Origin of the sequence: Enhygromyxa salina, assembly GCF_002994615.1 — a bacterium.
Taxonomy (GTDB): Bacteria; Myxococcota_A; Polyangia; order Nannocystales; family Nannocystaceae; genus Plesiocystis; species Plesiocystis salina_A.
The window spans coordinates 1-55,849 of the sequence record NZ_PVNK01000081.1 but is presented as its reverse complement, the minus strand read 5'-3'; the positions used below and the strand labels follow the sequence as shown (position 1 = coordinate 55,849).

The window sequence follows — 55,849 nt, the reverse complement described above, 5'->3', positions numbered from 1 at the left end:
ATCGAGGCCCCGGGTCGGGGTGACCTTGGCCTTGCCGCCGTACTGCAGGCGCATCATGCCGAGGATCGTGGCCGCGAGGGCGAGGACGGCCAGCAGCGCGCGGATCAGCCGCTTGCCGGGGTCGACGGTCGCGAGCAGGCGCGCGAGCAGGGCCGGGTTGCCGAGGCGCTCGACGGCGCGGGCGCGCTGGCGGGCGGCCCACAAGTACGCCGCGATCGCGAGCAGCACCAGGAGCCCGAGCCACGCGTAGCCGAACTTGGCGAACACCAGCTCGGCGAGGTTGGCCCCGGTCTCGTCGTCTGCCCACAGGGCAACAAAGATCTGGGCGATCACGCTCACGGGAACCTCCGGAGCCGGGTGTTGCGAAGTCCGATGTCGAGCATCAGCAGGAGCAGCACGGGCCACAGCAGCCAGCCGAAGAGCTCGGCCCGGATCTGCTCACCCTCGATCTCGGACCGCTCGAGCTTGTTGAGGAGATCCTGAAAGCTGGTCTGGAGCTCGCCGACGTCCTCGGCGAGGTAGGCGTAGCCGCCGGTCGCGCTGGCCAGGCGCTCGAGCTGGCCGGAGTCGACGCTGGCCGCGCCCGTGCTGTGGCGACCCATGAGCACGGTGTAGATGATGACCCCGCGCTCGGCGGCCTTTTGCGCGACGGAGTCCGGATCGACGCCGTCGGCGTTGTGGACCCCGTCGGTCAGGAGCACGACGATCTTGCTCTTCGCGTCGGACTCTTCGAGGCGGTTGAGGGCGACGCCGAGCCCGGCCCCGATCGCGGTCTGGTTGCCGTCCATCACGCCGAGGCGGATCTGCCCGATGAGGTTGCGCAGGACCCCGTGGTCCATGGTCAGCGGGGCGATCGTCGACGCGCTGCTCCCGAACGCGACCAGCGCGACGCGGTCGTTGGGCCGCCGGGCGATGAAGTCGTCGATGACCAGCTTGGCCGCGGTCAGGCGATCGGGCCGGAGGTCGTCGTTCTTCATCGACTCGGACAGGTCGAGGGCGATCGCGATGTCGATGCCCTCGTGCTCGATGCGCTCGTTCAGGCGCGTCGACTGCGGCCGCGCGCAGGCGACGACGAGCACGAGCACAGCGCCGAGCCGGAGCCCGTCGGGCAGATCCGCGAGGTAGGTCGCGAAGCCGCCGGGGATCCGCTCGAAGCTGCGCTTGCGGGTGAAGTGCATCGTCGCCGGGGTCGGGGCGAAGACCGCGCGCGCGGCCATCGCCGCGAGGGGCACGAGCGCCAGCAGCAGCCACAGGGGTTGGGCGAAGATTACGTGGCGGACGCCCGCGCCGAGCCGCAGCGCGATCGCGCCGAGGCACAGCGCCGCCGCGGCGACACCGAAGCCAAGCGTGCGCAGATACCAGCTCACTCGCGAAGCTCACTTTCTTTCGGCTCGGGCTCGGGCTCGGGCGCCGAGGCAGGCTCGGCCGACGGGGCCGGCTCGGTCGGCGAGGTCTCGCTCGCCGGGGTTGTGGCGGGGCTCGGGGGCGCGGGCCGACTGGCGCGGGCGCGATCGGGATCGACCGGCTCGGCACCCGAGCTCGGCGTTGCGTTGGGACCGGCGGCCTCGTCGCTCGCCTCGTCGGCCTTGTCGCGCGGCGTGCTCTGCTCGACCATGTCGCGCACGAGCTCGAGGGCCTCGCGGGCCTCCTCGTCGGGCGGCGACAGCCGGGCGAACTTGACCAGGTCACAGTCCTGCAAGAAGGTCAGCACTTGCTTGGGGTCGAGGGGGTCGACGTCGACCTGCCCGCGCCCGAGCAGCTCCTGGATCTCCTCGGTCGTGCGATCGAGGGCCTCGAAGCCGAAGCGCCCGCCGAGGTAGCGCTTGCCGATCTCGGTCAGGCGCAAGTAGTAGTCCTGATAGTCCCCGGCGCCGATCAGCTCCTCGCGCTCGCTGGCGAGCTCGGCGAGCTCGGCGAGGGCGCGCTCGTGCGGGGGGACGGGCGGCGGCAGCACGATCGGCCGCTCGCGCCGACGCCACATCACCAGCAGCATCGCGATCAGACCGGCGAGGACCACGCCCGCGAGGACCGAGTAGATGATGATAGCCAGGCGCACGTTGGGGTACTCGAGCGAGATCATCGGATCCTCGCCGCGGACCTCGGGCTCGGCCTCGTTGACGAGCAGGCTCTCGACGACGAAGGGGTGCGGGGCGACGGTGTAGGTGTGGACCGCGTCGTCGCGGTCGACCCAGGTGACCGGGAAGCTCGGGACCTCGGCCTCGCCGACGGCGAAGTGCTGCAAGGTGATCGTGAAGCGCTGGCGCAGATCGTTGCCGGTCGACTCGACCTCGGCCTCCTCGATCGAGACCAGCTCGAGCGGGGCGAAGTCGAGGCCGTTGGGCAGGTTGATCGCGTGGTCGCGGGGGTAGGCGACGATGACCTCGAGCGTGAGCAGGTCGCCGATGTGCGAGGGGTCGGGCGTCAGCCGGGTCGTGACGGTGATCGGCGCGTCGGCGTTGGCGGGCGAGGGCTTGGCCGGCGGGGCCGCGACCGGTGGCGCCGCGCTCGGCGGGGCCGGGGCCGGGGCAGGCGCCGCGCCCTCGGTCTCGTTGGCCTCGGTCTCGCCCGCAGGCGCCCCGAGACCGGGCGGCGGCGCGAACGCGAGCAGCAGCGCGAGCGAGGCGGCCTTCATCGCATCCTCCTCGCCCGGCGCTCGAAGAAGCGGACCATGGGCTTCTCCCAGTTCTCCCCGCAGCGGATCGACATGGTCTCGAGCCGGAGGCGCTTCATGAGCTTGTCGAAGGCCTCGCGCTCGCTCGCGACCTGTTCGCGGTAGCGCTGGGCCCGACGCCCGCCGAGATCGACGACGCGGATCCCCGCGGCCCCGAGCAGCTCGAGATCTTCGACGGCGACGAGTCCGAGCTTGGGCAGCTCGAGCTCGATCGGGTCCTCGACCCGGACCGGGATCAGGTCGTGGCGTCGACGCACGAGCTTGAGCGCGCGCTCGAAGGCCGCACCTCGGCCGCTGAGCCCCGCCCCCGCCTGGCCTGCGCCGGTCTCGGCCAGGCCCGCGTCGATGAAGTCCGAGATCAGGATCACGACCGCGTGGCGACGCCCGAGCCGAGCCATGGTCTCGAGCCCGACCCTCAGATCGGTCCCGCGGCTCGCGGGGCGGTGGGTGAGGATGTTCTGGACGACCGCGAGCACGTGCTTGCGACCGCTGCGCGGCGGGACGTGGACCTCGACCCGGTCGGTGAAGCCGATCAGCCCGACGCGGTCGTTGTTGCGGATCGCCGAGAACGCGAAGGTCGCGGCGAGGCGCGCGACGAGGTTGCGCTTGTCGGCGTCGGTCGAGCCGAGGTCGAGGCTCGCCGACATGTCGACGAGGAGCATGACGGTCAGCTCGCGCTCCTCGGTGAACAGCTTGACGTGGGCCTCGCCCGTCCGCGCGGTCACGTTCCAGTCGATCGAGCGGACGTCGTCGCCGGGCTCGTAGGCGCGGACCTCGGAGAACGCGACGCCGCGGCCCTTGAACAGCGACTGGTACGAGCCCGAGAGGTGCTGGTCGACGAGTCGCGAGGTCTGGAACTCGATCCGCCGAACCTCGCGCAGCAGGGCCATCGTGGCCTCGCGGGCTTGCTCGGGGTCGGGGTCCGTGTCCGGGTAGGCGTCGTCACGCGGGGCCATTGGGCTCTCCCTGGGCGCGCTCAGGGCACGTGGACGTGCTCGAGGATCACGCGGACGATCTCCTCGACGGTCTTGCCCTCGGCCTCGGCCTCGTAGGACAGGATCACGCGATGGCGCAGGACGTCGGGGGCGACCGCCTTGACGTCTTCGGGGGAGACGTAGCCGCGGCGGCGCAAGAACGCGTGGGCCCGGGCGGCCTGAAACAGCGCGATCGAGGCCCGGGGCGAGGCGCCGAAGTCGATGAAGGGGGCCAGGCCCGGGAGCTGGGCGCCCGCCGGCTCGCGCGTGGCTCCGACGACCGACACGATGTACTCGCGGACCGGGCGCTCGACGATGATCTGCTCGAGCACCCGCTTGACCTTCGAGATCTCCTCTTGCGAGATGATGCGCTCGACCGTGGGCATCTGCGCGTCACCGGGCACGGCCACGCGATCGATGATCGACAGCTCCTCCTCGGCGGTCGGGTAGGTCACCCGGATCTTGAACATGAAGCGATCGAGCTGGGCCTCGGGCAGGTTGTAGGTGCCCTCCTGCTCGATCGGGTTTTGCGTGGCCAGGACCAAGAAGGGCTGGGGCAGGGGGTAGGTCGTGTCGCCGATCGTCACGCTGCGCTCGGCCATGGCCTCGAGCAGCGCGCTTTGGACCTTGGCCGGGGCGCGGTTGATCTCGTCGGCGAGCAGCAAGTTGGTGAAGATCGGGCCCTGCTTGTTGGTGAACTCGCCCTGCTGGTGGTTGTAGATGACGGTGCCGAGCACGTCCGAGGGCAGCAGATCCGGGGTGAACTGGACCCGCTTGAACTCGAGCTGCATGCACTGGGCGAGGGTGTTGACCGTGAGGGTCTTGGCCAGGCCCGGCGCGCCCTCGAGCAGGACGTGACCGCCGCAGATCAGGCCCATGAACACGCGCTCGACCATCTCGCGCTGGCCGACGACGACCTTTTGGACCTCGGAGAACAGACGATCGAGGAACTCGCTCTCGCGCTCGACCAGCTCGTTTTTCACGCGGATGTCGTAGGACGAAGTCATGATCAGTGGGGGCTTGGTTGGGGCTCGTTCGGCAGCAGCAGGAGGCCGCTGGGGGCGGGAGTATATGTCGGGCGGCGCCGAACCCAACTCGCGCGAGGATATTCCACGCGAGCGGTCACAGCGTCACGTGCGCCGAGCGCGGGGCGGACCTTTGACATCAGTCGCGTCGGAGACTAAAACGCGCGACCATGGCAATCCGGGACCGCGAGCGCTTCTTCGACCGTCGAACGATCAAGCGCCATCTCAGGCGTGGCAACGCTTCAGAGGCAGACTATCAGGACTACCTCGCCTCGCTCCCGGACCTCGCCGACAGCGTCAAGGCCCAAGACGAGGGCGGCGACGACGATGGCTTTGACAGTCGCTTGGGCCCCAAGAGCAAGGGCGAAGCCGGCGGCGACGCACCCGAGGGCGAGCAGCAGGACCTCGCGCCCGCGGGCTCTCCCCCGGACGCGCCCGAGTATCCGGCAACGCACGCAGCCGCGCCCGCGGAGGGCGGCGGCGAGTCGCCTGCCGCCGTGGCGCCCGTGTCTGCGCCCGCTCCCGCGGCAGCGCCCGCTCCCGCGGCAGCGCCCGCTCCCGCGGCGGCGCCCGCTCCCGCGGCAGCGGCAGCTCCCGCGGCAGCGCCCGCTCCCGCGGCAGCGCCTGCTCCCGCGGCGGCGTCCGAGCCTGCGCCCGCTGTGCCCGTGGCCGCCCCCGGTGGCGTCGCGGGTGAGGGCAGCGTGCCCGGCGGCGATACGCCCGCGTCCTGAGCAAAGCTCGGTGCTCGCGCGCCCCTCCACGCGAGTTTGGGGTAGTCTCCCCCGAGCGATGCCGTCTCCTCGACTCGCGGGCCACTGCCAGTATCACGTGCTCTTGGCGCTGCTGGTCCTCGCGCTCGGAGTCGGCTGCCGCGAGATCGAGGACCCCGCGCCGATCGACGAGCCGGTCCGGCGCGACCAGAGCCCGCTCGAGGTCGACACCGCGCCGACCCGGACGCAGGTGACCCTGCCCGACTTCGCCCGCGTCGCGCAGCGGGTTGGGCCTTCGGTCGTCAGCGTGATCTCGACGGTCGAGGTCGGCAGCGGGCGGATGCGCGGGATCGGCTCGGGCATGATCCTCTCGGTCCAGGGCGAGATCCTGACCAACGAGCACGTCGTCCGTGACGCCGCCGCGATCAAGGTCCTGCTCCCCGACGACACCCAGGTCGAGGCCACGGTCGTGGTCGCCGATCCCTTGTTCGATCTCGCGGTCCTCCAACTCGAGGGCGAGTTCTCCACGCTCGCGCCCGTTCGCTTTCGCGGCGTCGAGCGACCGCCGATGCCCGGCGAGTGGATCATGGCGATCGGCCAGCCCTTTGGCCTCGGCGACACCGTGACCGTGGGCGTGATCTCGGGCCTCGGCCGCGACCACGCCGACCTCGGCCGGCCGCCCGACCTCGACCCCGAGGGCATCTGGTCCTTCATCCAGACCGACGCCTCGATCAACATCGGCAATTCGGGCGGTCCGCTCGTCGACCTCGACGGCCGCGTGCTCGGCATCACCACCGCCGTGCGCCAAGACGGCCAGGGCCTGGCGTTTGCGATTCCGTCGGCGATGGCGCTCGAGTTCATCGACGAGGTCCGGACCTACCGCCGGATGCGTCACACCCGGCTCGGGATCCAGGCCCGCAACGACAACGAATTCGACGGCCTGCCCTCGGCCGTGCGGGTCACCCGGGTCGATCCCGACGGACCCGGCGACCGGGCCTCGCTCGCGGTCGACGACGTGATCTTGAAGATCGACGGCAAGGCGATCTCGCGGGTGTCCGAGGTCGCGTACCTGACCCAGCTCGCGGGCGTCGGCGCCGAGGTCACGCTGACGATCCGACGCGGCGCGACCCAGCGGACCGAGCAGGTCGTGATCATCCCCGAGATCGGATCCTGACGGCGCGCGATGGTCAACCGAGCGCTCGATCAGCTCCGTGAACACAGCGCGAGCCCTCGCTCCCGCCCCAAGCCCCGTCCTGCGAGCTCGATCGACGCGGGTGAATTCGTCGACAGCCCGGGAGGCGGTCGTTCACCAAGGGCGGCATGAGCTTCGCGGTGGTCTGCGTGAGCCTCATCGTCAAAGCGGTATCCAACCCCGGTCCGCCGGTTGCAAACGGCCCGCGACACTCCCGGCCATCGACCGCGAGCCCGTGCTACCATCGGTCGGTGCCCGCGCCCGAGCCGATGCGCATGTCCTACGCGGACTACCTCGCGGCCGAGGAGGCCAGCGAGACCAAGCACGAGTTTCTGCGCGGCCAAGTCTACGCGATGGCCGGCGGCACTCCAGAGCACGCAGGCTTGGCCGGGGCCGTCATCGCCGAATTGAGCGCTGCCCTCCGCGGGCGTCCGTGTCGCGTGTTCAGCGCCGACCTCCGGGTGCGCATCGAGGCTACGGATCTCAGCACCTACCCCGACGTCACGGTGATCTGCGAGACCCTGGAACGCTCGGAGCTCGATGCGAACGCGGCGACCAACCCAACGGTGATCGTGGAGGTGCTCTCGGACTCGACCGAGGCCTACGACCGCGGCGAGAAGTTCGCCCACTATCGCCGCCTGCCCAGCCTCCGCGAGTACGTGCTGGTCTCGCAGCGCGAGCCCAGGATCGAGTCGTATTTCAAGAACGCCGCTGGCGTGTGGGTGCTCAGCGAGGCCGGCGCCGGCGAGACGCTCGCGCTCGCCTCGCTCGATGGGGTCTCGCTCGCGACCGACCTCGTCTACCGCGACCCTCTGTCCTCGTAGTGTAGTAGTGCCGTTCGCGGCCTGCGAGGTCTACGACCCAGCAGTGGGAGGTATGGACGGCCGCCGCCGGTGTTGGGGTTGAGAACGAGCCCATCGCCCAGGGCACGCCGGTGGTGCTGAAGAACCTGGGCACCGGCAAGCTGCTGCAGGTGTCGGGGAACAGGCTTTGACCCCACTGGTGAGGCTCGAGGGCTCGAGCCTTGCACATTGGGGATACTTGCCTAACCTGAGGGCCATGAACCTTGGCTTGTCTCGCGCGTGTGTCCTGCCCCTGCTGCTGTTTGCATGTACGCCTGCCCCGGGCCTGGATGGGGGAACCGAGGACGAGAGCGCGGGAACGAGCGAAAGCGGGACTGCGGGGACCGACACTGACACCGACACCGGCACCGAGGAGACAGGCACCGACACCGGCGAGCCACCGCCCGAGCCGCTGATGCTCCCCGACGTGCCCCTCGAGCCAGGCGAGTGCAGCAGCACGCCGGGCGGACTCGTCGAGGCCTGTGCTGACGAGCCTTGCCCTGTGCTCTTCGACCACGTGATCGCGTGCCCGGAAGGCGAGCGAGCGTACTTGATGGAGCTCGCGATCAGCCAGGATCGCGCCCTGGTCGACCTCGAGGTGTCCAGCCCCAGCGAAGACGCAGGCTTCCCCCGCTCCCTGATCGTGGAGGCCGACGCGGTCCACGACGTCGAGCCCTTCCCTGGGGTCGCCTTCACCAGCCAGACCAACGACGGCGCGGTGCTCCGGTCCATGTCCTTCAACGCCGGCGAGACCCCAACCTACCTCGAGCGCGTCGACGGCGGCTGGCTACAACACGTGGTCGACATCGACGCCGAGGCCGAGCTCGACCTCGGCGTCGACTTCAACGTCGAGCTCCAACCCATGGCGCGGGCCGACGACAGCATGAGCTTCGCAGCCGGGCGCACGCCACCCAGCGACGACGACGACAGCTCGACGGTGTACTGGATCGATGGCCCCGGCCCCGACAATTGGCTCACGACCTTGCTGGTCAGCGAAAAGCCGGACTCCGGCCCGATCTACGTCGGCACCGACGCCCTCGATCGCGTCTACACCTTTGGCCGCGCCTCCGACTGGTGGCCCGAGACCGACCAGATCTTCGTTGGCTTCCTCGGCGACGCGCTCACCCCCCTCGGTCCGCATGCGCCCTATCCCGGGTACGAGGTCGTGGTCGCGCCGCCGCGGCCTGCGATCGCTGTCGAGCCTGCGATCGCCGTGCTGCGCGGATCTGAGATGGGGACCAGCCTCGAGCTCCTCACGATCCACGACAGCGACGACCTCGGGGCTTTCGATGTCGACGCACAGCTGCTCATCGAGGAGTGCCCGAACAAGGTCGACGTCCCGGATGATCAGTGTCCGCCGCCCTGCCACCAGGAGGTCGGGGGCATCGCAGCCAACGGCTACGCGCTCGCGCGCACCGGTGACGGGCGGCTCTGGGCCCTGTGGATCCACACCGAGCTGATCACCGACACCACCTACGAGCTCGCCTTCAGCGGCACGTGCAAGGGCACACGCACCGGCGCACCGTCCGGCGAGCTGCACGTGGCCGAGCTCGCCCAGGACGGCGCCTTCGTCCGCAGCATCTCGCTACCGCTGGGGGCGATCACCAACCCCAGCGCGATGGTCGTCGCGGCCTTCGATCAGCGCGTCGGCGTGCTCATCAACCAGCCCGACGAAGCGATGCTTCGTGTCCTCAGCCTCGACGTCGACGCGATCTAGCAGCCCGGGGTGCAATGCCTCGCGCCGCCTCGCTTGGCCTTTTCGCCGAGGGCTTTGTCGCCAAAACTTGCAGTACGCCCGGTACAGCGGCGTTTTGGCTTCGCGCCCTCGGCGCAAATTCCGGCGCGAGGCGACACGATGCATTGCACCCCGGACTGCTAGGAGCGGCTGCCTCCGCGTACGATCAGTACCGACCACTCCGAGCAGACTGCGTCGACTCCGCGGAGGTGCGAAGGATCGCGCTACAACACGCGGGCCGTGGTGGGCCGCAATACTCGGAGACAACGCAGGGTTACCACGTGTTCGACAACCTGTTCTGAGTTGTACTGAGAAGTGGCGGCGCTCCACGCGGCTGTGACGGAAGCGCTCGAACCGCGCGCGCACCACGCGTCGCCTTTGGCACGGGTCTCCTTGAGCAGGGCCCTCCTCTCGGAGCATGCGGCTTGGCGCGCCGCCGCCCCCCTCCCCATTCCGACGAGAGCAGCCAGTTGCCGTCGCTCGACTACCTGCTAGGTGGCCCAGGTGGACAACGCCCCACAGTACTCACGAGGTGTAGAAAACTTCGGGAAGTTTGTGAAAGTTCTGGTCCGCTACGGCTGGCTCGGACTGGCGGCGGTACTATTGATAGTGGGACTGTTCGAGTGGGCATCGTGGAAGACGATACTGGCACTTGGAATCGCAGGGGCAGTGGTCATCGCGCTCTTTCCGTTGATATACGGCGTTGTGCTCGCCGTGGACAGCCGGCGTCGCAGCATGAGCTCAGAGCCACGGAACACTTCTCCCCCCGACTGACCGGGATCTGCCGAGCAAAATCAAGGGTGGCCGACTTCTGCGCCTCCCAACTCACCAGGCCGAGCGTTCGTCAAAGCTCGATCTGTGCGTGCGCAATTCCTTCTTGCCCATAGCATTCATCGCGCCAGGCCGGCCACGCGCTCACCGTCGCAGAAAAAGCGCCACGACGAACATGGCGCCAGATGTAGGAACTCCGGAACGAGACATAACCCCGTGGGCGAGGGACTCGTGCCCAGCTTCACGTCGGCGGTCGATCGAGCGCTGCCCAACATCGAGGACCCAAACCAGCTCATCCAGAGCCCATCCGATCTTCCGATCCCTGCCGGTTTCGGCCCCATCGCCCGCCACTGGGGCCCGCGCAGAGTCTTTGCCGGCACCTACGATGACGCGTGGGCGACCAAGCACGCCCCCCTGTGGCCCGCCGATCTGGACGAGCGCTTCTTTCGTGCGGCCTCGCCTGGGCTGCAAGCTCCCGAGCACCTCGTCGGTGGAGAACCGGTCCGCCTCGTCGGGCTTCATCCAGACGGGGCCATCGAGTTCGCTGCTGCTCGGCTGCACCTGGCGCCTCGGTCGCTGAGCTCAGGGCCCGCTCAGGAATAACCTGGCTTCGTCCTCGAGAATCAGGAGCGCATAGTCTTCCCCTCCCCAGTAAAGGCCGTCCCAGGCATGTGGGCCCCAGACGACGCGCTCGACATTCCATGGCCCTCCGTTGAGGTCTGCATCTTTAGCCCGGCCCGGGTATACTTGAAAGGAAAAGCCGGGTGGATTCATCTCGAGCATCGGATTGATATTATCGTCGTTATCGTCGACCGCTACATGGTGATTGGTCAGAACATGCCTTGGCCCGACCAAGAAGCCCGTACCCGTGCCCACCGATGTGTTGCCGAACCCGAGAGGGATTTTTTTCTCAGTCTGGACGACCGTTCGCAGGGGATACGACTCGAGCTCCTCCGGGCTGGTGACCGGCTCGCGGCCATCTCCAAAGTCGACCGGGACGGCCGGAGGGCCATCGAGCTCAGCTTCGCGGACTCCAATGCGCGGATGGTGCTTGACCTCCCGGACCTCGAAGTTCGCCTGGATCTGTGTCAGGAGAACAAGCAGCTACGACGATGAGGAGAGGACTTAGCAGCGCCTTACGGTTCACCACCTGGCCACCAAGTGCTCATAGGTTGCGGAGGAGCCCTCCGCGTGGACGATGATGGCGCCGTCCACGGACACGCCATCGAAGTCAAACTCCATCACGATGGTCTTGTCCGTGCTCGCCGGGAGAGCTTCGGGCTGCAGGAAGTTCACTACGGGAGTCGTCATTGCCACGGTTTGATATATCAGCGGCTTGGCCACGTAGTCCGTCTCTGGATCGTCCGGGTTGAGCCCTACCTTGAGTCCGGTGAGATTGAGTGAAATGGTCCCATCCTCGGTCACCATGTTCACGTCCAAGGTTGTCGTGACCATGTCCAAGCACTCGTACGCGACCTGCCCGTGGTTATCTGCATCAGGATAGACGACCATCCAGTCCTCGAAATAGAACCGAGGCTCCGAAGGAAAACTGAAGGACAGGTCGAGCACAGAGCTGAGTCCGATCGACCCGGGCACCTCGACTTCAACGCCTGTCACCAAACTTGAGAAGTCCCAGTGGAGGGACGTGTGAAGTGACTCCGGCACGGTGGCCAGAATTTTCGCGCCGGTTTGACCGTTGGGCGCAACCACATTCTCATCGGCGAGTTCTGTTCTCGACGCGAGCTCGCACGTGGGCGATTGAACGTGGCCACCCGTAGTCATGCCGCCGGATCCAGACGACTCATCTGCGCTCGGATGATCACATCCGGCCACGAACAGCGGCAACAGCAGAACGACGGGTCGAAATACCGTGTTCACCGCGTGCGACGCTAGCGCGGCTCGAGAAAACTGTCAACGTGAAGCTTGCGAAACGCACGGAGCCTGTGGCAGCTCCGCAGCTCGAGGCTCTGGACCCGACCGTGGCACCACGCTGCTGAGCCTCGGCCAGAGCGTGCTCGCGCTCGAGCGCGCAGGCTCGCTCTGCTCAGGCTGCCGAAGCGACGGCGTCCGGCGACCAGTTCTGCGGCAGCAGCTCAGCCAGTCGCTTCTGCGGCCACCCATCGGCGATCCGCATCAAGACGTCACGCAGGTAGGCCCACGGCTCGACGCCGTTGAGCTCGCAGGTGCGGATCAGCGAATACATGATCGCCTTCCGCCTCCCGCTCGCGTCGTTCCCCGCAAACTGCCAATTGTTCCGTCCGACCGCGATCCCCCTGGGGGCCTTGCGCTCGACTTTGTACATCTTCTTGATCACCGCCAGCGGCACGGCGGCCCGCGCATCGCCGCCGTCTTTGGCCTCGACGAAGTAGCGCCGCGCGTGGGCCCAGCAGCCGACCTCGACCGCGCGCGAGCCCGGCCAATTGAAGACCCGGTCGTAGCCCTTGTACGCGTCGGCCTGGATCCAGCCTTCGCGCGCGCGCAAGAACTCGCGCGTCGCGTCCGCCTTCCAGTCGGGCGTGTACTCGAAGTAGGCGAGCTTGCCGTCGCCGAGGTAGCCCCACAGGTGACCGCGCTTGCTGCCTTCGGGGTCCTTGTTGTCGAGCACCTGCACGCCGGTGTCGTCGGTCTGCAGCACGTGTGACGCCAGCACGGTCTGACCGAGCAGTTCGTGCAAGGGCGCGAGCAAGCTGGCGCACGCGCGGAGCCAACCGACCATCGTCGAGATCGTCAAGTCGAGGCCGTCTCGTGCGAAGATCTTGACCAGGCGATTCAGCGGAAGATGATCGGCATACTTGCTCACGATCACGTGCGCGAGCAGCCCCGGCTCGGCGAGGCCGCGCACGATCACCTGCGGTGGACAAGGCGCCGTCACCACCGGCCCGTCGCCGCTCTTGGGCGCGTACTTGGCTCGCTTGGTGTGCACATGGATGAAGTGCCCTTGCCTCCAGTCGAGGGTGTGCGACTCGGCGTAGCCGATGAAACCCATGTCGTCGCAGCCCTCGAGCTGCGAGCGCTCGACGTCGATGACTCGCTCCTCGACCGGCAAGTGCTCGGGCGGTCGTTGCCGCCGCGAAGGCTTCTTCGCTTCGCCTTCGGCGGCCGCGGCCTCGTCGATGTCTTCGGCGTCGGCGTCCTCGAGGTCGCTGTCGATCTTGGCCTCGAATTTGTCGAGGTCCTCGAGCGGGTCGACCGTCTCGGACTCGTCGTCCGCTTCGACCTTGGGCTTGTCCGCTTCGCTGACGAGGCTCAGCAGTAGCGAGAGCTGGGACGTGTCGATCTGCTCCGACGTCCGGCCCTTGGCTGACTTGCGCAGCCGCATCAGCTCGAACTCGAGGTGCGCGGTTCGACGACCCAGCTTCTCCAGCAGCTTCAGAATGTCATTGACGAGCTCATCGTGGAGCTCGTCGCGGCTTCCCATACTGGTATGAGGCAGCCTCAGCAGCGAAGTGTCACAGGTTTTTTTCCGGCACCCACCGCGACCGCCGACGTGAGCCCGCGAGCTCGATGCCCTCGAGGATCAGCATCAGCTCGGCCGCTTCGACCTCGACCTTGACCTCGCCAAGGCCGGGACGCTTCGGCGCGCGGAACGTGCCTCGCTCGATCCGCTTGTAGTAGATGACCCAGCCCGTGCGATCTCAAAACAGGATCTTCGCCCGGTTCCCGCGTGCTGGCCGAGGGTCACGAAGGTCTTTTGTCCGGCCAGGCGCCAGCCTCCGCCAGCGACCGGCGTCAGCTTCGCCTGCACAGCAAGGACGACCCCCACCCTGTCCGCCTCGTCGGCGAGGAGCCCCGGGTGCCGGACGAGTCCGCGTGGCTCGCGGCCCTGAGCGAGCCCCCCTTCGAACTCGAGCTCGACAGCAAGCAGAGTGACCACGACGTCGCCGCTGCCCTGACCGTGTTCACCGTGCTCAACGACGCCCGGGTCGAGAAGGCCGAGCTCGCCGCCGACGGGACCTTGCAGCTCTACTTCGAGGGCGAGCGACGCCTCGACTTCCCTGGCCAGGTCGAGCAGCTGGTCTGGGCCTGGAAGGTCGAGTGGGGTCAGCTGGTGATGATCTGCAAGGGCGGCGAGTTCTTCAGCTCGCACAGCTGAGAGTTTTTGGGGGAGCGTTGACGGCGCGCGCGCGAGCACCGATGGTCTCGGGGATGTCGCTCTACCAAGACTCCGTCGTTCAGATGTCGATCATGCTCCGCGGCCTCGAGGGCTGCATCGACAAGGCCATCACCTTCGCCGAGGCCAAGGAGTGCTCGCCCGACGACTTCGTTGGCTTCCGTCTCGCGCCGGATATGCGCCCCTTCGCGTTCCAGGTCCAGGCCGCCTGCGACACCGCCAAGTTCGCGGGCTCGCGCCTCGCCGGCGTGGAGGCGCCCGCGTTCGAGGACACGGAAAAGACCATCCCCGAGCTGCAAGCGCGCATCCGCAAGACCCTGGCCTTCCTCGAGACCCTCGACGAGGGCCAGTTCGCGGGGGCGGCCGAGCGCGAGATCGCCCTGTCCTTCTTGCCGGGGAAGGCCACCACCGGCGCCCACTACCTCCGCGAGTTCGCCCAGCCCAATTTCTACTTTCACTTGACCACGGCCTACAACCTGCTGCGCAGCGCGGGGGTCAACGTCGGCAAGCGTGACTACCTCACACACATGACTCTCCACGACCTCGAGTCCTGACGATCGGGGCTGGGCTGGGAGGGACGGCGAGGACTCACCAATAAAGGACAGAGCCTGGGAGCGAGAAGCTGACGGGCTCTGTCCTGAGCTCCAAGGCTAGCGGGAGCTCGCCAGCTCGCGCAGGCGGGCCTTGACCAGCTGGTGGATCAGCTTGGCCGAGAGCGGCGCCTCGGGGGGCAAATCGGATCGTCCCCTTGCTGGTGCTGAAGCCCTCGAGTTGCGCGGCGAAGTCCTCGATCAGCGCGGGACTCAGGGGGGACAAGCCGCAGTGGGCCTTGAAGGCCGCGTAGGCCACGAGCGGGCGGCCGCCGACGCAAAACGCCGGCACCCCGTAGCTCATGCACTCCTCGGCCTGCGGGGCCGCCTTGGCGACGAGCTCGCGGATGCGCTCGAGCGCGGCCCGCTTGTCGGGGTCAGTGATCGCCTCGAGGTACGCGTCGGTGTTGGCGAACTTGCCCATGACACGAGGGTCCAAGCTCGACGCGCCGCAAGCAAGCCCCAGAGGATGCACCGAGTGCACCCTCGAGATCAGCTGTGCCGGTGTTCGACCGCCCACTGGACCTGTGTCATAAACTGAAGATTGCAACGTCCCGCTCAGACCTCAACCTTGGTCGGTCTCAGCCTCGTGCTCGGAGCGTGCCCTGGCGCGGCTCCAAACGCCGAAGGAGACGACGGCCAGACCGTCACCACCACCAACACCAGCACCGAGACCGGTCCCCCAGCCACGAGCTCCGATGGGGCCGAGACCGAGACCGCCGATGAGACCGAGACCGAGACCGAGACCGACACCGGCGGGCCCGGGGCGTGCGTCAGCGACGAGGACTGCGGCGAGCTCGATGATCCCTACGGCTGCGGCGTCGGCGAGTGCGGCGAAGACGGCGTTTGCGTGTACGCGCCGGTCCCCGACCACACCTCGTGCGCGATCGGGTGGAACAACGACTGCCTGATCGAGTGCATCGAGGGCGTGTGCAGCCCGCTGCCCGACACCGACCCTTGCGGCCACCTGAGCCACGGCTGCCGGGTCGGGTTCTGCGACAGCGGCTTTTGCCACTCCAACGAGTGCAACGAGTACGACGAGGTCGCCGACTTCGTGCTCCACATCCGTCAAAACCACTTCCTGATCCCCCAGGGGATCTTCGTCGGCGCCGAGCTCCAGCTCGACTCCTACCGCGACCCCAACTGCGAGGGCTGCGACCGCTTCGACGTCGTGCGTTCGCTCGACGAGGGCGGCGAGCTCGTGCTCGTCAACTTCTACGGCCTGTACTTCGCCGAGGCCTTCGGCCCCGACTACTTCGACGCCCCCTTCGCCGAGATCTTCGACCCCATCGTCGACGTCGAGCCTACCCAGCCCGGCCTGTGTGCCCCCGCCGAGCTGCAAAACTACCCGGACTGCTTCGTCACCCGGCAGGCCGTCGACTTCGAGCACCAAAACGGTGAGGTCCTCACGCTCCTCGACCGGACCCACGGCCAGCTTCGAGGCTACGACATCAACTCCTTGGACTCGCTCAGCTTCGAGGGCCCCTGCGGTGAGGCGGCCGAGGCCAACTACCGCAGCTACATCGCGCGGGTCGGCTGCGATGGCCCCTGCCCCCCGCCGACGCCCGCCGACGAGTGCGTGGAGCCGACCTTCATCTTCGAGACCCAGGACAGCGCATGGGTCGTCGCGCTCGATCCCGAACACGAGCAACACGAGGGCTGGCGGTCCAACTGCCACGTGCTCGACATCGTCGACTCTGAGCAAGGCTGGTGGGACCTCGACGTCCTGCTCGACTGCGAGGATCTGCTGGTCTTCGGGGACGAGGACCAGGCCCCCCAGCCCCCGCCCTGAGCGGTCCTCAGCGAGCCTGGGCGTGGCAGCTGCAGTTGTTGTTGTCGTCCGGCAGGTAGCGGGCCAGGAAGTCGTGGAGGCCACGGTCGAAGGCCCGCAGCTCCGCGCGGGTGTTGACGTGGTTGTGGATCCCGTTGGTCGGGATCGCCTCGTCGTTGAGCGCAAACCACGACTGGACGCCCTCGGCGAAGTACTCCTGCACGTTGGTCACCGCGTAGGTCTTGCCCTTCTTGCCCAGCTTGTCGGCCTTGGCCTTTGCCTTGGCGTAGAGCGCGGCGAGCTCCTCGTCGAAGGACTTGCCGTAGACCTCGCTCATGCCCCAGTGCATGCTGTGGGCGAACTCGTGCAAGAAGATGTCCTCGTTAGGGTAGGTGTCCCCCGTTTGGCACAGCACGTTCTCCTCGGCGCAGGTCTGGACCGGGATCAGCGGTGAGGCGCCGTAGCCCCGCACCTTGTCGATGTCGCGGCCGTCGTGGGGGTTGGGCATCTTGGCCTTGTACTCGGGGATGTCGGTGGTGACCTCGCTCCTCCTCGAGATCGTCGTCGTCATCGTCGTTGTCCTCGCCGGTGACCCGGGCGACCTCGACGAGCTCGCCGGTCTCCGGGTCGCGCTGCCAGACCTGGACCTCCCAGTCGGGGTCGGCGGCCAGCATCGCGCTCTGGGCCGTGTAGCCCGAGTAGAAGCCCGGGCCGTAGGCGACGCTGAACAGCCCCGAGCGCAGGGCGTCGTCGAGGGGTCCGCGGGCGTCGGCGGCCGGCGGCGCGAAGCTCAGGGACGCGAGCGAGACGACCCGGGCGGAAAGGTGCCATGATGCAGGTGCGGCCTTCGCGGCGGCAACGAGCGCCCGAGCACTTGCCGGTCGAGGAGCGAGTCATCGACGTCGAGCGCTCGCAGCTCGAGGGCTGCGACGACATGGGTTTCATCGGCTACGCCGAGTCGCACACCCTCGACTGGAGGCAAGGGCACTTCATCCATGTGCACACCAAGCGAGCCAAGTACGCGCCCAAGAGCGGCGACGGGCCGGTGGTGACGGCGCCTTGTCCACCGCAGGTGATCGTGCGCGGCCTCGCCGAGCCGGGGCTGCTCGCGCACGTGATCGTGAGCAAGTACGCCGATCATCTTCCGCTGAATCGCCTGGTCAAGATCTTCGCGCGAGACGGCCTCGACTTGACGGTCTCGACGATGGTCGGTTGGCTCCGCGCGTGCGCCAGCTTGCTCGCGCCCTTGCACGAGCTGCTCGGCCAGACCGTGCTGGCGTCACACGTGCTGCAGACCGACGACACCGGCGTGCAGGTGCTCGACAACAAGGACCCCGAAGGCAGCAAGCGCGGTCACCTGTGGGGCTACCTCGGCGACGGCAAGCTCGCCTACTTGGAGTACACGCCCGACTGGAAGGCGGACGCGACGCGCGAGTTCTTGCGCGGGCGCGAAGGCTGGATCCAGGCCGACGCGTACAAGGGCTACGACCGGGTCTTCAACTGGCCGGGCTCGCGCGCGGTCGAGGTCGGCTGCTGGGCCCACGCACGGCGCTACTTCGTCGAGGCCAAAGACGGCGGCGATGCGCGGGCCGCCGTGCCGCTGGCGATGATCAAGAAGATGTACAAGGTCGAGCGCAAGGCGAAGCTCCGCGGGCTGAAGCCCGAAGCTCGACGGCGGCTACGAATCAAGCACTCGCGGCCGTTGCTCCTCGCGCTCTTCAAGTGGATCACGGAGCACGCGGGGACCGAGCCGCCGTCTTCGCCGCTGGCCCGCGCATTCACCTACGCCCTCAATCAGCGACGCGCGCTCGAGCGCTTCCTCGAAGATGGTCGCCTGCCTCTGGACAACACTGGCGCCGAGCGGGCCCTCAGGGGGATCGCGGTCGGACGGAACAATTGGCAGTTTGCGGGGAACGACGCGAGCGGGAGGCGGAAGGCGATCATGTATTCACTGATCCGCACCTGCGAGCTCAACGGCGTCGAGCCGTGGGCCTACCTGCGTGACGTCTTGACACGGATCGCCGATGGGTGGCCGCAGAAGCGACTGGCTGAGCTGCTGCCGCAGAACTGGTCGCCGGACGCCGTCGCCTCGGCAGCCTGAGGAGAGCGAGCCTGCGCGCTCGAGCGCGAGCACGCTCTGGCCGAGGCTCAGCAGCGTGGTGCCGCGGTCGGGGTCCAGAGCCGCGAGCTGCGGAGCTGGGCGCTGCCCACAGGCTCCGTGCGTCTGCAAGATGCCTTCACCGACACCTTACGCCTCGGCAGCCTGAGCAGAGCGAGCCTGCGCGCTCGAGCGCGAGCACGCTCTGGCTGAGGCTCAGCAGCGTGGTGCCGAGTCGGGGTCCAGAGCCGCGAGCTGCGGAGCGGGGCGCTGCCACAGGCTCCGTGCGTCTGCAAGATGCCTTCACCGACACCTTACCCGACAATGACAAGTAGGGACTGCCATCGCAGCAGGCGTCTGCTTGCGGATCACGCTGACCGATCACCGATACAACCCAAGCTGTGGAAGCGCTCGGGGCCATCCCAGGCCGCGTGGGTCACCGCGGTTCGAGGTTTGTCGGGCGCGACGACCCCGGGCACACGGCCGCAACACTCGAACGCCTCGAAGTGTAGCGCTTGGCACGTCTCGACCTGGGGGCGATCAGATGCTGCCGAACCGGCTGTGATCTGTCCTGTCCGAGGCGATCTGTGAGAAATCACGCACTCTGTTCCCGTCGCACCGGTAGAGGGTGCGCCCAGATTGGATATATAGTGGGTCATGGCGACCCGGATTCCTGACCAACCCGGAAACCTCGAGGATGGTCTCGTCGTGTACATCTACATCCCTGAAGGGGAGGGCGCATGGACGCCAATTGATGGCGATGAGTTGGGTGCAGGGGAGGAAGAGTATGAGCAACGGCTGCGGGATGCCGAGGACGAGTTCAATGCTGCGCTTAATCCGATTCTTAGGGTAGTTGACGAAAAACTCGACCCCTACTTTGACAAGCGGTGGGATGATCCGGGGCGGCCGCCCCATAGTGAGGGAGAGTTCGGCATTGCCCTATGGGTGCTTGGTGCCGTGGCGTCTGGTCTTACGTGGGATTTTATAAAGGCGGCGGGGTTGGGGCTCTGGAGCGTTCTCAAGAAAGGTCGGGAGGCCGGAATCGCCATCGAGACCGATGCGCGGGGTCTCATGATCGTGGCAATCATGGCGGCCAAGAAGATAACTCCGGAGCTCGTCACTCATACCAGTGCATTGCGATGCATTGAGGACAATACAGAGGTTATCCCCCGAGAGCCGGGCGGTGTCTGTATTTTTTCCATTCCGGATATGAAGAACCGCAACACTCATATCATCGCACTCACGCTTCAAGGGGAAGTTGTGTTTCACAATATTGCTGATTTCATTAGTAATGATGCTGGTGGATTTTTATCATCAGGTGATGAATGGAAATGGTCTTCCGACGAGGATTGGACCTAGGGTGGCGATCCCGACGACCACAAGTAGGCTCGTCGACCAGGCCACGTAGATCGAACGGGCCGGGCCGGCGAGTGACTCGTCGATCCCGACCCGTCGTGGCGGTCGGTGCTCAGATCTCGCCGGTCGCGTAGTCGTGGAGCATGCGGAGCACCGCGGTGGCGACCTCCTGCTCCATCTCCGGCAGCTGGCGCATGTACGCGCTGACCTCGTCGATCTCGTCGAAGTTGTCGTCGAGCAGCCTGCCGACGGACAGGCCGAAGCCCTTGGCGACCTTGAGGAGTTGGCGATCGCGGCGAGGCACGGCCGCGCCCGCGTGCACGTTTACGCCACCAACTTCGGCGAGCGCGTCGTTGGGCTTGGCGACTTCTCGCACCGCGTGCGCGAGCTTGCGAGTCTACTGCCCAGGTGCGTCGCCGAGCAGCTGTCGGTCCGCGGTCGAGGCCCCATAGCACGACGCGAGGACCGGCTGCTCTTGCCCGAGTAGGTCGGTCGCGGCGTCACCGGCGAGCTCGTCGAGCGAGCGACCGTGACGTTCGAGCACGAGGCCGAGTCGCTCGTGGGTCCACCTCGCTACGTCGGTGAGCTCCTCGTGGGTGGGAGCGCCGAGCTCGTGGAAGCGCAGCGCACCTCGTTCGTCCCTCACGTACACGCCGTCGATCACGAGGCAATGGAAGTGCACGTTCAGGCGCAGCGAGGAGTCGCCGCGCTGAATGAAAGTGACGGCACCGAACAGCGGATCGTCGACCGAGCGCAGGCCGAGCTGCGCCTTCGCTCGGCGCCGAAGCGAGCGGCGCAACGAGACGATGAACGCGTCGAGCACGTCAGCACATAGCTTGCGGTCGTAGCCCATCGCATAGCGCAGCCGCCACGGCAGCGAGCAGACCCACTGCCGCACCGGGACCTCCGGGAACACCTCGTCGACGAGGTGGGCCGCGACGTCAGCCATGCGCCGGCCCGTGCATGACGGGCAGAATCCTCGCTTCTTGCACGAGAACGCCACGGCCAGCGACTCGCCACATTGCCGGCAAGCAAACTGGGCGAGGCCGTGCTCGAGCATGCCGCAGCGCAGGTAGGCCTCGAACTCCTCGACGATGAAGTCAGGCAAGCCGGCGGACTGCTCGGCGCGCTCGAGGAAGGTCGGCCAGTGCTCATCGATGAGCTGGTACAGCAGCGTCTCGTCGGGCCGGCGGCGCTGGTAGCTGTCTCGGCGCGGAGTCGTCGAGCACGGCGAGGGAGCAGCCACGACCAGCTACTCGGCCGTCGTGGGCTCGCTTTGCAGAGCTCATGCGTGAGCCAGCGAGGTGCCCGGGAGCTGGGCCACCGTCTCTTGCGGGAGGGCGGGCAGCAACGGGACCGGCCAAGTTCGGGGGCGACATCGCGCCGAAACGAGTCCTGTCCGCAGCGACCCGTCCCAGATACGCCTCGCAGGCCGACGACCACGTCGAGCGGGGCGTGGCGCATGCCGAGCAAGCGCAGCATTCTCGATCAGCTCAGTCGCAAGCGACTCCTTCGGTTGCGCCAGCACTTTGAACTCGACATCCCCGCCGCAGCCGACGCCGACCAGCTCATCGAAGCTCTGAACGCGACCGAGGCCGCAACTCTCGACGCGATCCTCGGTCGCCTCAACGCCAGAGAGCTAGCGAAGCTGTGCAAGCGACACGAGCTCCCGAGCGCGGGCAACAAGGCCGAAGACCGGGCCACGCTACTCGCTGCTCGATCGCCTGCCGCCCGTTCCACCTCTGACACCCAGACGCCCGCGCCGCCCCCCACAACGCCCGTACAGCCCCGCGCTGCGCCCCTCGCAACTGCAACTTCTCGTGTTGGCGCCCTTGCTTGTCGCGCCACTTTCGCTTCCTGATGCTCATCGTTGGATTGCCCCTACGATGGGGCAGATTTGGCTGAGCGAAGATAGCACGACCCACCACTGGACGAGTCTCGGCACCTGCCACTGCGACTGGAAGCAGGTATTTCATACCTGCCACCGTAGGCCGGATCGCAGCTACAGAAACGGCTGTGGGGTGGGGGCGTTCCTACCGCAGAGTTGAGTCTGTCGCTTCTACACGGAAGCTGCGGAGTCGTCCGGCACATCGAAGAGATGAATCAGCTTTGGCTTGACGGCCTTGCGAACTTCGTTCGCAATCATGCCGAATGGCGTCGGGTCGTCACCTTGGCTAATCCGACTCTTGGTGAACGCTTCCCTGTTGAGCGACCAGGATATCAGGTCGGCCACCTGTATGCCCGCGATGACTTCGGAGTCCAAATGAATGACGCTGCTTTCCCAGATATTGACGTGAGGTTGGAATATCGTCTCGATGTTCTCGGGCGCGATGCGTCCCGCATCCTGCATTACGATGAAAGTCTCCGCGGTACTCTGTGCGAGCAGATTTGAGAGTGCCTTGTAAAATGTTAGCTCGAGACCTTTTTTGACGTCTTTGAAGCGCTCGGCCAGGTCTCCTTGACTCTCGACTGCCGACTGCACCCCCGGGTGACTCATAATTTCAAGGTGCTGATCTTTGCCGATGTATCCGTACGCGACCTTGTCCACATGCGGAAGAAACTTGTCGGCCGCCTCCCGCATCAAATTCGCTCGCACCTCAGAGTCTACGCCCTTCCAGGTTGAATTGCTCTTGGGAATGTTTAGGTCGGCGGCATGTAGTTCCGGGTCCCGCGAGATTCCGAGACGTTCGGCGGCTTTCTTTTTCCAGTCCTCGTGAGCTGCGGTCAGCTCAATGTAGCTCTCGGGCGAACAGACGATGGCGACAAAGAGATGGAAGCCCTGAACGAGAAACTCTGCGCCTAACTTGTGATGCGGGGATCCTCCATCATCGATGCAAACGACAGAGTGTCGATCGACAGTAATTGCTTGAATGATATCGTCGTATGAGATGCTCATGACGCCTCGTTGGTGTCAGGACTGATGGTACGGATATAACTCAGCATGTCTTCGATCTTTATGGCGATCATCTTCTCTTGGCTGAGTTTTCGAAGGGCAGAATCCAGTTCACTGGGGCGAATGCCGCCCGGGATTTGCTGGTCCAGCCAGTCACGCAAATCTATGGTTCGGGTCCACGTTTCAGGCTGCTCCGCGACCCAGTGTAGAATGCGCTCCTCCACAAGTGGGTCTGCAACCAGATAGGCGCCCATCGTGGCGGCGCTGCTGATCAGGTCTTCCGTGAAGAGGATGGTTCCAGGAGATGAGATGCTGTTCAGTCCACTCGCAGCTTCAAGTCCAAGCCCGACTTGCTTCAGTTGGACCATGGTCTGCCTCACGATGGCAGGTGGACTGGTCATTGGGATGGCGTCAGGCGAAAGTTTGGCCTGGCTTCGAAGCCTCACCCCCTTGGCGGTCGCGCTGAGTTCAAGTCCCGCTTCTTTATGACTCCGTACGATCTGAGAGATTTCGATCGCGCACCTCACCTCATCATCGTTCGCCATTTCCAGGAAGCGGCCTAGTGAACGGAATAGGTGATCTGAAATCTTCCCAGAACCAAGGTACTTGCCAAGCAGTTTCGCTGCTGAGACTCGCGCTGAGCGGCTTTGGGCCCGCTGCATCGACCGAAATGTCCCCAAGATCTTCTCTGAGACATGTGGGTCTCTGAGCCGTTGTTGGTACCACTCGAACTCTTGGACTCTGTCCCGGTGTTCGGCGCAGTTGGCGATCTCTGCCAGGATGAGTTCATAGTCGGCGTTTTGTTGCCGACTGTTTTCTTCCGCTATTATCTCCTGGCCCCATTTGGCTGCAAGTTTGATGGCATTCACTACCGGTCCGCCGGAAACCCAGCTCAGGGCACTCTCGACGACGTCTCCAGGCTTGGTCATGGGCACTACGCTACCTTTTCGGCGAACCCAGGACAATCTTTTGTCGACCGTTTGGGGGTGGCCTATTGGTTGCTGCTGTGATGATTGTCACTGGCGAACAGGATCCTCAATATTTTGAGCCGAGTTCGTACTCCTTGTTCGACCGGGACTCCAGCAGGTCCACGATCTCAAGGTGCAGCAAAGATCGCCCTTGCTCCAATCTGGCGAAGAGTGTACTCGGCCGGATAGCGAGCCCACGAGCAAGCTTCGTCAGTGTGACGACAGTGGTCGTTCCTCTGTTTAGTTCGATGCGGCGTACGGTGTCGGGGGAGAGGTCGGATCGCTCCGCAAGTTGCTCCTGGGTAGAGGCGCCAGGGGATGTACTCCACGACCGAGCCGAGGATGTGACGGTGGACAGTGTCGATCCGCCGGTCTTCCGGTTTTCCGTAGGCGAGCTCATCAAACCAGGGCAACAACTCATCGTAGATCCGGAGGTAGGTGAGCAAGGGGTTGCCCTCGTCCTTGGGGTTCTTGCGTGAGAGCCGGTGTTGGACATAGGCGTCGGCCCACTCGAGCCAACGGTCGACGAGCTCGTGGCGCTCGAGGTCTGCATGGAGTAGGATCTCGGCGCGATCGACCTCGATGCCTGCCATGACGTCGTTGATGGCGCGCAGCTCGGCGAGCCGTTGTTCGAGGGCGCGAAACAAGTGCTTGGGCAGGAGCCGAGACGCGAACCGGGGCGGGCGGTACGTGGCCTCGGCGCGTGGTTCGATGACGGCGTCCTCGAGGGTGAGCGAGTCGAGCAGGAACTGGCTGTTGAGGCTCAGCTTCGTTCGCGCTCAAAGGGCATCGTGGAGCGCGCGGTTGCGATCCTGGGCGGCTCGGAGTTCACGCTCGATGTCTCGATCGGTCACCGGGAGTAGGATAGACGGCCTCGGACCTGAGCACTAGCTGGTCATGCTTCGTCCCCCGAGCTAAACTTCGATGCATCTCGGACCAGGAGCGACGCACTCAGTGCAAGGACCAGGCCCTCGCCTGCCGCACTCAGCCACCGCCCGGCCGCCGAGAACATGTTCCGCGAATGTGCTGTGAATCTGCTCCGGCAGCCTCCCCCGCCCGGAACGAAACGGAACCACGCGGCACAAAGAACCCCAGTAATTCCGGTGGGATGCGTGCCAAGCACGCGCCATCGTTGCGAAAATTCGCATCCCGCTGGCAGGGCTCCTAGCGTTTGGGAGCCCTCGCAACCACGCCTTCCCTGCCCCAGCGAGGGCTCCTAGCCCAACCGGGGCTCGCGGGTCGGTCAGGCGACGAGCTCGAGGTCGAGCTGGCCAGGCAGCGTCGGTCGAGGGCGCGGTGGAGCCCTCGGCCCGAGGCCGAACTCCGCGAGGGCGCGCTCGAGCTCGTCGGGGCTGTTGGCGATCTTCACGAGTCGTCGAGCGGCTCGACGTCGAGTTCTTCCCAGATGAGGTGATCGGATGAGCCGCTTGCTCGAGGGTCTTGGCCCGCTCGAGCTCGAACGGCTCGCTGGCGCGTTCGAGAGCGGTCGCATCGATCTCGAGGGGGATCTCTCAGCGGTGACACGAGTGGTTGCGCGCGAGCTCGCCGAACTCGTCGCCCGCGAGCTCCGCCCGCTCGGTGCTCAGGGGCTCGGGCCGCGCGGGGCAAGCGTGCTCTTGCGAACTCTCGCGGCCGAGCGGCGCGCGCAACGGGCGGTGGAAGAGCGGGTCGAGCTCGTGTGGACCGATCCGGAGCAGCACAGCGCGCGCGACACCGCGGTGGTGGTTCGTGGCCTCTGCGCTCGGGCGCAGCGAGATCTGCTGCTGGCGAACTACGCCGTCGACCAGCCGACGAGCGACGAGGCCCGGGCCCGCGGCCAGGGGCTGTGGGCTCCGTTGGCCCGGAACATGGATGCCCGACCCGAGCTGCGGGTGCGGATGTTCGTGAATGTTGGGCGGGACTGGAAGGACACGACGACGGAGAGTGCGGCGCTCGTTCGGGTCTTCGTCGAGCGCTTTGTGCGGGACCTTTGGCCGGGCGAGCGCTTGCCCGAGCTGTTTCATGACCCGCGAGCGTTGCTGACGCGGGACGAGACGTCGGAGCGGGCGTGCATGCACGCGAAGTGCATCGTCGTGGATGGTGCCGAGGTCTTGATCACCTCCGCGAACTTCACACAGGCCGCGCAGGCCCGGAACATCGAGGCCGGGTTGCTGCTGGGGGATGAGGCGACGGCTCGACGGGTGATCGCGCAGTTTGAAGGGCTGCTGGATGCGGGGCGGCTGGTGGCGTTGTCGGCGTAGCAAAGCGGCTGGAAGTCGAGCTCCAAGACCTCCTGGAGGGCCCCGATGAGTTGCGGGCGTTGGGAGCCTCGGAGCTACAAGACCCCGGCTCCGATGCCTTCGGGGACGTGCTCCAGCGAGTTCGCCAGCTGCTTGACGAAGAGCTTGAGCAGCTCGCCAAGCTTCTCCCCGCGGGTCGCATCGTCGACCCCGGCGGCGACCAGCGCGTCGAAGTGGTAGCGCGCGAGCTCGATGTTGGTGACCTCTTCGGTCTGAAAGCCCAGCAGCGGCCAGACATAGGCCTCGACCGCGTGCTCGGGGACGGTGGGATCGAGGCGCCAGCGGTTGCCGAGCATGAAGCGATCGTGGGCCTCGAGCGCGACCGCGAGCGGGTGCCCGACCATCGCGGAGACCGCCTCGCGGCTGCGCAGGAGTCGATCGACGATCTTGAAGGCCTCGAGCCGCGCGCGGCGATCCGGGGCAGGGTAGCGCTCGTCGTCGCGGCGAAACCCGAGCCACGACATGAACTCATGGTTGTGGCGCCACGCGAGTCGCTGGGCCTCGACCTCGGACACGAGCCTGGCGATGCGGCTCGAGTGGCGCCGCTTCATCGCGATGCCGGTCTCGGTCATCTGATCTCGGACCGGGCGCGAGAAGCTGCCGATCGCGACCTGGCTGCGGAGCTCGTCGACGGCCTCGAGCGCGAGCCCGACGGCGACGCCGACCCGCGCCGCGATCTGGATCGTGGTTGCGATGATCTGCTGGTAGAGCCCGGGCATGACCAGGCGCAGGCCGCCCTCGTCGAGACCTTCGACCTGATCGAGGGCCTCGAGCTTGGCCCTGGTCAGCGAGTGCCGGGCGTCGACGACCACGGCGTAGCGCTCGTCATCCGCGCTCGCGGTCAGATGCGCGAGGAAGACGTCTCGGGCCGAGGTCATGCCCGGGCAATTTACGCCGGGAGGGCGAGCGTTGTCACTGACTCTCTCGCGCTCAGCGTGACCCCGGGGCGCGACTTCGCGGGCTCGAGCGCCTGCGCGAAATCACGAAGGTCGAGGGCCGCGCGCGACTCGTTCGCTCGGGTATCCTCGCGCCCGAGCGCCATGCACACCCACCACGCGATCGACTACATCGAGCTTCAGGCCACCGACCTGGCCGAGGCCAAGCGCTTCTACGCCGCAGCCTTCGGTTGGACCTTCAACGACTACGGCCCGGGCTACGCCGGGATCCAGGGGCCCGGCGGCGGGACGGGGCGCGAGGTCGGTGGGCTCGCGCAGCGCGAGGAGGTCACGAGCGGCGGGCCGCTGGTCGTGCTGTTCTCGGACGATCTCGACGCCAGCGTCGCGGCGGTCGAGCGCGCGGGCGGGCGCATCGTCGAGCCGCCCTTCGACTTCCCGGGCGGGCGGCGCTTCCACTTTAGCGACCCCAGCGGCAACGTGCTCGGCGTCTGGGCTGCCCCTTCGTGAGGGCTGCCACCTCGTGAGCGCGGCCACGGGGGCGATCTCGGCGCGCGCAACGACTGCTCTCGCCGGCCGGTGGATCGCCCTCGTTCAAAGTGCTATCGAAGCGCGCATCCTCGCTCCCGAGTCCTGGAGACGATTAAAAATGACGCGCCGACTCGAGCTCCCCAAGCAGCCAGCCCTTCCCTTCAACGTCGAGATCCTGGCCAACCCAAGCCAGGCCGACCTGCGCCAGCTCGCCCTCGCGCACACGCCCCACTGCGTCGAGACTGTCTACGGCAGCATCAACAAGATCGCGCGCAACAAGGCTCGGATGGCGAAGTACACCTACGTCATCGACCGCGCGGGCAAGCCCGAGGCGTACTCGCACAACACGATCGGTCTCGAGCAGGCCCAGGAGCTGATCGACGCCCAGGCTGCGTACGTGCGCGAGAAGAACAAGCTGATCCTGATCGAAGGCTACGTCGGCGTGGGCCCGCACGCGGTCCCGGTCCAGTGGTGCTACACGGTCGAGGGCGCCAACATCGCGGCGATGCAGCAGATCCTCTCGTTCCCGCGCGAGCGCGTCGAGGGTTCAGACGCGGCCACGCGTGAGTTCGAGCCGGCCTTTCGCCTGGTCTACACGCCCGACTTCAACATCGAGGACATCGCCTGCGTGCCCGGCAACCAGGCGATCGTCGTCGACCTCGACAACTACGTCACCTACATCATGGGCGCCGACTACTTCGGCGAGAGCAAGAAGGGCGCGCTGCGGATGCTGGCCGAGTTCCAGTATCGCAACGGCGGCCTCGTCATGCACGCGGGGGCCAAGGAGATCGTCGACGGCGGCGGCCGCGTGACGATGGGCATCCTCGGGCTCTCGGGCACGGGCAAGACGACCACGACCTTCTCGAAGCAGGGCGACGCGACCAAGCCGGTCCAGGACGACATGATCACCCTGTGGCCCGGCGGCGAGATCTCGGTGACCGAGAACGGCTGCTTCGCCAAGACCTGGGGCCTGGCCGAGGCCACCGAGCCCGTCATCTACCGCGGCACGATCTCGCCCGAGGCCTGGATCGAGAACGTCTACCTCGACGCCGAGGGCAAGCCCGAGTTCTCCAAGCGCGCGCTCTCACCCGCCGACGTCCGCCGCCTCCGCGACACCCTGATCGGCACCGGGGCCCCGGCCGAGAACGTCGATCGCTACATCGCGGGCGAGGTCGAGCTCGACGAGCTCGTCGTCGAGGGCATCCCCAAGGACGGCTGGGACTTCGTGATGTGGACCGAGAACGGCCGCTCGATCATCCCGATGAGCTCGATCGAGGACGCCGCGGTGCTCGAAGAGCTCGAGCCCCTCCACTCGCTCGGGATCCTCAACCGCGACGAGGGCCCCGACGCCGCGACCCCCGGGCTCGTGCGCTTCGCCAGCCCCGAGCAGGCCGCGGGCTACCTGATGCTCGGCGAGACCAGCAAGACCTCGGCGGCCGGCAAGGAGCGCGGCAAGACCCGCTCGCCCTTCACCCAGCCCTTCTTCCCGCTCGCCCACAGCCTCCAGGCCGCGCGCTTCTCGGAGCTCGCCGCGACCTTCGAGAAGACCACGATGTGGCTGATGAACACGGGCTACGTCGGCGGTGACGCCGAGGGCGTCGAGCAGGGCGTCGCGCTCAAGGTCAAGATCCGCCACTCCTCGGCCATGCTCGAGGCGATGCTCGGTCACGGCGTCGTGTGGACCGTGGATCCCGACTTTGGCTACGAGGTCGTCGACGTCGACGCGCCCGCCAACGCGGCGCTGATCGAGCGCGTGCCCGCCGAGATCCTCCAGCCGCGCCGCTTCTTCGAGAAGGCCGGGCGCATGGACGAGTACAACGACTGGGTCGCGCGCATGAAGCGGGAGCGCAAGGCTTTCCTCGAGCAGTACGAGGTCGCCCCCGAGATCGTCGCCGCCGTCGTGAGCCCCGCCTAGGCGCCCCGCCTAGGCGGCCGCCTGCGGGGGTCAAAACCAGCCGGCGCGGGTCTCTTCGATGAAGGCCTTCTCTTCATCGACGACCTTGCCGTCGGCTTCGGCGATGCTCTCGAGGTCGGTGAGCACCTTCCGGAGCTGCTCGTCGTCGAGGGTGCCCTTGAGCCCGGTGGTGATCTTGCGGGCCTCGCCGAGCTTGTCGTCGGCGGCCTTGTAGCTGGCGACGGTGCTGCGGAGGAGCTCACCGATGTCGCCGAGCTCCGTGTCGGGGGCCCACTCGCGCAGCTTGGCGGCGAGCAGCCGCATCTCGTCGGCGGCCAGTTGGCCGTCGGTGCTGTGCCCGAAGGTCAGGTAGAGGAAGGCGAGAGACTCGAGAACCTGCTTGTCGGCAGACATCAGCGCACAGGGTAACTCGGGCGGCGCCGGATCCGTAGCCGCGACTTGCGGTGCGCCTCGCTAGGCAGGTCTTGTGCCGATTCGCGGGCTCGTCTTCGATCTCTTCGGCACCCTGGTCACCCGGGGGCCCGGCCCCAAGGCCTACCGTGAGCTCGTCGTGACGCTGCCGCCTTGGAAGTGGCGACACGCGCGACGCCTGGCGCTGACGGCAGAGTTCCCGTCGGTCACGGATCTCCACGCTCACTTTGAGCCGCGCCGCGGGGGCGGGCCCGCCTACTTCGAGCGCCTCGTCGCCGAGGGCATGGCCAAGATCCGACTCTACGACGACAGCTTCCCCGCGCTCGAGCGCGCCCGCGCGCAGGGCCTGCGGCTCGGCAGCCGCGGGGACCTAGGCGGGCTCGACGGCTTGTTCGAGCACCCGCTGCTGCGCTAGCGCTACCATGACCCCGTGCGCGAGCGGCGAAGCGTTCCCGACGAGGATCACCCCGGATCAACGTCGCGCTCGATGGGCGTCGGGCGGCTGCCGTGGTCCCGCGCGCTGCTGCTGCTCGCCGTCGCCGGGCCTCCGCTGTGGCTCGGCGGGGTCAAGCCCTGGGTCGTGCCCGCGTTCGTGCTCGTCGTCGCCGGCCTGCTCGTGCGGCGATGCCTGCGGAGTGACTCGCCGCTGCGCGTCCCGGCTCTGTGGTGGCTGGGCCTGCTCGCGGCCGGTCTGACCTTCATCCAGTGGATGCCGCTGCCCCCGGCGCTGCTGCGCGCGCTCGCGCCCGGGCTGTCGAGCACGGTCGCGGAGATCCTCGACGGCACCGGGCTCGGCCCGTGGAATCGGCTCTCGGTCCACCCGGGCCAGACCGGGCTCGAGTTCGCGCGCCTGCTCGCGCTGACCGGCCTGTTCGTCGCCGCCGCCCAGCTGAGCTGGCGGCTGGTCGCGGCCTACGTGAGCCTGGCCGGGACCCTCGTCGCGCTCGTCGGGCTGAGCCAGAAGCTGATCGGGGCCGAGGCGATCTACGGGGTCTACGTGCCGCGCCAGGAGCTGTTCGGGCTCGGACAGGCGCTGGGCTCGCCGCTCCTGACCAGCTTCGTCAACCCCAACCATCAGTCGGGCCTCCTGCTCGTCGGGGTGTTCGCCGCCGCGTCCGTGGGCGTCGATCTTCACGCCCGGTCCCGAGAGGCTCGGGGTCGCCAAGCCAGCGAGCGCCTGGCCGACCGCGCCTACCTGGCCGCGGGCGCCATCGCGATCCAGACCACGGCCCTGGTCCTGTCGATGTCTCGCGGGGCGCTCGCGAGCCTGGTCATCGTCGCTCCGCTCGCGCTCGCGCTCGGCCTGCGCCAGCCCAAGACCGCGGGCAACGAGCCCAGCCACGGCCGCCGCCGTCGTGTGGGCCTGGCGGTGATCGTGCTCGGCATGCTCGGGCTGGCCGCGAGCCAGGGCGCCTGGGACCAGCTCAGCACCCTCCGCGACCCGGCGAGCTTCGCCGATAAATTTCGTGTCGCGCGCGAGGGCCTGGCCCTGATCCCCTCGTCACCGGTGCTCGGGACCGGGCGCGGGACCTTCGTGGATCTCTTTCCCCTCGTCGACCGTAGGCCCGGGGCGATCCTGTTCACGCACCTCGAGTCGACGCCGATCGCGTTCCTGGTCGAGTGGGGTCCGGTGCCCGGTGGCGTCGTGGTTTTGGGCCTGTGCTGGTGGTGGTGGCGGAGCTTTCGGGCCAACGAGGGCCTCGCCCGTCGACTCGGGCTGTGTGGTCTCCTGGCCCTCGGGATCCACAGCTGCGTCGACTTCTCCCTCGATTTCCTCGGGGTCTCGGCCGCGGCCGTGGCGCTCGCGGGCGCGCTCGGGGTGTCGGCCAAGGGCCGCACGTGGTCGCACCGCCGGGTCTTGATCGCCACGCTCGTGGCGATGGTCGTGGGCTTGGCCGTGGCGCTCACGTCGATCCCCGGGAGTTGGTCGCAGCGGCGTCCCCGAGATCGCGCGGTCCTCGATGGTCAGCTCGCGGTCGAGCCCGCGCTGCGCCAGACCCCGCTCGACGCCTTCTTGCACCTGGCCGCGGCCCGCGAGGCCGCCGAGCGCGGTGACTGGGACGAGACCCTGGACCGAGCCGAGGTCGCGGCGCGGCTGCGGCCGGCCAACCTCGACGCGCACCTGCTCGCGGCCACGGCGGCCGCCGAGCTCGGCTCGCCCCTCGCCTCGATCGAGCACATCAAGCGCGGGCTCGAGACCATGCGCGAGCCGGTGTCCGAGGAGCTGGTCGACTGGCTGATCGCGGGCGTTCCCGCGCCCGAGCAGCTCGCGACCATCGCGCCCGACAGCAGCGAGGCCTGGACGCCGCTCGCCCGCGCGATCGCGCGACGGTCCCCGGCCCACGCCCGCGCCCTCGCAAGCGCCCGCGCGCGCACGCACCCCGAGGACCCCGAGCCCCTGCGCATCCAGGCCCAGCTCGCCCTCGACGCCGACAACCCCGGGCTCGCGCTGCACCACGCGCGCCTGCTCGTGCAGCTGCAGCCCAACGAGGAGGCCGCCCATCGACTTCGCGCCAACGCTCGCTTCAAGCACCAGACACGGGCCCAGACCGAGGCCGCCGTGGCCGAGCTCGAGCAAGCGCGGCTCAACAGCCGCATCAAGGATCCCGCGGTGATCGACGAGCTGCTGATCCTCGGGCTCTTGCGCCTCGCCGACGAGGCCTCGCTGAGCCGGGCCGAGGAGCTCATCGATGGTCTGCTCGCGCGCCGAGCCAAACCAGCGGAGCGCCGCCGTCGGCGAGCGCTCGCCGAGCGTGTTCGCAACGCGAGGGGCGAAAGCGATCCATGAGCGGCTGGCAATGTGAGCATAAGCGTCCCGTTTTGGGCCGCACCTGCGCGCATGGCTCCGCACACTAGTTCCGGCGATGTCGCTCGGGCTAGGGTCTGCCGCGGCGGGAGCTCCCGTCCACGTCAAGATGTCTACGAACGACGACGCACTGCTCGAACTCTATCGCTCCCAACCGGGCGCTCGCGCGCTGTTCGACTCGATCCTCGAGCGCGGTGTGGACGAGGGTCGAACGACGGTCGACGAGCTCACTGGTGATGGCGACGTGGGCCGGCGCGACGCGATCGCGCTGCTGCGGAGCCTCGACGAGGCCGGCTGCGGCGAGTTCAAGGTCGGTCGCAAGGGCCACCCCAGTCGGCTCGAGTGGACCGTCGCGCCGGCCGAGCTCGCCGCTCGAGTCGTCGAGCGAGACGCGGGCCAGGGCCTAGGCCCAGGTCAGCCCGCCGGTCTCGACGATGCGCCTGAGCTCGACGAAGCAGCGAGTGGGGCAGCGAGTGGGGCGCCGGAGATGGTCTCGACTCAGCCTGCGCTGGATCTCGGCGTGGGGCTGGTGTCCGAGGCCTCAGCCAACGAAGCCCCGCCCCGGCAGGACCGCGAGGTTCGGGCGCCCGGCTCGGGCGCCGAGTGGATGATCGAGCACAGTCACGTGCTGCGCAGGGACCTGCGCGTCAAGGTTTCGTTGCCGGCGGACTTGACCCCCCGCGAGGCCGAGATCCTCGCCGACTGGATCCGCGACCTCAGCTTCGAGCGCGACTGAGCGCGTCCGTCTGAGCGCGTGGGCGCAGCGCGGGCGTCCACGCCAGCGCGGCCAGGATCCACATGTGCCGCCAGTGGACCGTGTCGATGACCACAGACTCGATGCACACGGCCATCAGCGAGGCGGCGACGACCGCCATCGCGACCTGTCGGCGGGGCTCGCGTGAGCTGAGCGCGACCCACAGCGCGACGGCCAGCGACGAGAGCATCAACCCGGCCAGCGCCAGCCCGCCGACGTAGCCATTTTCGACGAAGCCGCGGATGTAGGTGTTGTGCGCGGCGCGGGTGAAGGTTCGCTCGGACTGGCCCGGCCCGATCCCGAAGGGTCGCTGGGCCGCGACCTCGATCGCCTCGGCCTGCGTCGCGAAGCGATCGACGTCGTAGGCTTGGGGGCCAAAGCGCTGCTCGAGCATGTCCTGGACCACGCCGATCTCGACCATGCGATCGAGCGCGACCGCGAGCAGGACCGCGGCGACCGGGACCGCGAGCAGCGTCATGAGCCGCGAGCGGCGCGACCCGTAGCCGACCATGCGCAGGCCGAAGAACACCAACATTGCGACGGACAGGCTGATCCAGGCGCCGCGCGAGTAGCTCAGCAAGATCCCGAGCCCGCACACGACCAGCGCCAGCGCCCACGGGAGGCGGCTGCCGCGTTCGAGCGACACCAGGCGCGAGGCCGACCACACCGCGGGCGCGACCAGGTAGGCCCCGAGCACGTTGGCGTCCTTGAACAGCGCGTTGAGCCGACCCTGGTAGGCGAGCTGCTCGGCGAAGGGCAGGAGGCCAAAGTAGGAGGCGATCGCGACCGCCGTCGTCATGACCGCGCCCCAGGTCCAGCCGAACATCACGAGCCGCGTGCCCCGCTCGCCTTGCTTGCCCGCGACCCCGAGCGTGAACACCCAGGCCACGACGAGATAGACCGTGATCGCGCCAAAGCGCAGCGCGACGTCGATCTCGCGGGCCGGGATCAGCGACACGACGTTGGCCAACAAAAACAGCGTGACGACCACGAGCGCGAACCCGCCGTAGCTCGGGATCGCCAGCCGTCGCAGCAGCAGCGCGACCGGCAACAACAAGATGATCAGCAGATCGAAGGGCGCCGGCTCGATGAACACGACCGCCCCGAGCGCCATGAGCACCACGACGGTGGCGTCGAACCCGTCCCGGATCAGCTTCCCCTCAGCCATGGCCCGCTACCCGATACCATGGCCAGGCCCAAGCCCCCTTGTAAGGGCCCCGCATGCCGTTGCAGAGCACATGAGGGCCCACCGAGCGAGGAACGAGCGACCGGCCACTGGCGGCCGTGCGTGGCAAAGTGCACGAGCGGCCAGGGGCGTCTAAACCAGCCGGCCACGCATGCCGTCGCAGGGCACATGAGAGCCCACCGAGCGAGGAACGAGCGACCGGCCGCTTGCGGCCGTGCGTGGCAAAGTGCACAAGCGGCCAGGGGGGTCTAAACCAGCCCCGTGCGTGGCAAAGTGCACAAGCGGCCAGGGGGTCTAAACCAGCCCCCTTTAGGGGGCCACGCATGCCGTTGCAGGGCACATGAGAGCCCACCGAGCGAGGAACGAGCGACCGGCCGCTTGCGGCCGTGCGTGGCAAAGTGCACAAGCGGCCAGGGGGGTCTAAAATAGCGGCACGGGGCCCGCGGCGGCGGGGAATTCGTCGTCGCCGATGAAGTCCTGGTTGCCGTAGCCGAGCCGACCCTCGCCGCCGTCGCCCCAGCACACGATCCGGCCGTCGGCTCGGGTCGCGCAGGTGTGGTTGCCGTCGGCGGCGATGTCGACCGCGAGCCCGCCGATCTCCACGGGGCCGCCGCTGCCAGCGGGCTCGTTGTCGCCGATGTTGGTCGCGTTGCCGTAGCCGAGCTGGCCGCGCGCGCCCCAGCCCCAGCAGCGGATCGTGCCGTCGTCGAGCAGCGCGCAGGTGTGGGCGGAGCCGGCGGCGAGCTTGGTCGGCGTGCCGCCGACCTCGACGAAGCCGACCGCGTCGGGTGTGTTGATCAGGCCGACCCAGGCCACGTTGCCGTAGCCGAGCCGGCCCTCGTTGCCCTTGCCCCAGCACTTGACCTCGCTGGTGTCGAGCAGCGCGCAGTTGTGGAACCACCCGCTGGCCAGCTGGGTGACCGTGCCCCCGATCGGGACCGGACCGGCGCTGGCCGGGGTCTCGTCGTCGCCGATGTCGTTGGCGTTGCCGTAGCCGAGCTGGCCGTTGTCGGCCTCGCCCCAGCAGCGGACCGTGCCGTCGTCGAGCAGCGCGCAGGTGTGTGAGAAGCCGAGCACGAGGTCGGTGACGTTGCCGCCGACCATGACCGGGCCGAAGGTCGCGACGTGCTCGGCCGGGGTCTCGTCGTCGCCGACGTCCTCGTTCAGGCCCCCGAGCGCGTAGCCGAGCCGGCCCTCGGCCTCGCGGCCCCAGCAGACCACGTTGCCGTTGTTGAGCAGGGCGCAGCTGTGGAAGGCCCCGCCGTCGGACGCGAGCAAGGTCGCGGGCGCCCCGAGGTCGACGAAGCCCGCGCTCGACGGGACCTCGTCGTCGCCGATCGTGACGACGTTGCCGTAGCCGAGCTGGCCGTCGGTCGGCCGGCCCCAGCAGCGGACCTCGCCGCCCGCGTAGCTGACGCAGGTGTGGGAGATGCCCCCGACGACCGAGGTGATCGGCCCGCCGACGTCGACGAAGCCCAAGCTGCCCGCGAGCTCGTCGTCGCCGAGGTTTTCCTCGGTCGCGTAGCCCGTGCGCCCGTCGTCGCCGTTGCCCCAGCAGACCAGCTTGCCGTGGTCGAACAGCGCGCAGGTGTGGTTGCCGCCGACCGCGACGTTGACGATCTCGGTCCGCGAGCAGTCGTTGTGGCAGGCGTCGTCGTCGTCTTGGTTCTGATCGTCGCAGTCCTCGTTGCCGGCCCACACGAAGCCGTCGCCGCAGGTCGCGGGCTCGCACAGCTCGGTGCAGTCGTCGGTGTTGTCGGCGTTGCCGTCGTCGCAGATCTCGTCCGGGCCCTGGTCGCCGTCGCCGCAGCCGTTGAGCACGCAGCCGTTGAGGCAGGCCATGCCCGGGCCGATGTTCTCGGCCCCGGGGTCGCAGGCCTCGTCGAGCGCGTGCTGGTAGCCGTCGCCGCACACGTTGGTCGAGCAGACCGGGGTGCAGTCGGCGTCGGCGCCGTTGAACGCGCCGTCGTCACACTCTTCGAGCCCGGCGCGCTCGTAGCCGTCGCCGCAGCTGGCCGCCACGCAGGTGTTGAGGCAGGCGTCGGTGTTGTCGCTGTTTTGGTCGTCGCAGTCCTCGCCGGGATCGACGATCCCGTTGCCGCAGTGGCCCGTGGTGCAGTCGCTGTTGCAGCCGTCGCCGTCGAAGGGGTTGCCGTCGTCGCAGGCCTCGCCGGGCCCGGTGAAGCCGTCGCCGCACACGTTGATCATGCAGCCGGGCACGCAGGCCTGGTTGGGCCCGATGTTGCCCTCGCCCGGGTCGCACTCCTCGACGCCCTCGTAGACGTAGCCGTCGCCGCAGAAGTTGAACAGGCACTCGTTGGTGCAGGCGTCGGCGTTGCTGGTGTTGCCGTCGTCGCAGTCTTCGCCCGGATCGACGAAGCCGTCGCTGCACTCGCCGCTCGTCTCGGTGTCGGTCTCGGTGTCGGTGGTCTCGGCCGTGTCTTCGTAGCTGAAGCTCGTGCCCTCGTTGTCGGTGTCGACGTAGAGGACCGTGTCGGAGCGACCGCAGCCGCCGAGGGCGATCGCGAGCGTGCACAGCCCGACGACGCCGCCTGGGGAGGGCAAGCGAGGCCCGAGAGCAGGTCCGGAGTTGGCGGTCGAGGCGCTCACACCCCCACGCCCTAAGACAGTCCGCATGGCCCGAATGTACACCCACGCCCGGCCCTTGTCCGCGAGCCAGCCCGCTTTTGGTCAACCAAAGCTGGATGCAAAACAGGCGTGAAGGATCCCCTGACGGCCGTCATTCACCTGCGCCGGGCCGTGACGAGGATCCGGTTCTCCCACCCGGTCACCCGGCCGAGCAGCCCAAAGCCCACGATGCCCGCGCGCAAGATCGGATCGTGCTTGTTCTTGGCCAGGAGCTCGCGCATCGGGGTCGAGCGCGGGGCGATGTCGAGGACCTCGTAGTCGCGGTCGCGCAGGATCGTCGCCCACGCCCGGCGGCCGAACTTGAAGATGTGGGTGCCCGGGTAGACCCCGACCTCGTAGGCCCCCTGGCTCTGGAGCCGGCCGCGCATGAACAACACGTGGTGGTACACGCTCTCCTGGGCCGGGGTCTCCGCGATCAGCACGCCGCCGGGGCGAAGGACCCGGGTAACCTGGGCCAGGAACTCGTCGGGTCGGTCCATGTGCTCGACGACGTTGAACGCGGCGACGACGTCGAGCGAGGCGTCGGCGAAGCTGTCGTCGAGGGTCGTGAGGCTGACGGCGTCGGGCATCCGACGGTTGGCCTCCTCGACGGCGGTCGCCGACAGGTCCGCCCCCCGCGCGTCGTAGCCGGCCCCGCGCGCCTGGTACACGAAGTCGCCGTGCATGCAGCCGACCTCGAGCAGGCGCGGGTGGCTGTCGGGCCCGGCGAAGCGCAGCAGCTGCTCGAGCCGGGCGGCGTTCTCGGTGTGGATCGTGGCCTCGACCTCGAGGTAAGCGGCCTCGTTGTCGGGCCTGAAGTCGTCGTCGAAGCGGGTCGGATCACACCACAGCACCGCGCAGTGCGGGCACCGACGGATCTCGAACTTCGGCCGACGCAGGTGGACCGGGGCTTCGCGGTAGCCACAAAAGACGCAGTCGGGCTGGGCGTGGGCGTGGGCCACGGCGGCATGGTACGTCAAAGGCTCTCGCGCCGCTCCATCAGCTCGACCAGAAAGGTCAAGTTCGCGTCGGGCGGCACCCCAGCCATCTTGGCGCCGCGGTAGCCGAGCTTGGGCGGGACCACGAAGCGGCGACGCTCGCCGACTCGGATGCCCGCGAGCCCGAGGTGCATGCCCTCGATGACCTCACCGCTGTGACCGAGGCGCAGCGAGAGCGGCTTGCGCTCGTGCGAGCTGTCGATCTGCGCGCCGTTGGGCAGGGTGACGATGTAGTGGATCCACAGCCACTCGCCCGGCGCCGCGGGCGGGCCCTCGCCCTCGGCGAACACGTCGATCTGCACGCACGCGCGGCCCTCGTCGTCGACGAGCTTGGGGCCGCACTCGGCGACGATCGCCGCGCGCTGCGGCGCGCCCTCGTAGGCGTCGCGGGGCGCGGGTTGCTTGGCGCAGGCGACCAGGGCGAGGGCGAGAACAGGCACAGGCCAGCGGCGCATGGCCCGAGCATCGCACGGTTGACGGCGCGGCTCGAAGCGGGGCACAAGCGCAGGCCATGAGCGCCGCCAAGCCCGTCGTGGTCTACCAGTACCCAAACTGCTCGACCTGCCGCAAGGCTCTGAAGTGGCTCGAGGCCGAGGGCATCGCCTACCGCAGCGTCGACATCGTCGCGCGCCCGCCGAGCAAGACCACCCTGGCCAAGGTCATGAAGCTCGCCGAGGTCGAGCTCCGCAAGCTGTTCAACACCTCGGGCCAGAGCTACCGCCAAGGCGGGTGGAAGGACAAGCTCGCGACCACGTCGAAGGCCGACGCGCTCGCGGCCCTCGCCGCCGACGGCAAGCTGATCAAGCGCCCGCTCGTCGTCGGTGAGGACGTCGCGCTGATCGGCTTTCGCGCCGACGCGTGGGCCGAGAAGCTGCTCGGCTGACGGCGTCTGGTGCGTCCAGCTTGCGTCGAAGATCGCAACCAACTAAAAGGCCCGACCCGTGGATCTCTCCGCTCTCAACCCTGCGCAGCGCGAGGCCGTGCTCCACATCGAGGGCCCGCTGCTGGTCCTCGCTGGCGCCGGCTCGGGCAAGACCCGGGTCATCACCCACCGGATCGCGCACCTGCTCGAGCGCGGGGTCGAGCCCGAGCAGATCGTCGCGCTCTCGTTCACCAACAAGGCCGCCGACGAGATGCGCGAGCGCCTGGCCAAGATGGTGGGCAAGAAGCGGGCCGAGGCCCTGGTCCTGGGCACCTTCCACAGCCTCGGCTCGAGGATGATGCGCGAGGATCCCAAGGGCTTCGGCGTGCCCAAGCGCTTCCAGATCCTCGACCAGGGCGACGTCTACGGGATCATCCGCTCGCTCCTGCGCGAGCACGGCTACCACGGCCCGGCGAGCAAACGACGCTTCGATCTCGGCGCCGTGGTCCAGCGCATCAGCCTGTGGAAGAACGACTTTTTGACCACCGCGCAGGTCAAGAACATCATCTCGTCCAACGACTACGACGACATCGCGGCCGAGCTCTACGACGCCTACGAGGACCGCCTGCGCAGCCTCGCGTGCGTCGACTTCGACGACCTCGTGTGCCGGATCGCCTCGCGCCTCCAAGAGGACCCCTCGTGCAAGAAGCGCTGGCAGCAGCGCTTTCGCTACCTCCTCGTCGACGAGTACCAGGACACCAACACGGCCCAGTTTCAGATGCTGCTCGAGCTGCTCGGGCCCGAGCGCAACCTGTGCGTGGTCGGCGACGACGACCAGGCGATCTACGGCTGGCGCGGGGCCAAGGTCGCCAACATCCTCGGCTTCGACGTCTACTTCCGCGACGCCAAGGTCATCAAGCTCGAGGCCAACTACCGCTCGAAGCCGCCGATCACGACCTGCGCCAACGCGTTGATCGTCCACAACAGCTCGCGCCACGACAAGGAGCTGGTGCCCAAGCGCAGCGGCGGCGAAAAGGTCGAGGTCGTCGTGACCCGCGACGGGCCGATGGAGGCCAAGTGGGTCGCCGACAAGATCTACGAGCTGATCCAGGGCCGCCGCGCGCCCGGGCGCGAGATCGCCGTGCTCTACCGCTCGAGCCGCCAGGCCCGCGCGATCGAGCAGAACCTGCAAGAGCACGGGGTCCCCTTCCGGGTCCTCGGCGGCCAGCCCTTCTACGACAAGAAGGTCGTCAAGGACGCGATCGCGTACCTCAAGCTGCTGGTCATCCCCTCCGACGAGATCGCGGTTCGGCGGGCCCTCGACACGCCCTCGAAGGGCATCGGGCGCAAGACCATCGAGCGCCTCGACGCCTGGGCCGAGGGCCACGGCAAGCGGCTGATCGACGCCGTCCACCACGTCGCCGAGATCGAGGGGATCGGCGGTCGGCCTCGCCACGCGCTCGAGCGCTTCTCTCAGCAGATCCGCCACGCCCAGGCCGACGCCCACCAGTCGACCGTCGCCGACGCCCTGCGCAAGCTCCTCGACGAGGTCCGGCTGCGCGACAGCGTGCTCAAGGACACCGGCTCGGGCAAGGTCACACAAAACCGGTGGAACTCGGTCGAGTTTTTGCTCGCCAGCGTCGGCAAGTTCGAGAGCCGAGCCTGGGACGCCAAGACCAAGCCCAAGTGGGGCGAGTACCTCGGCAACATCGACCTCAAGAAGAAGGATGAGGGCGACCAGACGCCCGACCTCGTCACGCTCTCGACCTTCCACTCGGCCAAGGGCCTGGAGTGGGGCAACGTGTTCATACTGGGGGTCGAGGAGGGGACGATGCCACACAAGCGTACCGACGCCCCGCGGCTCTCCGATGCCATCTCCGGTGACATCGAAGAGGAGCGGCGGCTGTTTTACGTTGGCATCACCCGCGCCCGTGACCGCCTGTGGCTGACTCGGGCGGCGACCCGCGTCGATCGCGGGCGCGAGCTCGAGATCCTGCCCAGCCGCTTCCTCGAGGAGCTCCCCGACGAGGACAGCGGCGTCATCGAGCACTGCGATCTGCGCGAGCGAGAGAAGCTCACGACCGAGACCATGGAGGAGCTCGCGGGCGCCTTCTTGAATCAGCTGGCCGGGGTCCAAAATCGGCCAGGCTAGCCCCACTAGCCACACTGGCCTGCGGTCCGGCCGCCGTTCGTGCTAGAACCCCGACTGATGACGAGCGCGCGTGAGCCCAGGACAGCGGAGGTGGGTCGATTGTTCATCATCCACCATGCGGAGCCGCCGACCCTCGAAGAGGCCAAGCTCGAGCTCGGCCGCTACGCCACCTTCGCGCAGCGAGTTGGCCGCGCCCCGCTGTTGATGGTCCCCGACAAGATCCTGCCGCCGATGGGCCCCGAGGTCCGCTCGTACTACCGCGAGGCGACGACGGATGACCCGGGAGTCGAGGCGATGGCCACCGTCGTCGGTGGCCTCGTCGGTCTCGGTGCCTCGATCATGTCGAGCATCATGACGCAGATCTTTCAGGGCCGGACCGACATCCCCATGCGCACAATCCGCGACCTCGAAGAGGCCGCGCAGTGGCTGTGCGAGGTCGCGGATGTGCAGGCCGAGCCCGAGCAGATCGTCTCGGCGGTCGCCGATCTTCGGGCGCTGCCGGAAGCTTGATTCCCCGCCCGCGGGGCGTGGTCGTGTACCATCGGCGCGAGCTTTCCGCTCGCCCGTTGGAGACGACCCGCATGGCCCTACGATACGCACCCCGTCCCCCCTGGCAGACTCGCCTCGCCAGTTTGAGCCTCTGCGGGCTCACGCTGCTCGCCAGCGGCTGCCCGGACCCCGAGGCTCGCTTCAACGAGTTCCTCGAAGCGAGCGAGGATCACCGCCTCGACGCGGGTGAAGGCGAAGGCGACGGCGACGGCGACGGTGACACGGGCGTCGAGGGCATCCCCGACATGAACGGCACCTACCTGTTCGCGGTCGAGACCAACCTCGGGCCCGACCTGCCGATGCAGTTCTCGACGACGATCAGCAACATGGTCATCGCCGAAGACGGCTCGGGCGCGACCGCCGACTTCTCGTTTCAGCCGCTGAGCCTCGACCAGGGCGAGACCCTGACCCCGCGCGAGTGCGTTGGCGAGCCGCTCAACTACGAGGGCGTCGAGTTCGACGCCGACGGCAACTACGAGATCGACATGGGCCTGGTCAAGGTCACGGGCGCCGCCAACCCGATCACGGGCAGCGACATCGAGGCCACGCTGGTCACGACCGGGCGCATCGTCCACTCCAACGCCCTGTGCGGTGATGTCGCGGGCATGGTCACGGTCCCGCTCGAGGCCCCGCTCGAGCCCGGCTCGTTCTTTGGCGCCCTGCGCATCGACGACGACGGCTGCGATCCCGCGACGCTGCCGACGACCTTCCCCTACCGCTGCGAAATGGTCCCACCCGCGGACTCGCCCGACCTCCCGGACGTCACGGGCAACTTCTTGTTCGCGGTCGAGACCAACCTCGGCCCGGATCTGCCCATGCAGTTTGCGACGACCGTGACCTTCACGGCCTCGGCCGACGGCCTCGGCGGCGTCGCCGACTTCTCGTTCCAGCCGCTGAGCCTCGATCAGGGCGAGATCCTGACCCCGCGCGAGTTCGTCGGCGATCCCCTGGTCTTCGACGACATCCCGATCGCCGCCGACGGGTCCTTCGAGGTCGACATGGGCCTGGTCAAGGTCACGGGCGCCGCCAACCCGATCACGGGCAGCGACATCGAGGCCACGCTGCTGATCTCCGGCGAGGTCCTCGACATGGACACGATGTGCGGCGACGTGGCCGGCATGGTCACGGTCCCGCTCGAGGCTCCGCTCGAGCCGGGCTCGTTCTTCGCCGCGAGCCGGCTCGCCGACGACGGCTCCGACCCCAGCACCTTGCCGACCGACTTCCCCTACAAGTGCAGCCAGATCTGAGCTGAAGCCCGGTGCCCCTCTCTCCTCGACCCAAGCGATCCTCACCATGAGCACCCCACGCTTCTCCGCCTCGCCTCGCCTCGCCTCGACCCGCCGCTGTGGCAGGGCTCTCGCCGCTCCCCTCGCCGCGCTGCTGGGCGTCGGGCTGTGGACCTCCACCGCCGACGCCTCGGGCATCGGGACCGCGCGCTTTGGCGGCGAGCACGGCCACCCGACCGGCCCAAACGCGACCAGCATCTATTACAACCCCGGCGCGATCGCCCTGTCCGAGGGCACGCACATCTTCGTCGATGGCCTGATCGCCCTGCGCAAGGTTCGCTACGAGCGGCCCGACAGCGCCGTCAACTACAACCCGGGCCAGGACCCGGACATGGAGCAGCCGCTCAGCCTCGAGTACGCCAACGGGGCCAACAACGGCACCGCCGACCTGTTCAACGTCGCGGGCGCGCCCTTCTTCGGCGTGACCTCGGACTTCGGGACCAAGTTCATCTATGGCGGCGCGGCCGTCTACGTGCCCTTTGGCGGCGGCGCGACCTGGAACAAGAACGACGCGTTCAACGACAGCGCCGACTTCCCGGGCGCCTACGACGGCGTCCAGCGCTGGTACGCGATCGACGGCAACCTGCGCTCGTTCTACATAACTGGCGCGCTCGCGTTCAAGATCGAGGCCGCCGCCAACTTGACGATCGGCTTCAGCGGCAGCGCGATCTACAGCTCGATCGACACGGTCCGGGCCCGCAACGCCGACGGCACCGACAACCTGGTCTCGGGCCAGCCCGGCGACTTCGCGCTCAAGGAGGGCCGCAGCTGGCTCAAAGCCAGCGGCTGGCAGGGGGGCTTCGCGGCCGGGTTCACGGTCCAGCCGGTCAAGGACGTCTTTTGGATCGGCGCCTCCTACACCAGCCAGCCCAACGTCTCGGGCGGCATGGCGCTCGAGGGCACGCTGACCAACATCTTCACGACCGGCAACGTCACCCCGACCCCCGTCGAGGTCACCCAGAGCTACCCCGACATCATCCGCCTCGGCTTTCGCGTGCGCCCGATCCCCAAGCTCGAGCTGCGGGTGTTCGCCGACTACACCCGCTGGTCGGTGTTCGACAAGCAGTGCGTGATGATCCTCGAGGCCGAGAGCAGCGACCAGCGCAGCTGCGAGTACGAGAACGCCGACACGGCGCTCGAAGACCCGAGCAACTTCGGCGGTGGCGGGGCCGAGGACGGCGACGTCGTCGCGGTGACCCAGCACCTCCCGCGCTTTTGGCAGGACGCGGGCGGCGTGCGGGTTGGCGTCGGGTACTGGTTCATCGACGAGCTCGAGACCTACATCGGCCTTGGCTACGACAGCTCGGCGATCCCGGTCGAGACCGTGGATCCGGTCCTGTTCGACATGGACAAGATCAGCGTCACGCTCGGCGCGCTGTGGCAGGCCCACAAGCACCTCGCGATGGGCGCGACGGTCGGGCAGATCATCTACCTGCCCCTCGATACCAAGGGCCAGAACGTGTTCAACGAGTTCCAGGCGCCGACCCGCCAGGCCAGCGCCGACGGCGTCTACAAGCAGTGGCTGACGGTCGGGAACCTCTACCTCGACGTCAGCTTCTAGCAGCCCGGGGTGCTAGCCTTAGCCCTTCACCCGCGCAGCCCCTCGACCCAGGCCTTGAAGTCGGGGTGTCGCTCGACGCCGCGCTTCATCATGGCCTCGGAGGTCTCCGTCCACGGGCCGAGCTCGGCGTCCGCGCGGGCTCGGAGGCCGGCGAGGTCGAGCGCGTACTCGTCATCCTCGTCGATCTCGTCCTCATCGATCGGGTTCCACTCGCCCTCGAAGGGGTACCACTGCATGCCAGCGCAGGTCTGCCGGACAAAGTCGAGGAGCGAGTCGGCGAGCACCGCGGCGCTGCCCTCCGAGCCCAGCAAGACCACCGGCGGTTCGCCGTCGAGCTCGGGGTAGTGCCACAGCCCGAACTGGCCGCCGGTGCCGTCCTGGGCGAAGGCCACCACGCGGTGCCCGGTCGCGCGCCAGTTTGCGCCGTCGAACCACGCGTCCATCGTCTCGGCCGCGACGGCCTCCGAGGGGGCCTCGAGGATCTCGAGGTCGATCGGTGAGACGAGTCGTCCCTCGCTTTGAAGGGTGGAGAGGAAGGCGAAGAGATCAGAGGTCATCAGCGGAATCCTAAGTTAAATGGGAAGCGCTGCGGCTGTACACGCCCCTTCGCGGCCTCAGTCCTCCTCGGAGGTGCAGGTCAGGGGCCGGGACCCGCCCACAACCACAACTCGAGCGCATCCCTTGCGGGCGGGCAGGCTGCGAGCGTCGCCGCCCCGAGCGCCAGCATCTTCACGCCCCTTGACTCCGCCTCAGTTGTTGCGCGCTCACCCATCATCGCATCTTGCTAAGAACGGCCTTGATGATCCCAACCATCAAGATCTCGCTGGTGGTGCTTGGCGTCCTGTGTTCGGTCGCGACCGTGTTGCCGTTGTTGCCGCTGCGCGACTGGTGGATCCGGGCTTTCGATTTTCCCCGCCTGCAACTCGCCATCATGCTCGGGCTCATCCTCGCGCTCCTCGGCGGCTGCGCCCTGTACTCGGGGGTGCGTCGGACCTGGGTCGCCGCCGGGGTCGCGCTGATTCTGGTCGCGAGCCTCGGCTATCAGGTCAAGCAGATCGTCCAGTACACGGCGCTCGTCTCGCCGCAGGCCGAGCGAGCGACGCGCGAGGGGGCCGAGCAGATCACCTTGATTGTGGCCAACGTCCTGATCGACAATCGCGACGCGTCGCGGCTGTTGACGAAGCTTCGCGCCGAGCAACCCGACCTCCTGCTGGCCGTCGAGACCGACACCTGGTGGCGAGAGCAGCTCGCGGTCCTCGACGCGGACTACCCCTACAGGGTGCTTCGTCCCCTCGACAACACCTACGGCATCGCCTTGTACTCGCGCCTCGAGCTCATCGATCCCCAGGTGCGCTACCTGATCGAAGACGATGTCCCCTCGATCGAGACCCGCGTCGCGCTGCCGAGCGGGGCGCAGATCCAGCTCTATTGTCTACACCCGCGACCGCCCACGCCGTTTGAGAACCTGGCCTCGACCGAGCGAGACGCGGAGCTGTTGGTGGTCGGCGCGGCGGCCAAGCGCTCGCCGCTGGCGGTGATCGTCGCCGGAGACATGAACGACGTCGCGTGGTCGAGTACGACCCGCCGCTTTCAACGAATCAGCGGGCTGCTCGATCCGCGCATCGGTCGGGGCATCTACGCGACCTATCACGCCAAATTTCCGCTCATGCGTTGGCCTCTCGACCACGTGTTCTTCTCTGAAGAGCTCCGCCTCGTCGAGATGCGGCGGCTCGGACGGTTTGGCTCTGATCACTTTCCGATCCTCATCACCCTCAGCCACGAGCCAGGCGAGCGCGAGGGCCACGAGGAGGTCCCCTCGGCGGACCTCGAAGATCGCGTGGAGGCCCGAGAGGTCATCGAGGACGCCCGCGACAAGCACGATCCTGACAGCCCAAAGTGATGTCCCATGCCCGAAACACGACAATCTGCGCGAGATGTGCGAGCTGGCGCCCCAGCACGACCTCGATGGCACCTTCGAGATCCAGGTCGCCGAGCAAGTCGTCGAGATGATGCCGGGTGATCGGACCACGCTCAGGCCTGCTACGGGGGAATTTGCGTGGGAGGTCATCATCGATCAGGCGACCTGGTGGTGGTTCAGCGGCGCGCACTACCCCTCGTGTCGTCTCGCGCCGAGACGGCGCGAGGGGTTGCACCACGGGCTGCTAGGGCCGTCCTCGACCCGCCGGGCTGCGCCCGCGTCCGCGCGCCTCGTGCCCGGTCACTGGGCTTCGCCCGCGACCGGGTAGATCGGCTTGATGTCGACGGGGATACCGTCGAGTTGGCCGAGGGCCTGCTCCATCGCGGGCGACATCACGGCGTACTTGGCCAGGAACGCGTCGACGGCCGCCTTGTCGCCCGCGTGCTGCAGCATCACGACGTCGTGGACGAGGGTCTTGATCGAGGCCTCGAGCTTCTTGGTGTCGACGCTGAACAGCCCCGTGCTCTCGTCGAAGGTCGCGGCTCCCTCCTCCAAGAAGCGGTTGATCTGAAACGCCGCGCCCTTGCCGTGGGCCTCGGCCACGCCAAAGCGAACGCTGCGAAACAGGCCCGCAAAGTAGGTCACGAGCAGCTCGTCGCGGAAGTCCTTGGGGAACTGCTTCTCGTCGATCATGAACAAGATGTTCCACGCGCCCATGACGTCGGCCTTGCCCTCCTCGAGCGGTGAGTAGCTCGAGCCGAGCGCGACGCGGACCTCGACCTCGCGGCCATCGAGCTCGACCATCGCGGGCCCGAGGCTGTGGCTGAGCTCGTGAAACAGGACCTCGTTGAAGAACGCCTCTTGCGAGAGCGAGGGCAGCTGCTTGGGGTCGAGGATGCGCTCGGCGATCGGCCGCATGATCACGTCGAATTTGGCGTTGATCGCGTTGCGGAGCAGGACCTTCTTGGCGCCCTTCTCCGCGCGCACGCGCTCGTCGTTGGGCAGGTTGAAGGCGATCGTCTGGACCGACTTGCGCGCGTCGCCCGACGTGAACACCAGATCGACCACGCGGATCGGGCTCTCGGCCCCGCGCTCGGTCTTGACCTCCTTGGCGACCGGGAGGTGCTGCTCCATCTTCGGCAGCCAGTCCTTGTAGACGCCGAGCTTGTTCGAGGCCTCGGGGTCCGACACGGTCACGAAGGCCTCGTAGCTGGCCTTGAGCCCGAGCAGCTCGTCCTCGTAGGTCTCGTAGGGCCCGATCGTGATCTCCACGCGCGAGTCGAGATCCATCCAGTCCTTGTCGGATTGGTAGTAGTCGTCGCTGCGAAACGCGGCCGCGCGCGAGCGCAGGAAGGTTGCGAGGGACTCGTTTTGGGTCAGGGCGGCCGCGGCCTCGAGCTTTTGGGCCGCGGGCTCGAGCCACTCGGAGAAGGCCTCGCGGTAGGGGACCGCGACGAGCTTGGTCGGGTCCTGCGGATCGCGCTGCACGAGCGTGAACAGGCTCTCGAGGCCCTCGCGCATGGCCGGGTTTTGATCGGCGAAGGCCCGGAACTCGTCGGCGCTCACACCCGGCGGGTAAAAGCCCGCGCCCGGCGGGTGGGGGATGTTGATCGCAAAGGGCGCGAAGTGATCCTGGCGGTCCCAGGGGCCGCGCATGATCTGGAAGTAGTCGAGGCGCAGCTGCTCGATCTCGCCCCCGGCCTCCGCGGCCTCGGCCAGCCGCTGGGCGTGGGTCGGGTACTCGGCCCAGACCTGACGATTGAAGACCGGGTCGAGCAGCCGCGCGGCCGCGATCAACTCGTCGAGGGCCGCGCGCTCGCTCGCTGGCAAGGCGGCGACGTCGGCCTCGAGCACGACCGGCTGAAACTGCGCGACCTTGGCCTTCAGCGCGGCGGCGTCGAGCTCGGGGTTTTGGAGGGCGTAGCCGCTGGTCTCGGGCTTGGGCGCGGCCTCCTTCTCGGCCGGCGTCGCCGTCTGGGGGTGGTCGGCGGGCTTGTCACACCCCGATCCGAGGCCGAGGGTGAGCGCGAAGGCGAGGAGGATGGGGCGCTGGTTGGGGTCGTGCATCGCGGGGTCCGCAGGCTCGCACACGGGCTTGGGCGGGTAAACTGGGCGCGATGGGTCCGAAATCATCCCGGGGTCTGTGCGCCGTGTTCGTGGTGATTTCGCTGACGGCTTGCAACCAGCCCAAAGTCGATGCGCCCGCGAGCGCGCCAGCCGACGCGCTCGTGATCCACAACAGCGAGGTGAGCACCTTGGACGCGCGCGCCGCCAAGGAGCCCGAGAAGGACGAGCTCGTCGCGCGGACCGAGCTGCCGCCGCGCACGGGGGCGAGCGCGGAGTGAGCGAGCTCGGTCCGCGGCTCGGGGCGATCGCCGAGCGGGTGCTGCCGGGCTTGGCCGTCGCAGATCTGTGCTGTGACCACGCGCGCCTCGCTGTGGCCGTGGTCGCGTGCGGGCGAGCGCCGCGGGCGATCGCGGGCGACATCAATTCCGGGCCGCTCGCGGCCGCCCGGCGCTTCGTCGATGCGAGTGGCCTGGCTGCGCGGATCGAGCTGCGCGAGGGTGACGGCCTCGCGGTCTTGAACCCGGGCGAGGTCGGGACCGTGGTCATCGCGGGCATCGGCGCGCCGCTGGCCGAGCGCCTGCTGAGGGCGGGGGCGGGCGCGCTGGTCGGCGTGCGGCGATTGATCGTCCAGGCCAACCATGGCTTCCCCAAGCTCGGGAGCTTGCGCGCCTGCCTTCGTGAGCTTGGCTGGGGGATCGTCGACGAGTGTCTGGCCCGGGACCAGGGCCGGCTCTACGTGATCGTGGTCGCCGAGCCTGGCGAGGGGCCGCCGCTCGACGAGCGCGACCGTGAGCTGGGACCGATCCTGCGGTCGAGCGCCGACCCGCTGCTTGGCGCGTGGATCGAGCATGAGCGCGAGCGCGTGACTCGGGCCGTCGAAGGGATGCTGCGCGGCCGCGCCGACGCGGAGCAGCTCGCTCGCCATCGCCGCTTCTTGGCCCTGCTCGATCGCGGTCCGGCCCATCGCTGAGCCATCGGCGGTGGCCCGCTCGCAGGCCGCCGTCCCGCTGGCTGGCCACTCGAACGTGGCCCCTTTGCGAGATCACGAGGGAATTGTACGGCACGGCCTTTGCGTTGGTCCTGGTCCTCGATGCCGACCTCGCTCCACCAGGGAGTCGTCTGTGTGTTTCAGGACGACCCCCGCCTGGCCTTCGACCTCGCGCGTCGCGTGTTTGGCATCGAGCTGCCCCGGTTCACCCACGTCACCAACCGCAAGGCCGAGCTCGATCGCTTCGCGCCGTGCTTTGGCGACACGGGCGAGCTGCGACCGGACCTGGCCCTGTCCGCCACCGTGAAGCGACATCACGCTCGGGGCCACGTACACAAGGGCGTAGCGATGATCCTCGAGGTCCAGAAGAAGGTCGACTCGCTCAAGCGCTGGCGCCTGTGGGTCTACTGGGCGCTGTTGGCCGAGCGCCTCCAACTCACCACCATGGTCATGGTTGTGCCCTTGTCGGATGCTGTCTCTCGCTGGGCCCGCAGCCTCGGGCGGCTGGAGGTCCCTGCCCGTGAAGGTTTGCTGGTTCTCGACCGACAGAACATGCCGCGGGTGACCCGCCTTGACGAAGCTCGGCGCCGACCGTCCAAGGCGGTGTTGTCGGCGCTGATCCATGCCGGCGACCTGGAGGTCTTTCGCGTCGCGATGCGGGTGACCCTGGAGCTCGCGGACGACCGACGCTGGCGCTATGCTTCGAGTCTCCTGAGCGTCTTGCCCGAGCACCACCGCGACATCCTACTGGGAGCACTGACGATGGAAGAACGATACGAACTGACTCAAATCGAACTCGACAGCGTCGCGTACCACGACGGCCTCCGCGTGGGCCAACTCAAAGGCAAGCTCGAGGGGAAGCTCGAGGGGAAGCTCGAGGGGAAGCTCGAGGGCAAGCTCGAGGGGAAGCTCGAGGGGAAGCGCGAGGGGCAGCTCGAGGGCCTGATCGAGCTCGTGCTCACCATTCTCGAGCTCCGCAACATCCCCCTTGATGCCCCGGCCGAGGCCCGGATCCGCACCTGCAAAGACCCCGAGCAGCTCGAGCGCTGGGCCGCGCAGGCCAAGCGCGCCGAAGACCTGGCCGCGGTCTTCGCCGGGCCGTGACCGTGACGGCCCCGCGGTGATCGGGGCGCCTCGCCGATCGCCTTGCTACTATCCGCGCGATGACGGACGAGCTCGATCCCCGGCAGGGACCCCGCCGTCGCGTCGCTCACGTGATCACGCGCTCCGACGCGGTCGGCGGGGCCCAGGTCGTCGTCGAGCTCCTCGCTCGGGGCATGCTCGAGGCCGGCCACACCGTCCGGGTCTTCGTCGGTGGCGAGGGGCCCTTCCTCGATCGCCTCGACCGCGCGGGCGTCCCCTACGAGCCCCTCCAGCACCTGGTCCGCGCGATCGATCCGACCCGGGACCTCCGCGCCCTGTTCGAGCTTCGCCAGGCGCTCGGCCGCTTCGATCCCGACGTCGTCAGCGCTCACTCGACCAAGGCCGGTTGGTTCGGCCGCCTCGCCGGCCGCAGCTTGGGCGTGGCCACGGTCTACACCGTCCACGGCTGGGTGTTCGGCTGGCAGCCTGGTCCGCGCATGATGATCGCCCGCGCGCTCGAGACCCTCACCGCGCCTCTGGCCGACGCGATCATCGCGGTCTCCGCGGCGGATCTTCAGCGCGGGGTTGATCTACGCGTGGCCCCGGCCCGCAAATTCCACCTGGTTCACAACGCGATCCCGGATCTCCCGGAGGCCCTGCGCGCCGACCCCAGCCGCAGCCCCGCGCGCATCATCGCCGTGTCTCGGCTCCAGGCGCCCAAGGATCCGCTGACCCTCATCGAGGGCCTCGGGCGGCTCGAGACCCGAGCCCCAAAGCTCAGCTGGGAGCTCGAGCTGATCGGTGACGGCCCCCTCGACTCCCGCGTGCGCGAGGCCGTCGCGCGTCACCGCCTCGGGGATCGGGTGAGCCTGCTCGGCTCGCGCGACGACGTGCCCGAGCGCCTCGCCAAGGGGCAGATCTTCGTGCTGAGCTCGACCCACGAGGGCTTCCCGATCTCCACGCTCGAGGCCATGCGCGCCGGGCTGCCGGTCGTCGCCAGCCACGTCGGGGGGGTCGCCGAGGCCGTGGTGTCGGGGGAGACCGGCGCGCTGATCCCCGCCAGCAATCCCGACGCCCTCGCCGACGCCCTCGAGCCCTTGATCGTCGACGCCGAGCTCCGCGGTCGGCAGGGCGCGGCCGGCCGCGCGGCCTACGAGCGCGCGTTCACCTTCGAGACCCAGCTCCGGCGCAGCTGGGCCGTGTACGAGCGCGCGATCCGGGCCCGCGAGTCTGCTGCCTCACCCCGACCACGCGCCTCGTGACCAACGCCGCGCTCGCGGCCGATGCCTACCGCTTCGCCAAGGCCAAGGCCGAAGGCCGGGCCCTGTTGCCGGCCTGAGACCCGCTCACAGCGGCGTGATCGTGAGCGTGGCGGTGCCCTCGGCCTGCCCGTCGTCGCTGTCGACAGCGAGCAGCGGCTGCGTGAGCGTCTCGAGCGGCAGGCTGCAGCTCAGCTCGTCGGTCGGCGAGCAGACGTAGTCGATCAGCGAGAGGACCGGGGTGAAGTCGGCGTCGATGACCGCAAACTCGTAGTCGCCCTCGGCATCGGCCGTGAGCATGTAGAGGCTGGCGCTGTCGCTCCCCTTCCCTCGCCGCCGATCATCGAGGTGCTGCCGCCGTCGGCGGCGGTGTCGTTCGGGCCCGTGTCGGTCGCGCAGCCGAGCAGGGTCAGGCCAGCGCTCAGGGCCATGCTGCCGAGCCGCGTTGGGCGTGGCGCGGTCGTGGTTCCGAGCGCCGCGCCGCAAAAGGGGCAGCTCGACTCGTCGTCGCGGACGTGACACTCGCAGCCATGGCACAGGAGCATGGCGCGACGATGCCGCAGCTACTGGAACTTGAGCGAGAAGGTCCGCTCGGTGCAGGTCTTCATCTTCTTCGAGCCGACCTCGCTCGCCTTGAAACGCCACGACGCGATCGTGGTCCGGAGGATCTTGTCGACCTGAGGATCGCCGGGAAACTTGGACTTGGTCTTCACGTTCACGACCTTGCCGTTGGCGTCGATGCAAAACGAGACCGTGGCCTTGCCGTCGCGCTTGTCGAACCTCGCCGCCTTGGTCTGTTGGAGCAGCTTGCGGTCGGGGTCGGGCGAGTAGACCGCGCGAGCCATGACCGCGGCCAGGGGCTTTTTGGTGATCGTGTCCTTGGCCGCGGGCTTGACCGAGATCGCCAGCGGGTTGCGCTCGCCGATCCCCCCGCCGGGGATGCCCCCGATCACGCCGCCAAACTGACCGCCGGGCACACCCTTGGGGACGCCACCGACCGCGCCGCCGGCCTTTGGATCGGGGATCTTCGTCGGCTTGTCGGGTTGGACCTCCTCGAGGGGCTCGGGATCCTCGGGCACCTCGTCGTCGGGCTCGGGCTCTTCGGGCTCCTCGCTGGCGCCGGCCGGCGGTGGCGGTGGCGGCGGCGGCGGGGTCGGCTGGTCGGCGGTCATCGACAGCAGGATGTACTCGGTCGAGGGCGGATCGACCCGCGCGATCGACATCTTGCCGGCCACCCACCCGGCCGCGAGCATCATCGTGGTGCCGCTGATCGACAGCGCGGCCGCGAGGGTCAAGAGCGCGGCTCGCTTGGGGTTGGGGCGGTTGTGGTCGAGGTAGTGTTCGAAGTTCATCTCGGGCCTCCACACGAGCGGTTGCAGAGCTCCCGAGTTGGTTTCAAAAAAGATCGCGCAGGCGAGCGATCGCAGGCGAGGGTTCATCAGCGGGCTCGCTGATGGCGCGGATCCGTGGTCGGTCTCGGCTGCTCGCCGCCAAGCCGAAACGAGCTCGGGTTAGCCTGCTAGCAGCCCGGGGTGCAATGCCTCGCGGCGCCTCGCTTGGCCTTTTCGCCGATGGTTTTGTCGCCAAAACTTGTAGTACGCCCGGTACAGCGGCGTTTTGGCTTCGCGCGCTCGGCGAAAAATCCGGCGCGAGGCGACACGATGCATTGCACCCCGGGCTGCTAGTCTGCAGTGCACAACGGGATGCCCCTTCCCAAACCCGAGATTGACCCCGTCGTGCTGCGGCACCAGCGGGAGCGCCTGCTCGCCGAGATGTTCGGGATCGAGTCCGAGGTCCCGCTGCTCGCCCACTACGAGCTGCTCCACGAGCTCGGGCGGGGGGCGATGGGCGTCGTCTATGCCGCCCACGACCGCAAGCTCGACCGCAAGGTCGCGATCAAGAAGCTCGCGGTCGAGGGCGACCCCGAGCTGCGCCGACGCCTGGTCATCGAGGCCCAGGCCATGGCCAAGCTCGCCCACCCGAACGTCGTGCCGGTCTACGAGATCGGCGAGGTCGAGGACACGACCTTCATCGTCATGGCCCACGTCGAGGGGGTCGGGCTCGGCGCTTGGCTGGCGGGGGGGCCCGACCAGGCGTCGCGTAGCCGAGACGAGATCCTCGCGGTGTTCATGGCGGCGGGCGAGGGGCTCGCTGCGGCTCACGCCAAGGGCATCGTTCACCGGGACTTCAAGCCCGACAACGTGATGGTCGGGGACGACGGGCGCGTGCGGGTGATGGACTTTGGTGTCGCGCGCTCGGTCCAGCGCGACGACGAGGGCCGGACCTCGTCGGGGGGCGCGGCGCTGGCGTCCACGCGCATGACACAGACCGGCGCGCTCGTGGGTACGCCCGCGTACATGGCCCCCGAGCAGCTGCGCGGCGGCCTGGCCGACGCGGCCAGCGATCAATTCTCGTTTTGTGTTGCGCTCTACGAGGCGCTCTACGGCGCGCGGCCCTACACCGCCGACACGCTCCCGCGGCTGCGCGAAGTGGTCGAGCGCGGCCAGCTGCAGCCGCCGCCGAGCGAGGCCGAGATCTCGCCGTGGCTGCGGGCGATCCTCGTCCGCGGGCTGGCGTCGGCGGCCGAAGATCGCTTCGAGTCGATGCGGGCGTTGCTCGACGCGCTCGCGGCCGGTGAGGACACCCGCGCGCCGCCCGAGTACGTGTTCGTCGCCCACCCCAGGACCGACAAGCTGGTCGTCCTGCGTCTGTGCGAGGACCTGCTCGCCCACGGCGTCCGGACCTGGCTCGATGTCTGGGAGCCCGACGCGCCGCGGCGCGCCCCCGCGGCGCTGGCCGAGGCCCCGGGCGTGCTGGTGTGCCGTGGCCCGGGCGGGGGCCCAACCGAGGCCGGGCTCGACGAGGTGCTTTGCGCGCGGATCGAGCGGGACTCGAGCTCCGTCTGGGAAGTCGAGCTCCCGGACGCGCGCCCGGACCCCGGGCCCGGGCGCGCGCTCGCGCGGGTCAGGATCGCAGCCGAGGACGACTGGGACGGCGCGGTCGCTCGACTCGCGGCGCAGATCGGGGCGACGCAGGATCGCAGCGCGTGGCTGGCCGACGAGGCCCGGCTCGCGGGCGTCGAGGTCGACGCGCTCAGCCCCTACCGCGGGCTCGAGGCCTTCCGCCAGCGCGACGCTCGCTGGATGTTCGGGCGCGAGCGAGAGACCGCCGAGCTGATCGAGCGCCTGAGGCCCGGCGCCCGTCGCTTTCTCAGCGTGGTCGGTGGCTCGGGGTCGGGCAAGTCGTCGCTGGTCATGGCCGGTCTGTGCCCCGCGCTGCGCGGCGGGGTCTTGGGGGAGGGGCAGGGCTGGGAGATCGCTGTGCTGCGCCCCGGCGCGCGGCCCTGCGAGGCCCTCGCGCGGGCGCTGGTCGAGCTTCAGGGGAGGCGAGGCGGGCCCGCGTCTTCGGTCACTGAGCTGGGCGCGAAGCTGAGCGAAGACGCGACCACGCTCGGCTCCGTCATCGCCAGCTGGGTTGCGACCGGCCCCGAGCTGGAGCCCCGCGCTCGCGTGCTGCTCGTGGTCGATCAGCTCGAGGAGCTGTTCACCGAGGCGGGCCTGGGGCCTGGGCGCGCGTCACCGGAGGCCGCCGCCTTCCTCGACAACCTGATCAAGGCCACGCGCAGCGACACCGGACTGTGGGTCGTGTCGACCCTGCGAGCCGACTTCGTCCACCGCTGCCTCGAGGTCAAAGCCCTCGCCCGAGTCCTCCACGCCGGGACCTACCTGGTGCTCCCGCCGATGGCCAGGGATCAGGTCCGCGCGGCGATCGAGCAGCCGGCCCGGCGCGTCGGCTACGAGGTCGACCCGACCCTCGTCGCCGAGCTCGTCAACGCCGCCGCCGAGCAGCCCGGGCGGCTGCCGCTGCTCCAACACGTCCTGCGCGAGCTGTGGCTGCGCCGGGACACCGAGGCCCGCAAGCTGCGCTACGAGGTCTACGAGGACACGGGCGGCCTCGAGGGGGCGATCGCCCTCGCTGCCGACGCCGCCTTGGACCAGCTGCGGCGCGAACTGGAC

The 55,849-nt window shown here is 68.3% G+C and carries 55 protein-coding genes and 1 pseudogene (1 of these 56 cut by a window edge); 30 read left to right on the top strand and 26 right to left on the bottom strand.

Features of this window, described 5'->3' with window-relative positions; all coding sequences use genetic code 11:
- The 5 genes in view from ENSA5_RS07850 to ENSA5_RS07830 are tightly spaced (at most 20 nt apart) and all read right to left on the bottom strand, a layout consistent with a single transcriptional unit that may run on beyond the window.
- Window positions 1-339, bottom strand: the beginning of a protein-coding gene (locus ENSA5_RS07850; RefSeq protein ID WP_106391012.1) for a vWA domain-containing protein. The gene continues 873 nt to the left of window position 1, outside the view; only the first 339 of its 1,212 coding nucleotides appear in the window; it begins with the start codon at window positions 337-339; the stop codon falls past the left edge of the window.
- Window positions 336-1,367, bottom strand: a complete 1,032-nt coding sequence (locus ENSA5_RS07845; protein ID WP_106391011.1) for a VWA domain-containing protein — start codon at window positions 1,365-1,367, stop codon at window positions 336-338. Before ENSA5_RS07845 ends, ENSA5_RS07850 begins: the two co-directional genes overlap by 4 nt.
- Window positions 1,364-2,632, bottom strand: coding sequence for a hypothetical protein (locus ENSA5_RS07840; RefSeq protein WP_106391010.1), 1,269 nt, complete (start codon window positions 2,630-2,632; stop codon window positions 1,364-1,366). The genes ENSA5_RS07845 and ENSA5_RS07840 overlap by 4 nt, the downstream gene beginning before the upstream one ends.
- Window positions 2,629-3,627: a DUF58 domain-containing protein gene (locus ENSA5_RS07835; protein WP_258182783.1), complete on the bottom strand. Its 999-nt coding sequence runs from the start codon at window positions 3,625-3,627 to the stop codon at window positions 2,629-2,631. Before ENSA5_RS07835 ends, ENSA5_RS07840 begins: the two co-directional genes overlap by 4 nt.
- A 20-nt stretch (window positions 3,628-3,647) precedes the next feature.
- The gene (locus ENSA5_RS07830) at window positions 3,648-4,652 is read right to left on the bottom strand and encodes an AAA family ATPase (protein ID WP_106391009.1); all 1,005 of its coding nucleotides are present in this window, start codon (window positions 4,650-4,652) and stop codon (window positions 3,648-3,650) included.
- Between the two features lie 807 nt (window positions 4,653-5,459).
- Between ENSA5_RS07830 and ENSA5_RS07820 the strand changes: the two genes are divergently transcribed.
- From ENSA5_RS07820 to ENSA5_RS07800, 6 genes are all read left to right on the top strand, one after another.
- Window positions 5,460-6,554, top strand: coding sequence for a S1C family serine protease (locus ENSA5_RS07820; RefSeq protein WP_106391008.1), 1,095 nt, complete (start codon window positions 5,460-5,462; stop codon window positions 6,552-6,554).
- Between the two features lie 269 nt (window positions 6,555-6,823).
- Window positions 6,824-7,396 carry a Uma2 family endonuclease gene (locus ENSA5_RS07815; protein WP_258182782.1) on the top strand — a complete coding sequence of 191 codons (573 nt, stop codon included), beginning with the start codon at window positions 6,824-6,826 and terminating at the stop codon, window positions 7,394-7,396.
- 235 nt (window positions 7,397-7,631) lie between these two features.
- Window positions 7,632-9,131, top strand: coding sequence for a hypothetical protein (locus tag ENSA5_RS07810; RefSeq protein WP_106391007.1), 1,500 nt, complete (start codon window positions 7,632-7,634; stop codon window positions 9,129-9,131).
- A gap of 522 nt (window positions 9,132-9,653) precedes the next feature.
- On the top strand, window positions 9,654-9,923 hold the full coding sequence (locus tag ENSA5_RS35720; RefSeq protein WP_146155445.1) for a hypothetical protein: 270 nt from the start codon (window positions 9,654-9,656) through the stop codon (window positions 9,921-9,923).
- A gap of 84 nt (window positions 9,924-10,007) precedes the next feature.
- The gene (locus tag ENSA5_RS39715; RefSeq protein ID WP_106391006.1) at window positions 10,008-10,523 is read left to right on the top strand and encodes a DUF2169 domain-containing protein; all 516 of its coding nucleotides are present in this window, start codon (window positions 10,008-10,010) and stop codon (window positions 10,521-10,523) included.
- Between the two features lie 144 nt (window positions 10,524-10,667).
- Entirely contained in the window at window positions 10,668-11,036 is a 369-nt protein-coding gene (locus ENSA5_RS07800; RefSeq protein WP_106391005.1) for a hypothetical protein, read from the top strand.
- A gap of 27 nt (window positions 11,037-11,063) precedes the next feature.
- On the opposite strand, the gene ENSA5_RS07795 is transcribed toward ENSA5_RS07800, so the two are convergent.
- From ENSA5_RS07795 to ENSA5_RS39710, 3 genes and pseudogenes are all read right to left on the bottom strand, one after another.
- Window positions 11,064-11,798, bottom strand: coding sequence for a hypothetical protein (locus ENSA5_RS07795; RefSeq protein WP_146155444.1), 735 nt, complete (start codon window positions 11,796-11,798; stop codon window positions 11,064-11,066).
- 166 nt (window positions 11,799-11,964) lie between these two features.
- The gene (gene tnpC, locus ENSA5_RS07790; protein WP_106391003.1) at window positions 11,965-13,338 is read right to left on the bottom strand and encodes an IS66 family transposase; all 1,374 of its coding nucleotides are present in this window, start codon (window positions 13,336-13,338) and stop codon (window positions 11,965-11,967) included.
- A 31-nt stretch (window positions 13,339-13,369) separates the two neighbouring features.
- A pseudogene (locus tag ENSA5_RS39710) lies at window positions 13,370-13,543 on the bottom strand (transposase family protein); the annotation flags it as partial.
- A 170-nt stretch (window positions 13,544-13,713) separates the two neighbouring features.
- Between ENSA5_RS39710 and ENSA5_RS07785 the strand changes: the two are divergent.
- Both ENSA5_RS07785 and ENSA5_RS07780 read left to right on the top strand, forming a co-directional pair.
- On the top strand, window positions 13,714-14,013 hold the full coding sequence (locus ENSA5_RS07785) for a hypothetical protein (RefSeq protein ID WP_146155443.1): 300 nt from the start codon (window positions 13,714-13,716) through the stop codon (window positions 14,011-14,013).
- A gap of 53 nt (window positions 14,014-14,066) precedes the next feature.
- Window positions 14,067-14,585, top strand: coding sequence for a DUF1993 domain-containing protein (locus tag ENSA5_RS07780; protein ID WP_181197490.1), 519 nt, complete (start codon window positions 14,067-14,069; stop codon window positions 14,583-14,585).
- A gap of 34 nt (window positions 14,586-14,619) precedes the next feature.
- Here the strand turns inward: ENSA5_RS07780 and ENSA5_RS07775 are convergent, their stop codons facing one another.
- Window positions 14,620-15,045 (bottom strand): iron chaperone, encoded by a 426-nt coding sequence (locus ENSA5_RS07775; RefSeq protein WP_106391000.1) that lies wholly within the window; start codon window positions 15,043-15,045, stop codon window positions 14,620-14,622.
- 120 nt (window positions 15,046-15,165) lie between these two features.
- Between ENSA5_RS07775 and ENSA5_RS07770 the strand changes: the two genes are divergently transcribed.
- Window positions 15,166-16,413, top strand: coding sequence for a hypothetical protein (locus ENSA5_RS07770; RefSeq protein ID WP_146155441.1), 1,248 nt, complete (start codon window positions 15,166-15,168; stop codon window positions 16,411-16,413).
- Window positions 16,414-16,420: 7 nt separating this feature from the next.
- On the opposite strand, the gene ENSA5_RS07765 is transcribed toward ENSA5_RS07770, so the two are convergent.
- On the bottom strand, window positions 16,421-16,963 hold the full coding sequence (locus tag ENSA5_RS07765) for a hypothetical protein (protein WP_106390998.1): 543 nt from the start codon (window positions 16,961-16,963) through the stop codon (window positions 16,421-16,423).
- A 258-nt stretch (window positions 16,964-17,221) separates the two neighbouring features.
- Between ENSA5_RS07765 and tnpC (ENSA5_RS07760) the strand changes: the two genes are divergently transcribed.
- A complete protein-coding gene (gene tnpC / locus ENSA5_RS07760; protein ID WP_106390997.1) occupies window positions 17,222-18,493 on the top strand; it encodes an IS66 family transposase in 1,272 nt (423 codons plus the stop codon).
- Between the two features lie 705 nt (window positions 18,494-19,198).
- Window positions 19,199-19,849: a hypothetical protein gene (locus ENSA5_RS35710; RefSeq protein WP_146155440.1), complete on the top strand. Its 651-nt coding sequence runs from the start codon at window positions 19,199-19,201 to the stop codon at window positions 19,847-19,849.
- A gap of 109 nt (window positions 19,850-19,958) precedes the next feature.
- Here ENSA5_RS35710 and ENSA5_RS07755 read toward each other — a convergent pair whose 3' ends face one another.
- The 5 genes from ENSA5_RS07755 to ENSA5_RS39705 form a co-directional block, all read right to left on the bottom strand.
- A complete protein-coding gene (locus ENSA5_RS07755) occupies window positions 19,959-20,222 on the bottom strand; it encodes a hypothetical protein (protein WP_106390996.1) in 264 nt (87 codons plus the stop codon).
- Between the two features lie 21 nt (window positions 20,223-20,243).
- The gene (locus ENSA5_RS07750; RefSeq protein ID WP_106390995.1) at window positions 20,244-21,092 is read right to left on the bottom strand and encodes a transposase zinc-binding domain-containing protein; all 849 of its coding nucleotides are present in this window, start codon (window positions 21,090-21,092) and stop codon (window positions 20,244-20,246) included.
- An 813-nt stretch (window positions 21,093-21,905) separates the two neighbouring features.
- A complete protein-coding gene (locus tag ENSA5_RS35705; RefSeq protein ID WP_146155439.1) occupies window positions 21,906-22,742 on the bottom strand; it encodes a DUF3800 domain-containing protein in 837 nt (278 codons plus the stop codon).
- The gene (locus ENSA5_RS35700; RefSeq protein WP_146155438.1) at window positions 22,739-23,668 is read right to left on the bottom strand and encodes a hypothetical protein; all 930 of its coding nucleotides are present in this window, start codon (window positions 23,666-23,668) and stop codon (window positions 22,739-22,741) included. The genes ENSA5_RS35705 and ENSA5_RS35700 overlap by 4 nt, the downstream gene beginning before the upstream one ends.
- A 106-nt stretch (window positions 23,669-23,774) precedes the next feature.
- Window positions 23,775-24,107, bottom strand: a complete 333-nt coding sequence (locus tag ENSA5_RS39705) for a helix-turn-helix domain-containing protein (RefSeq protein ID WP_181197488.1) — start codon at window positions 24,105-24,107, stop codon at window positions 23,775-23,777.
- A gap of 226 nt (window positions 24,108-24,333) precedes the next feature.
- On the opposite strand from ENSA5_RS39705, the gene ENSA5_RS07730 reads away from it, so the two are divergent.
- Complete coding sequence (locus ENSA5_RS07730; protein ID WP_146155437.1) at window positions 24,334-24,570, top strand: hypothetical protein; 237 nt, start codon at window positions 24,334-24,336, stop codon at window positions 24,568-24,570.
- A gap of 380 nt (window positions 24,571-24,950) precedes the next feature.
- On the opposite strand, the gene ENSA5_RS39115 is transcribed toward ENSA5_RS07730, so the two are convergent.
- Window positions 24,951-25,076, bottom strand: a complete 126-nt coding sequence (locus ENSA5_RS39115; RefSeq protein ID WP_258182780.1) for a hypothetical protein — start codon at window positions 25,074-25,076, stop codon at window positions 24,951-24,953.
- A 49-nt stretch (window positions 25,077-25,125) separates the two neighbouring features.
- Between ENSA5_RS39115 and drmC the strand changes: the two genes are divergently transcribed.
- Window positions 25,126-25,947: a DISARM system phospholipase D-like protein DrmC gene (gene drmC, locus ENSA5_RS07725; RefSeq protein WP_106390990.1), complete on the top strand. Its 822-nt coding sequence runs from the start codon at window positions 25,126-25,128 to the stop codon at window positions 25,945-25,947.
- A 74-nt stretch (window positions 25,948-26,021) separates the two neighbouring features.
- Here drmC and ENSA5_RS07720 read toward each other — a convergent pair whose 3' ends face one another.
- Window positions 26,022-26,864: a hypothetical protein gene (locus tag ENSA5_RS07720; RefSeq protein WP_106390989.1), complete on the bottom strand. Its 843-nt coding sequence runs from the start codon at window positions 26,862-26,864 to the stop codon at window positions 26,022-26,024.
- 162 nt (window positions 26,865-27,026) lie between these two features.
- Between ENSA5_RS07720 and ENSA5_RS07715 the strand changes: the two genes are divergently transcribed.
- Window positions 27,027-27,389 carry a VOC family protein gene (locus ENSA5_RS07715; protein ID WP_106390988.1) on the top strand — a complete coding sequence of 121 codons (363 nt, stop codon included), beginning with the start codon at window positions 27,027-27,029 and terminating at the stop codon, window positions 27,387-27,389.
- A 139-nt stretch (window positions 27,390-27,528) separates the two neighbouring features.
- A complete protein-coding gene (locus tag ENSA5_RS07710; RefSeq protein WP_106390987.1) occupies window positions 27,529-29,325 on the top strand; it encodes a phosphoenolpyruvate carboxykinase (ATP) in 1,797 nt (598 codons plus the stop codon).
- A gap of 30 nt (window positions 29,326-29,355) precedes the next feature.
- Here the strand turns inward: ENSA5_RS07710 and ENSA5_RS07705 are convergent, their stop codons facing one another.
- On the bottom strand, window positions 29,356-29,718 hold the full coding sequence (locus ENSA5_RS07705) for a TerB family tellurite resistance protein (RefSeq protein WP_106390986.1): 363 nt from the start codon (window positions 29,716-29,718) through the stop codon (window positions 29,356-29,358).
- A gap of 73 nt (window positions 29,719-29,791) precedes the next feature.
- On the opposite strand from ENSA5_RS07705, the gene ENSA5_RS07700 reads away from it, so the two are divergent.
- From ENSA5_RS07700 to ENSA5_RS07690, 3 genes are all read left to right on the top strand, one after another.
- Entirely contained in the window at window positions 29,792-30,151 is a 360-nt protein-coding gene (locus ENSA5_RS07700; RefSeq protein WP_106390985.1) for an HAD family hydrolase, read from the top strand.
- 15 nt (window positions 30,152-30,166) lie between these two features.
- A complete protein-coding gene (locus ENSA5_RS07695; protein WP_106390984.1) occupies window positions 30,167-32,524 on the top strand; it encodes an O-antigen ligase family protein in 2,358 nt (785 codons plus the stop codon).
- Between the two features lie 127 nt (window positions 32,525-32,651).
- Window positions 32,652-33,278, top strand: a complete 627-nt coding sequence (locus ENSA5_RS07690) for a hypothetical protein (RefSeq protein WP_106390983.1) — start codon at window positions 32,652-32,654, stop codon at window positions 33,276-33,278.
- Here the strand turns inward: ENSA5_RS07690 and ENSA5_RS07685 are convergent.
- The 4 genes from ENSA5_RS07685 to ENSA5_RS07670 all read right to left on the bottom strand — a co-directional run bounded on the left by ENSA5_RS07685 (window position 33,259) and on the right by ENSA5_RS07670 (window position 38,563).
- The gene (locus tag ENSA5_RS07685; protein WP_106390982.1) at window positions 33,259-34,464 is read right to left on the bottom strand and encodes an O-antigen ligase family protein; all 1,206 of its coding nucleotides are present in this window, start codon (window positions 34,462-34,464) and stop codon (window positions 33,259-33,261) included. The genes ENSA5_RS07690 and ENSA5_RS07685 overlap by 20 nt on opposite strands.
- A gap of 438 nt (window positions 34,465-34,902) precedes the next feature.
- Window positions 34,903-37,092 (bottom strand): RCC1 domain-containing protein, encoded by a 2,190-nt coding sequence (locus tag ENSA5_RS07680; RefSeq protein ID WP_146155436.1) that lies wholly within the window; start codon window positions 37,090-37,092, stop codon window positions 34,903-34,905.
- Between the two features lie 134 nt (window positions 37,093-37,226).
- Window positions 37,227-38,072 (bottom strand): class I SAM-dependent methyltransferase, encoded by an 846-nt coding sequence (locus ENSA5_RS07675; protein ID WP_181197487.1) that lies wholly within the window; start codon window positions 38,070-38,072, stop codon window positions 37,227-37,229.
- 14 nt (window positions 38,073-38,086) lie between these two features.
- Entirely contained in the window at window positions 38,087-38,563 is a 477-nt protein-coding gene (locus tag ENSA5_RS07670) for an FKBP-type peptidyl-prolyl cis-trans isomerase (protein WP_106390979.1), read from the bottom strand.
- Window positions 38,564-38,619: 56 nt separating this feature from the next.
- Between ENSA5_RS07670 and ENSA5_RS07665 the strand changes: the two genes are divergently transcribed.
- The 5 genes from ENSA5_RS07665 to ENSA5_RS07645 all read left to right on the top strand — a co-directional run bounded on the left by ENSA5_RS07665 (window position 38,620) and on the right by ENSA5_RS07645 (window position 44,518).
- A complete protein-coding gene (locus ENSA5_RS07665; protein ID WP_106390978.1) occupies window positions 38,620-38,991 on the top strand; it encodes a Spx/MgsR family RNA polymerase-binding regulatory protein in 372 nt (123 codons plus the stop codon).
- 58 nt (window positions 38,992-39,049) lie between these two features.
- Window positions 39,050-41,122 (top strand): ATP-dependent helicase, encoded by a 2,073-nt coding sequence (locus ENSA5_RS07660; protein ID WP_106390977.1) that lies wholly within the window; start codon window positions 39,050-39,052, stop codon window positions 41,120-41,122.
- A gap of 90 nt (window positions 41,123-41,212) precedes the next feature.
- The gene (locus ENSA5_RS07655) at window positions 41,213-41,632 is read left to right on the top strand and encodes a hypothetical protein (RefSeq protein WP_146155435.1); all 420 of its coding nucleotides are present in this window, start codon (window positions 41,213-41,215) and stop codon (window positions 41,630-41,632) included.
- Between the two features lie 122 nt (window positions 41,633-41,754).
- Window positions 41,755-42,918 (top strand): hypothetical protein, encoded by a 1,164-nt coding sequence (locus ENSA5_RS07650; RefSeq protein WP_106390975.1) that lies wholly within the window; start codon window positions 41,755-41,757, stop codon window positions 42,916-42,918.
- 46 nt (window positions 42,919-42,964) lie between these two features.
- Window positions 42,965-44,518: an OmpP1/FadL family transporter gene (locus ENSA5_RS07645; protein WP_106390974.1), complete on the top strand. Its 1,554-nt coding sequence runs from the start codon at window positions 42,965-42,967 to the stop codon at window positions 44,516-44,518.
- A gap of 26 nt (window positions 44,519-44,544) precedes the next feature.
- Here ENSA5_RS07645 and ENSA5_RS07640 read toward each other — a convergent pair whose 3' ends face one another.
- Window positions 44,545-45,075, bottom strand: a complete 531-nt coding sequence (locus ENSA5_RS07640; protein ID WP_106390973.1) for a hypothetical protein — start codon at window positions 45,073-45,075, stop codon at window positions 44,545-44,547.
- A 242-nt stretch (window positions 45,076-45,317) separates the two neighbouring features.
- On the opposite strand from ENSA5_RS07640, the gene ENSA5_RS07635 reads away from it, so the two are divergent.
- Together ENSA5_RS07635 and ENSA5_RS07630 are read left to right on the top strand one after the other, a co-directional pair.
- The gene (locus ENSA5_RS07635) at window positions 45,318-46,418 is read left to right on the top strand and encodes an endonuclease/exonuclease/phosphatase family protein (RefSeq protein WP_106390972.1); all 1,101 of its coding nucleotides are present in this window, start codon (window positions 45,318-45,320) and stop codon (window positions 46,416-46,418) included.
- Between the two features lie 34 nt (window positions 46,419-46,452).
- The gene (locus ENSA5_RS07630) at window positions 46,453-46,764 is read left to right on the top strand and encodes a hypothetical protein (RefSeq protein WP_106390971.1); all 312 of its coding nucleotides are present in this window, start codon (window positions 46,453-46,455) and stop codon (window positions 46,762-46,764) included.
- Here ENSA5_RS07630 and ENSA5_RS07625 read toward each other — a convergent pair.
- A complete protein-coding gene (locus tag ENSA5_RS07625) occupies window positions 46,737-48,503 on the bottom strand; it encodes a DUF8614 domain-containing protein (RefSeq protein WP_106390970.1) in 1,767 nt (588 codons plus the stop codon). The two genes, ENSA5_RS07630 and ENSA5_RS07625, sit on opposite strands and share 28 nt — an antisense overlap.
- 50 nt (window positions 48,504-48,553) lie before the next feature.
- Here ENSA5_RS07625 and ENSA5_RS37210 point away from each other — a divergent pair, with 50 nt between their 5' ends.
- The 4 genes from ENSA5_RS37210 (at window position 48,554) to ENSA5_RS07610 (ending at window position 51,836) form a co-directional block, all read left to right on the top strand.
- The gene (locus tag ENSA5_RS37210; RefSeq protein ID WP_181197486.1) at window positions 48,554-48,781 is read left to right on the top strand and encodes a hypothetical protein; all 228 of its coding nucleotides are present in this window, start codon (window positions 48,554-48,556) and stop codon (window positions 48,779-48,781) included.
- Window positions 48,778-49,473 carry a tRNA (adenine(22)-N(1))-methyltransferase gene (locus ENSA5_RS07620; protein WP_181197485.1) on the top strand — a complete coding sequence of 232 codons (696 nt, stop codon included), beginning with the start codon at window positions 48,778-48,780 and terminating at the stop codon, window positions 49,471-49,473. The genes ENSA5_RS37210 and ENSA5_RS07620 overlap by 4 nt, the downstream gene beginning before the upstream one ends.
- Before the next feature lie 120 nt (window positions 49,474-49,593).
- Window positions 49,594-50,595: a hypothetical protein gene (locus ENSA5_RS07615; protein WP_106390968.1), complete on the top strand. Its 1,002-nt coding sequence runs from the start codon at window positions 49,594-49,596 to the stop codon at window positions 50,593-50,595.
- Between the two features lie 59 nt (window positions 50,596-50,654).
- A complete protein-coding gene (locus tag ENSA5_RS07610) occupies window positions 50,655-51,836 on the top strand; it encodes a glycosyltransferase family 4 protein (protein WP_106390967.1) in 1,182 nt (393 codons plus the stop codon).
- 84 nt (window positions 51,837-51,920) lie between these two features.
- Here ENSA5_RS07610 and ENSA5_RS07605 read toward each other — a convergent pair whose 3' ends face one another.
- Together ENSA5_RS07605 and ENSA5_RS07600 are read right to left on the bottom strand one after the other, a co-directional pair.
- The gene (locus ENSA5_RS07605) at window positions 51,921-52,133 is read right to left on the bottom strand and encodes a hypothetical protein (RefSeq protein WP_106390966.1); all 213 of its coding nucleotides are present in this window, start codon (window positions 52,131-52,133) and stop codon (window positions 51,921-51,923) included.
- Between the two features lie 263 nt (window positions 52,134-52,396).
- On the bottom strand, window positions 52,397-53,185 hold the full coding sequence (locus ENSA5_RS07600; RefSeq protein WP_181197484.1) for an energy transducer TonB: 789 nt from the start codon (window positions 53,183-53,185) through the stop codon (window positions 52,397-52,399).
- Between the two features lie 351 nt (window positions 53,186-53,536).
- Here ENSA5_RS07600 and ENSA5_RS07590 point away from each other — a divergent pair.
- Window positions 53,537-55,849, top strand: a 2,313-nt coding sequence (locus ENSA5_RS07590) for a serine/threonine-protein kinase (RefSeq protein WP_146155432.1), incomplete at its 3' end; no start/stop codon positions are given.

Excerpts from the sequence above, each read along its gene's own strand:
- ENSA5_RS07840 (WP_106391010.1), bottom strand. The coding sequence starts at position 2,632 with ATGAAGGCCGCCTCGCTCGCGCTGCTGCTCGCGTTCGCGCCGCCGCCC.
- ENSA5_RS07835 (WP_258182783.1), bottom strand. The coding sequence starts at position 3,627 with ATGGCCCCGCGTGACGACGCCTACCCGGACACGGACCCCGACCCCGAG.
- ENSA5_RS07830 (WP_106391009.1), bottom strand. The coding sequence starts at position 4,652 with ATGACTTCGTCCTACGACATCCGCGTGAAAAACGAGCTGGTCGAGCGC.
- ENSA5_RS07820 (WP_106391008.1), top strand. The coding sequence starts at position 5,460 with ATGCCGTCTCCTCGACTCGCGGGCCACTGCCAGTATCACGTGCTCTTG.
- ENSA5_RS07810 (WP_106391007.1), top strand. The coding sequence starts at position 7,632 with ATGAACCTTGGCTTGTCTCGCGCGTGTGTCCTGCCCCTGCTGCTGTTT.
- tnpC (WP_106391003.1), bottom strand. The coding sequence starts at position 13,338 with ATGGGAAGCCGCGACGAGCTCCACGATGAGCTCGTCAATGACATTCTG.
- ENSA5_RS07780 (WP_181197490.1), top strand. The coding sequence starts at position 14,067 with ATGTCGCTCTACCAAGACTCCGTCGTTCAGATGTCGATCATGCTCCGC.
- ENSA5_RS07775 (WP_106391000.1), bottom strand. The coding sequence starts at position 15,045 with ATGGGCAAGTTCGCCAACACCGACGCGTACCTCGAGGCGATCACTGAC.
- ENSA5_RS07765 (WP_106390998.1), bottom strand. The coding sequence starts at position 16,963 with ATGACGACGACGATCTCGAGGAGGAGCGAGGTCACCACCGACATCCCC.
- tnpC (WP_106390997.1), top strand. The coding sequence starts at position 17,222 with ATGATGCAGGTGCGGCCTTCGCGGCGGCAACGAGCGCCCGAGCACTTG.
- ENSA5_RS35705 (WP_146155439.1), bottom strand. The coding sequence starts at position 22,742 with ATGAGCATCTCATACGACGATATCATTCAAGCAATTACTGTCGATCGA.
- ENSA5_RS35700 (WP_146155438.1), bottom strand. The coding sequence starts at position 23,668 with ATGACCAAGCCTGGAGACGTCGTCGAGAGTGCCCTGAGCTGGGTTTCC.
- ENSA5_RS39705 (WP_181197488.1), bottom strand. The coding sequence starts at position 24,107 with ATGAGCTCGCCTACGGAAAACCGGAAGACCGGCGGATCGACACTGTCC.
- drmC (WP_106390990.1), top strand. The coding sequence starts at position 25,126 with ATGAGCCGCTTGCTCGAGGGTCTTGGCCCGCTCGAGCTCGAACGGCTC.
- ENSA5_RS07720 (WP_106390989.1), bottom strand. The coding sequence starts at position 26,864 with ATGACCTCGGCCCGAGACGTCTTCCTCGCGCATCTGACCGCGAGCGCG.
- ENSA5_RS07715 (WP_106390988.1), top strand. The coding sequence starts at position 27,027 with ATGCACACCCACCACGCGATCGACTACATCGAGCTTCAGGCCACCGAC.
- ENSA5_RS07710 (WP_106390987.1), top strand. The coding sequence starts at position 27,529 with ATGACGCGCCGACTCGAGCTCCCCAAGCAGCCAGCCCTTCCCTTCAAC.
- ENSA5_RS07705 (WP_106390986.1), bottom strand. The coding sequence starts at position 29,718 with ATGTCTGCCGACAAGCAGGTTCTCGAGTCTCTCGCCTTCCTCTACCTG.
- ENSA5_RS07690 (WP_106390983.1), top strand. The coding sequence starts at position 32,652 with ATGTCTACGAACGACGACGCACTGCTCGAACTCTATCGCTCCCAACCG.
- ENSA5_RS07685 (WP_106390982.1), bottom strand. The coding sequence starts at position 34,464 with ATGGCTGAGGGGAAGCTGATCCGGGACGGGTTCGACGCCACCGTCGTG.
- ENSA5_RS07670 (WP_106390979.1), bottom strand. The coding sequence starts at position 38,563 with ATGCGCCGCTGGCCTGTGCCTGTTCTCGCCCTCGCCCTGGTCGCCTGC.
- ENSA5_RS07665 (WP_106390978.1), top strand. The coding sequence starts at position 38,620 with ATGAGCGCCGCCAAGCCCGTCGTGGTCTACCAGTACCCAAACTGCTCG.
- ENSA5_RS07645 (WP_106390974.1), top strand. The coding sequence starts at position 42,965 with ATGAGCACCCCACGCTTCTCCGCCTCGCCTCGCCTCGCCTCGACCCGC.
- ENSA5_RS07640 (WP_106390973.1), bottom strand. The coding sequence starts at position 45,075 with ATGACCTCTGATCTCTTCGCCTTCCTCTCCACCCTTCAAAGCGAGGGA.
- ENSA5_RS07635 (WP_106390972.1), top strand. The coding sequence starts at position 45,318 with ATGATCCCAACCATCAAGATCTCGCTGGTGGTGCTTGGCGTCCTGTGT.
- ENSA5_RS07630 (WP_106390971.1), top strand. The coding sequence starts at position 46,453 with ATGTGCGAGCTGGCGCCCCAGCACGACCTCGATGGCACCTTCGAGATC.
- ENSA5_RS07625 (WP_106390970.1), bottom strand. The coding sequence starts at position 48,503 with ATGCACGACCCCAACCAGCGCCCCATCCTCCTCGCCTTCGCGCTCACC.
- ENSA5_RS37210 (WP_181197486.1), top strand. The coding sequence starts at position 48,554 with ATGGGTCCGAAATCATCCCGGGGTCTGTGCGCCGTGTTCGTGGTGATT.
- ENSA5_RS07615 (WP_106390968.1), top strand. The coding sequence starts at position 49,594 with ATGCCGACCTCGCTCCACCAGGGAGTCGTCTGTGTGTTTCAGGACGAC.
- ENSA5_RS07610 (WP_106390967.1), top strand. The coding sequence starts at position 50,655 with ATGACGGACGAGCTCGATCCCCGGCAGGGACCCCGCCGTCGCGTCGCT.
- ENSA5_RS07605 (WP_106390966.1), bottom strand. The coding sequence starts at position 52,133 with ATGCTCACGGCCGATGCCGAGGGCGACTACGAGTTTGCGGTCATCGAC.
- ENSA5_RS07600 (WP_181197484.1), bottom strand. The coding sequence starts at position 53,185 with ATGAACTTCGAACACTACCTCGACCACAACCGCCCCAACCCCAAGCGA.